Source organism: Streptomyces sp. NPDC043176 (genome assembly GCF_056436715.1).
The window spans coordinates 1-56,264 of record NZ_JBWKCA010000019.1; the positions used below are offsets into that span (position 1 = coordinate 1).

The following is a 56,264-nucleotide window of genomic DNA, read 5'->3' on the forward strand; positions in this document are numbered from 1 at the left end:
GGCCGTCGCCACGCGGTACGACAAACTTGCCGTCCGCTACGAAGCGACCGTACTGGTCGCAGCCATCAACGAATGGCTGTGACCAGCACTTTCACAACACGCCCTAGGCCCGCGGGCCTAGGGGGCCCCGTGACGCCACCGAGCCCCACAAAGCCTTCCCCGCAACGCCCTCGCACCCCTACCTGGCACCCCCACCTCGCACCCCGCATCCCGTACCCCCTCCCGCACGTCCCTACCGGTCGGTATGCTCGGCGCCACCCCGACGCCGCCCCAGGGAGACGCCATGTCCACCGCCCTGCGCATCTGCCCCCTCTGTGAAGCGACCTGCGGACTGACCCTCACGCTCGACGGGCCCCGGGTGACGGGGGCGCGCGGTGATCGCGACGACGTCCTCAGTCAGGGTTTCATCTGCCCGAAGGGCGCCGCGTTCCCCGAGGTCGACGCTGATCCGGACCGCCTGCGCGGACCGCTGGTCAGGAAGGACGGGAAGCTCCAGGAGGCCACCTGGGACGAGGCGTTCGACACGATCGCCGCCCGAATCCGGCCGCTGATCGAGGAGTACGGGCCGGACGCGGTGGGTATCGTCCTGGGCAACCCCAATGTGCACACGATCGCCGGCGCCCTCTACCCGCCCCTGCTGATCGGTGCGTTGCGGACGCGGAACCTCTTCACCGCGTCCACGCTCGACCAGATGCCCAAGCACGTCTCCAGCGGCCTGCTCTTCGGGGACCCCTTCGCCGTACCCGTGCCGGACCTGGACCGCACCGACCACCTGCTGATCCTCGGAGCCAACCCGCTGGACTCCAACGGAAGTCTCTGCACCGCCCCCGACTTCCCCGGCAGGCTCAAGGCGCTGCGCCGGCGCGGCGGCACCCTCACCGTCGTCGACCCCCGGCGCACCAGGACCGCCCGCCTCGCCGACCGGTACGTCGCGATCCGCCCCGGCGCCGACGCGCTCCTCCTCGCCGCCCTCGTCCACACCCTCTTCGAGGAGGACCTCGCCGACCTCGGCCGGCTCGCCGACCACGTCGAGGGAGTGGAGGACGTGCGGGCCGCGGTGGGGGAGTTCAGCCCCGAAGCGGTCGCCGCCGCCTGCGACGTGGACGCCGCCACGATCCGTACGCTCGCCCGCGAACTCGCCACCGCACCCACAGCCGCCGTCTACGGGCGGATGGGCAGCTCCACCGTGGCGTACGGCACCCTCGGCAACTGGCTCGTCGACGTCCTCAACATCCTCACCGGCAACCTCGACCGGCCGGGCGGCGCCCTCTTCCCGCTCTCCGCCACCGCGCCCGCCCCGCGCCCCGCCGGACCGGGGAAGGGGTTCGCCCTCGGCCGCCGGCACAGCAGGGTCTCGCGCCACCCGGAGGTCAAGGGCGAACTACCGCTGGTCGCGCTCGCCGAGGAGATCGAGACGCCGGGGGAGGGCCGGATCAGGGCGGTGATCACCGTCGCCGCCAATCCCGTCCTCTCCGCGCCCGACGGGGACCGCCTCGACGCGGCCCTCGGCTCCCTCGACCTCATGATCGCGGTCGATCCCTACCTCAACGAGACCACCCGCCACGCCGACGTCCTGCTACCCCCGCCGCCGCCCTCCCGGAGCGCCCACTTCGACTTCGCCTTCAACGGCTTCGCCGTCCGTGACCAGGCCCGCTACACCCCGGCCGCCGTCCCCCTCGAAGCGGACCGCATGGACGAGTGCGAGATCCACGCCCGGCTGATCCTCGCCGTGACCGGGCCGGACGGGGCCCCGCCGTCCGCCGTCGACGAGCTGGCGATCGACATGACGCTCGCCAGGGCCGTCACCCAGGAGCACTCGCCCGCGTACGGCGCCGACCCGAAGGAGTTCGCGGCCGGACTGTCCGGTGACACCGGGCCCGAGCGGCGGCTCGACCTGATGCTGCGCCTCGGCCCGTACGGACTCACCCTCGACGAGCTGAGGGCCCACCCGCACGGCATCGACCTCGGGCCGCTGAAGCCCCGGATCCCGCAGCTCCTCAAGACCCGCAGCGGACGGATCGAGCTCCTCCCCGCGCCCCTCGCCGCCGATCTGCCCCGACTGCGGGCCGCCCTCGACGCCGTACCGGAGCCGGGCACGCTCCACCTCGTCGGACGACGCCACCTGCGCTCGAACAACAGCTGGCTGCACAACGTCCCCGCACTCAACGGGGGATCGAACCGCTGCACCCTCCAGGTGCACCCGGCCGACGCGGAGCGGCTGCGGCTCACCGACGGCGGGCTCGCGCGGGTCAAGGGCGAGGGCGGCGAGCTGGAGGTGCCGGTGGAGGTCACCGACGGGGTGCGGCCCGGGGTGGTGAGCCTTCCGCACGGCTGGGGACACGACCGGCCCGGCACCCGGCTCGCCGTGGCGTCCGCCCGCCCCGGCGTCAACGTCAACCAGCTGCTCGACGGCTCCCGGATCGACCCTCTCTCCGGCACCGCCGTCCTGAACGGATTCCCCGTCGAGGTGGCGCCCCTCCCGTGACCTCGACCGTGCGCCGTGTCGTGGCCCCTCCCGTGACCTCGACCGTGCGCCGTGTCGTGGCCCCTCCCGTGACCTCGACCGTGCGCCGTGTCGTGGCCGGGCCCGTGACCCCGGCCGTGCCGTTGGCTGCGTGCCGTGCCGTGGCCCCGACTGTGCGCCATGTCGTGACCACGACTGCGACCACCGCCGTGACCTGGGGTTTTGCTCGTATTGCTCACGCGTCAACGTCTTGTTAACGGCTGAAGAGGGCACCTACGGTCATCCGGACCGCCGCTCGGCGGCAGTTCAAGGGTGAACGTGAGGTGTCCTCCATGCTGACCGTCCTCGGTTTCGCCATGATCGCGACCTTCCTGGTCCTGATCATGATGAAGAAGATGTCGCCGATCGCGGCGCTCGTGCTGATCCCCGCGCTCTTCTGCGTCGCGGTCGGGCAGGGGGCCCAGCTCGGTGACTACGTCATCGAGGGGGTCGGCAAGCTGGCGCCGACCGCCGCGATGCTGATGTTCGCGATCGTCTACTTCGGCGTCATGATCGACGTCGGCCTCTTCGACCCGATCGTCCGGGGCATCCTGCGCTTCTGCAAGGCCGACCCGGTCCGCGTCGTCGTCGGCACCGCGCTGCTCGCGGCGATCGTCTCGCTGGACGGTGACGGCTCCACCACGTTCATGATCACCGTCTCGGCGATGTATCCGCTGTACAAGCGGCTCGGCATGAGCCTGGTGGTCATGACCGGTGTCGCCGCCACTGCCAACGGCGTCATGAACACCCTGCCCTGGGGCGGCCCCACGGCCCGCGCGGCCACCGCGCTGAAGCTCGACGCCGCCGACATCTTCGTGCCGATGATCCCGGCGCTCGGCACGGGCCTGCTCTTCGTCTTCGCCCTCGCGTACGTCCTCGGCCGTCGCGAGCGGAAGCGGATCGGGTACCTCACCCTCGACGAGGCCCTGACGCCGGAGACCGAGACCGTGCTGGTCACGGCGGGCGGCACCCACTCTGCCGACACCGGCAACAGCGCCACCGGCCCCGCGAGCCCCGGCACCGGCCCTGCGAGCCCCGGCCCCGCCAGCCCCCGCCCCGAAGGCGGTGGCGCCGCGGCCGACGGCTTCCAGGGGCTCGACCCGAACCGTGCGACGCTCCGCCCCGAGCTGTACTGGTTCAACGCCGGCCTGACCGTCGCGCTGCTCGCGGCGATGATCCTCGAACTGCTGCCGATCCCGGTCCTGTTCCTCCTCGGCGCCGCCCTGGCGCTCACCGTGAACTACCCGAACATGGCGGAGCAGAAGGCCCGCATCGCCGCCCACGCCGACAACGTCCTCAACGTCGCCGGGATGGTCTTCGCCGCCGCCGTCTTCACCGGAGTCCTCACGGGCACGGGCATGGTCAAGCACATGGCCGACTGGCTCGTCGGCGCCATCCCGGAGGGCATGGGCCCGCACATGGGACTGGTCACCGGTGTGCTGAGCATCCCGCTGACGTACTTCATGTCGAACGACGGCTTCTACTTCGGCGTGGTGCCGGTCCTCGCCGAGGCGGGTGCGGCGCACGGCGTCCCGTCCCTGGAGATCGCCCGCGCGTCGCTGGTCGGCCAGGCGCTGCACATGTCGAGCCCGCTGGTCCCCGCGGTGTACGTGCTCGTCGGCATGGCGAAGGTGGAGTTCGGCGACCACACCAGGTTCACGGTGAAGTGGGCCGCGCTGACCTCGCTGGTGGTGCTGGCGGCGGGGATCCTCTTCGGAATCATCTGACCCGGGTCCGTGTCCGGGCTCGGATGTGCGCCGGACGGGCGACTTCGGAGGGTGACGCGCGCATGTCGCCACCCCTCGTGATCATTCGGTAACAGATAGTCGGATTATCGGTAAATCGGTCCCACGATCTTTTCCGGAGGAACCCGCATGCCCGCTCGTACCGCCCGGCCTCTCGCCGTCACCGCCGCAGCCGCGTTCGCCCTGGGCGGCTTCGCCCTCGCGGGGGCGCCGGCGGCGTACGCCGCCCCCGGCGACAACGGCGACGTGAAGATCCACAAGGTCGGCACGCCCGTCGACGACCCGAGGAACGAGCCGAAGGTCTGCAAGTTCTACCTGGCGGCCTTCAACTTCGACACGCTCCAGGAAGTCGACTGGAAGATCACGCCCCAGCCACCCAAGGCGGACGACCCGAGCCTCAGCGGTCACATCACCCTGGCCACCGGCAAGGGCAACACCGGTACGCTGTCGCTGCCCAGCGGCCAGTACAAGCTCGTCTGGACCTTCGAGGGCGAGAACGGGGCCGGCAAGCAGAAGGTGTTCAAGGTCGAGTGCCCCGGTGACGTGATCACCAACCCGACCCACCCGCCGACCAGGCCCCCGCACGGCCCGGTCGGCGCGGGCGGCGGCGGCAGCGCGGAGATCGCGGCCGAGGACTCCTCCGCCTTCGGCATCGGCACGGCCCTCGCGGCCGGCCTCGCCGGCACGGCCGGACTGGTCCTGATCCGCCGCTCGCGCCGCCGCGACAATGGCGCCGCGTAGGTCCCGCCTCACGCGTCGCAGGCGGCGGCTCCTCCGTCTCGCCAGGACCGTGGTGGTCGCCACGGTCCTGGTCGGCGGAGGCTTCTGGTGGGCCGGTGACGGCGAGCCTGCCGAACAGCCGCTCGTCGCCGGCCCGGCCGCTCCCGGGCAGGCGGCGGCCGGGGCGCCCGCGGCCCTGGACCACAAGGCGAAGCCGCGGCCCCGGCCGAAGGCGACGCCGCCGCCCCGGCCTGCGCCCCCGCCGGCGCCGCTGTCCCGCTCGCGTCCCACCGCCCTGGCGGTCCCCGCCATCACCATCGAGGCGCCGGTCATCGAACTCGCCCTCGACGGCGAGGGGCGGCTCGCCACGCCGCCGGCCGACAATCCGAGGGTCGTCGGCTGGTACGCGAAGGGAGTCACCCCGGGGGAGCGCGGCACCGCCGTCGTCGTCGGCCACCGCGACACCCGCACCGGGCCCGCCGTCTTCCTGAACCTCGACTCCCTCAGCCCCGGCAACACCGTCCGCGTCGCCCGCGCCGACGGCAAGGTCGCCGTCTTCACGGTCGACCGCGTGCGTACGTACGCCAAGGCCGACTTCCCCGACCAGGAGGTGTACGGCGCCACCGGGCGTCCGGAGCTCAGGCTGCTCACCTGCGGCGGAGCCTTCGACCGCCGTACGGGCTACGAGGCGAACATCGTCGTCTTCGCCCACCTCACCGATCTCGCCCAGAAGATCTGACCCCTCGTCCGGTACGTCCCCGGCCCCGCGAACCGGGCCCGACAGTCCCGCGAACCGGGCCCAGCGGGCCCGCCCCCACCCGCGCCCCGTCCGACGGAATCCAGCCGCTCCGTCGGGCGGGGCGTGTCGCCGTGCCCAGGGGGCGCGGGTTCGCCGTGGACGGGCGGTCGGCGGGGCGGCACGATGGGCGGGGCCGGGGTGCGGGGGAGGGTGAGACCGGAGGCACGCCGGTGGACCCTGGCGCCGAAAAACTAACAGCGCTAGTTTGGGTCGGACGGGGAACCGGCAACGTGAGGAGACAGCGGATGAAGGCCCACGACGCGATGTACATCGGCGGGGAGTGGCGCCCCGCGTCCTCCGGGGACACGATCCCGGTGATCAACCCGGCGGACGAGCAGGTCATCGGTCACGTCCCGGCCGGGACCGCCGAGGACGTCGACGCCGCCGTACGCGCGGCCCGCGCCGCGCTCCCGGGCTGGGCGGCCACGCCGCCCGCCGAGCGCGGAGCCCGTATCGCCGCGCTGCGCGACGCGCTCGCCGCCCGGGCCGAGGAGATCGCCGCCACCGTCACCGCCGAACTCGGCGCGCCGCCCCAGCTCGCCGCCGCCGTGCACGCGGGGCTGCCGATCGCCGTCGCCGGCTCGTACGCCGAACTCGCCGCCACCCACCCCTTCGAGGAGAAGGTCGGCAACTCCACCGTCTACGCCGAGCCGGTCGGCGTCGTCGCCGCGATCACCCCCTGGAACTACCCGCTCCACCAGATCGTCGCCAAGGTCGCCCCGGCCCTCGCCGCCGGCTGCGTCACCGTCCTCAAGCCCGCCGAGGACACCCCGCTCACCGCTCAGCTCTTCGCCGAGGCCGTGCACGAGGCCGGGCTGCCCGCGGGTGTGTTCAACCTGGTCACCGGCCTCGGCCCGGTAGCCGGCCAGGCGCTCGCCGAGCACCCGGACGTGGACCTCGTCTCCTTCACCGGCTCGACCGCCGTCGGCCGCCGCATCGGCGCACTCGCCGGCGGAGCGGTCAAGCGGGTCGCGCTCGAACTCGGCGGCAAGTCCGCCAACGTGATCCTGCCGAGCGCCGACCTTCCCAAGGCCGTCGCCGTCGGCATCGCCAACGTCATGTCCAACTCCGGCCAGACGTGCAGCGCCTGGACGCGGATGCTCGTCCCCGCCGACCGGTACGAGGAAGCGGTCGCCCTCGCCGCCGAGGCCGTCGCCAAGTACGTCCCCGGCGAGCGCGTCGGCCCCCTCGTCAACGCCAAGCAGCAGGAGCGCGTCCGCGGCTACATCGAGAAGGGCATCGAGGAGGGCGCCCGGCTCGTCGCCGGCGGGCCCGACGCCCCGCGCGAGACCGGGTACTACGTCTCCCCGACGGTCTTCGCCGACGTCACCCCGGAGATGACCATCGCCCAGGAGGAGATCTTCGGGCCGGTCGTCTCGATCCTCCGGTACGAGGACGAGGCCGACGCCCTGGCCATCGCCAACGGCACCGACTACGGCCTCGCCGGCGCCGTCTGGGGCGAGCCCGAGGCGGCCGTCGCCTTCGCCCGCCGCATGGACACCGGACAGGTCGACATCAACGGCGGCCGCTTCAACCCGCTGGCACCCTTCGGCGGGTACAAGCAGTCCGGCGTGGGCCGGGAGCTCGGCGCACACGGACTCGCCGAGTACCTCCAGACCAAGTCCCTCCAGTTCTGAGCCCCGAAGGAGCAACGAGCGTGATCCGCGCCGCCGTCCTGCCCGCCGTCGGCTCTCCCCTGGAGATCACCGGCATCGAACTCCCCGAGCCCGGCCCCGGCCAGGTCCGCGTCCGGCTCGCCGCCGCCGGGGTCTGCCACTCCGACCTCTCGCTCTCCAACGGCACCATGCGCCTGCCGGTCCCGGCCGTCCTCGGCCACGAGGGCGCCGGCACGGTCGTCTCCGTCGGCGACGGGGTCACGCACGTGGCCCCCGGCGACGGCGTCGTCCTCAACTGGGCGCCGTCCTGCGGCACCTGCCCCCCCTGCTCGCTCGGCGAGGTCTGGCTCTGCGCCGAGGCCCTGACCGGCGCCGCGAACGTCCACGCCCGGACGGCGGACGGCACCGAGCTCCACCCCGGCCTCAACGTCGCCGCCTTCGCCGAGGAGACGGTCGTCGCCGCGAAGTGCGTGCTGCCCGTCCCCGACGGCGTACCGCTCACCGACGCGGCCCTCCTCGGCTGCGCCGTCCTCACCGGATGGGGCGCGGTCCACCACTCCGCCCGCGTCCGGGAGGGCGAGACCGTCGCCGTCTTCGGCGTCGGCGGGGTCGGCCTCGCCACCCTCCAGGCCGCCCGGATCGCGGGCGCGTCGACGATCGTCGCGGTCGACGTCTCCCCGGAGAAGGAGGCGCTGGCACGGGCGGCGGGAGCCACCGAGTACGTCGTCGCCTCCGAGACCACGGCGAAGGAGATCCGGAGACTGACGGGCGGCCAGGGCGTCGACGTGGCCGTCGAATGCGTCGGCCGCGCCGTCACCATCCGCACCGCCTGGGAGTCCACCCGGCGCGGCGGCCGCACCACCGTCGTCGGCATCGGCGGAAAGGACCAGCAGGTCACCTTCAACGCCCTGGAGCTCTTCCACTGGGGCCGCACCCTGTCCGGCTGCGTCTACGGCAACTCGAACCCGGTCGAGGACCTGCCGGTCCTCGCCGAGCACATCAGGGCCGGCCGGCTCGACCCGGGCGCCCTCGTCACCGAGCGGATCACCCTCGACGGCATCCCGGGCGCCTTCGAGAACATGCTCGCTGGCAAGGGCGGCAGGGCCCTGGTGATCTTCCCCTGACGCGGCCCGCCGGCCCCTGACGTACGGAACGAGGTTTTTCCGACCGGGATTCGAGCGCCCTCCCGCACGATCGGTCCGACGGGAAGTCCGGGTGTACGGAGCAGTCGGGGGCTCGCTGTGCGGAGCAGGCCCCTCGCCGATGACCCGTGCGAGGACGAGCCGTTCACGGTGGGCAGTCCGTCGAGCCCGGGTGCGGTCGAGGCCCGGCGGACGTCCCTCCTTCCCGCCGGGCGGTGCGCGCGAGGGAACGCCCGGCCGCCGTTCGCGCCGTCGGGGCGCAGTGACGGGGTTTCCGGCTATGCGCCGGCGGCCCGCAGCAGAATGTCCTCGAACACCTTTGGGGAGTCCGAGGCGATCACCGGCCAGCCGATGCCGTACGCGCCCTCCCAGCCCACCTCGATGCCCGGGTTGGCGTGGTCGGAGCCGTCGGGCAGGAAGAGGTGCGGGCTGCAGTTCACGCGGTCGGTCCCGGACACCGCGGCCTGGTCGGCGAGCGTCCGGCGGGCCCGGCCGTCGTCGAGCGCCTCGGTCAGCGCGTCGACGTCGACCACTCCGGTGTCCGCGGCCACGTCCAGGATCACCTTGCGGTGGCTGATGCAGCGCGACTCGGCCCAGAAGGCCCGGCGAAGTCCGAGGTCGAGCTGCTCGGAGGCGTTCAGGCCCTGTTCCTTCGCCGCGAGGACCGCCTCCAGGGCGGGCAGCGTCGTCGAGGGGTAGAGCCAGTCCTTGGCCTGCCACAGCTGCCACCCGGCGGCCGGTTCGAGGCTCGCCATCCGGGCGACCTCGCTGTCCGTGCCGGGACGCGGGCTCGGGGCGTCGTTCAGCAGTTCCAGCGGGAAGGCGCGCAGGTCGAAGGCGACCCGCTCCTCCAGGCCGAGCCGGGCCCTGGTGGTGTGCAGCCGGTGGACGGCGATGTGCGCGAAGGAACACCAGATGTCGGAGAAGACGGTGACGACTCCGCGCGGCGGGGTCAGGTCGGCGGTGGTGGGGTCGGACATGGTTCTCCTCGGTGCGTGCGTGCGTGCGTGTGTGCGTGCGCGCGCGTGTATGTGGGTGTGTGCGTGTATGTGGGGGTGTGCGTGGGCGTGTGTACGTGCCTGCGTGGGCGTGCGGCGGTCGCGGTCGTGTGTCGACGGGGCGGGCGGGGCGGGGTGGAGTGGGGGCCGGGTGAGGCTCAGCCGACGGGGGGCTCGTGGGCGTCCAGCGCGGCCTCGAGGTCGAGGTCGGCGCCCGGCAGCCAGGCGGGCAGGGAGGGGATGCGGGCCATCGCGTCGAAGAGCCGGGGCACGGCGTCCTCGCGGACCGTCGGGCCGTGGGCGCTCAGCAGCCGCGCCGGGCGCAGCGCGGCCAGCTCGCCCACGGACCGGAGGAACCTCGCCTCGTCGACGAGGGCGGTCCATGGGGCTATCGCCCGGTTCAGCACGTCGAACCCGCGGAAGAACTCCTCCGCGGAAAGGTCGGTGAACTCCCGGGCGGGCTCTTCGACGACGGTGCCGAAGCTGTCGGAGCTGTACAGCGTGCCGTCGGAGTGGTCGAACACGGCGAGGGTGCCCGGTGAGTCGAAGGTGGGCGGCCGGTGGAAGCCGAGCTCGCGGTCGCCGACCCTGATCCGGCTTCCCGGGTTCGCCGTCACCACCCGTTCCCGCGGAATGTCGAACTCCTCCGACAGCCGCGTCAGTGACAGCGCGTTGGCGAGCACCTTCGCCCGCGGCGCGGCCTCGAGGACGCGGGCGAGCGCGCCGGTGTGGTCGCGGTCGTCGTGGGTGACGACGACCCAGCGCAGGTCGGCCGGTTCGACCAGAGACCAGAGCGCGTCGAGGAAGTCCTCCCGGTCCACGGGCATGCCGGCGTCCACGAGGAGGGGCTGCCCCGCGCGCGAGAGGAAGGCGTGGACGGGCTGGTCGCCGATTCCGGGTACCGGCAGTGCCGAGGGGAGGACGTGGAGGTCCGGTCCCGCGGTGTAGGAGGGTTTCATACCGCACCTCTCGTGAGGGGTCTCAGGCGAGCTGGATGGTCAGGGAGCCGGCGATCAGCAGGGCGAGGCCCAGGGCCCGAGGCCTCGTCAGGGAGCGTTGGGGGAGTCTGAACAGGCCCTTGTGGTCGATCAGCGCCGAGGTGAGCTGCTGGCCGGTCACCGTGAGCGCGATGGTCACCGCCGCGCCGATCGAGGGGATGAGCAGGAAGGTGCCGGTGACGTAGGCGGCGGCGCAGACGCCGCCCAGCCAGCCCCACCAGGGCATCTTCTTCAGCGGGGCGATCCTGGGCTTCGGGGTGCGCCGGGTCGCGTACAGCACGAGCAGGACCACGGCGATCGTGAAGGTCGCGACGGCGAAGCTGATCACGGCGACGGTGACGGGCTCCCTGAGCTGTGCGCGGAGCTGGGCGTTGACCGCGCCCTGCACCGGGAGGACGCCACCGGCGACGACGCCGAGGGCCAGCGCCCCCGCGCGGCCGGCGCTCGACATCCGGGGCGCGCCGGGGGGTGCCGCCGCCTTCATGCCCCGGATGATCACGACGATGCCCGCGAGCACGGCCAGGGCGCCGATGACGATCCCGGCGCCGAGGTCCTTCCGTGCGAGGCCGAGAAGCCCGAAGAGGTCGAGGGCGAGCGAGGCGAACATCTGGCCGGTGACGAAGAGTCCCACGGCGGCGAGGGCGCCGAGCCGCGGGAACAGCAGGATGCCGCTGGTGATGTAGAGCGGGCTGGCGAGTCCGCCCAGCAGCTGCCAGGGCTCCACGTCGGGCAGCCTGCCGAGGGCGCCGAGCGCGCCGGCGGCCACCGCGAGCACGACGAGCAGGCCGGTGGCGACGCCGAGCTGGAGGGTCGAAGCGCCGTACGGGGTGCCGACGGCCGAGTTGAGCTGGAGGTTCACGGAGGCCTGGACGGCCAGGAGGCAGCCGACCAGCAGAGCCGCGGCGAGCAGCGCGGTGTGCATGGGATCTCCCTGGGACGGGAAGCGGACAGGTAAGTGGACGCCGTGTCCGTTTACCATGCCATGCGGGACCGCAAGCGGACAAGGTGTCCACTTGTTCACGGGGGAAGTAGGGTCAGGGTCATGAGCGACGACGAGCAGCGCGGACGCGGAGCCGCCCCCGTGCACCGGGTCGGCGGGCTCCTGGGAGATCTGCAGGCCGCGGACGAACAGCCGGTCGCCCCGCGGCGGCGGGCGGACGCGGAGCGCAACCGCGCCCAGATCCTGGCAGCGGCCGAGCGGCTCTTCGCCGAACAGGATCCTCGGACGGTCACGATGGACCGGATCGCCAAGGCCGCGGGTGTGGGCCGCGCCACCCTCTACCGGAGCTTCCCCGACCCGCCCTCGGTGGCCGTGGCGTTGCTCGACGAGCACGAGCGCCTGCTCCAGGGACGGCTCATCCACGGCCCGCCGCCGCTCGGCCCCGGCGCACCCGCGGGAGAGCGGCTCGCGGCCTTCTACCTGGCCATGCTCGACCTGCTGGAGCGTCATCTCCCGCTGGCGCTCGGGGCGGAGACCGGCCCCGCGCGGTTCCGGACCGGTGCCTACGGGTTCTGGCGCGTCCACGTCCGTACGCTGCTCGTCGCCCACGGGGTCCGTGACCCGGACCCGCTGATCGACATCGCGCTCAGCCCCCTGTCACCCGAACTCTTCCGGTTCCAGCGGCACGAACTCGGCCTGTCGGTCGAGCGCATCGGCGGATCGCTGACGGCCCTCGCCCACCGACTCCTCGCGTCCGGCGACGAGGACTGACGGCCCGGCGGCCTGAGGGTCCGGCGGCCTGAGGGTCCGGCTACCTGACGGCCGGGCCACTTGAAGGCCGGGCCACCTGAGGGTCCGCCGTCTGATGGCGGGTCCCGGGGCGGGGAGACCGGGTGGGGCGGGGTCCAGACGGGGGGGTAACTCCCGTATGGGTGGAGGTCTTTGCCCACCCGGCCCTATCCGCCACGTGGCTTCGGCCGGCCCTGCCTCTCAGGTGGTTTCGGTCGTCTCGGCCGCGACGGAGGCCCGCGACCCGGAGCGGGACACGGCCACGCCCGCCAGACACAGCGCGCCGCCCGCGAGGGTGAGCAGCCCCGGCAGCTCACCGAGGGACACCCAGGCCATCAGCACGACGAGGGCGGGCACGGCGTACGTCGTCGCGCCCATCCGGCCCGCGGTCGTCCTGGCCAGGGCGTAGGCCCAGGTCGTGAACGCCAGCGCGGTCGGGAACACCCCCAGATAGACCATGTTCAGCGTCGCCGACAGCGGGGCCCGGCCCGCCTCCTCGACCAGCTGCCCGGCGAACGGCAGACAGGCCACCGCGCCCACCAGGCACCCGAACGTCGTCACCTGGAGCGCGCTGCCGTGCGCGAGCGCCGGCTTCTGCGCCACCACCCCGCCCGCGTACGCCATCGCCGCCAGCAGGCAGAGCAGCACCCCGAGCACCGAGGCGTGCCCGCCCGACGACGAGGCGGACATCGACAGCCCGACGGCCACCGCGCCGGCGAAGGACACCGCCATGCCGGCGAGCAGCCGGGGCGGCAGCGACTCCTTCAGGAACCGCGCGCCGAGCAGCGCGATGAGGATCGGCCCGATGTTCACCACCATCGCCGCCGTGCCCGCGTCGACCTCCTGCTCACCCCAGTTGAGCACCACCATGTACACCCCGAACCACAGCAGCCCCGACACCACGATCCCCGGCCAGGCCGCCCGCGGCGGCAGACCCTCCCGCCGCACCAGCAGGACCGCCCCCAGGACCAGGACGCCGGCCAGCAGCCGGCCGAGCGCGAGCGCACCGGGGGAGTACGCCGCCCCGGCGCTGCGAATGGACACGAACGCGGAGGCCCACAGGACCACGGTCACACCGGCGGCGGCGAGCGCCGCCCGCGAGGATTGCTTCTGCATGGCTCGACCGTAGGGCGTGGACCCTTCGGCGCTCACCGCAATATCGCCGGGCGGGACGGGGCGGGGCGGCACACGGGGGGGAAGGGCGGCGCCCGCGGCCCGGATCACCGCGGGTCGGCCCGTATCCCGGTCGCGGCACCGTCGCCCGAGCCCCGCGCCCCCAGCCCCGAGCCCCGAGCCCCGGTCGCGGCACCGTCGCCCGAACCCCGCGCCGCGGTCACCGGAGCGTTTCCGGGGCGATGCCCAGGGACGCGTACAGGGCGGACTCGCCCTCGGCGGTCACCTTCACGGCGCGCTCGGACCCGATCCGTACGCACCACCCGGCGTCGAGCGCGTGCCGGCACAGGGCGGCGCCCGCGGTGCCCGCGAGGTGCGGGCGTCGCTCGGTCCAGTCGAGGCAGCCGCGTGCCACGGGCCGCCGGCCCTTGCGCAGGAGGGTGATGCCCCGCTCGTCGAACCAGGTCAGGCCGCGGTCCGTGAGTGCGAAGCCGGTGTCCTGGCGGAGCAGGCCGCGCACGGTCATCGCCTCGGTGACCGCGATGCCGAGCCGTCCGGCGAGGTGGTCGTAGCAGGTGCGTCCGCGGGCCATCGCCTCGCCGGCGCTCGCCTCGCGCAGGGACCGCGGCGGCGCGGGCACCTCGGGCGCGGACCGGGCGGCCAGGTCCTCGACGAGGTGCGCGATCCCGGGGTCGGCCAGCCGTACGTACCGGTGTCTGCCCTGCCGCTCCTCGGCGAGCACCCCGCCCGCGACCAGCTTGCCGAGGTGCTCACTGGCGGTGGACGGCGCCACCCCCGCGTGCCGGGCGAGTTCTCCCGCCGTCCACGCCCGCCCGTCGAGGAGGGCGAGGAGGAACGCGGCGCGGCTCTCGTCCGCGAAGAGCGCCGCGAGCGCGGCGAGGTCACTGGCTGCCATCCCCCCACCTTGCCGCACCCACCCTTCGGCGGTGGCCGAACCGTCCGTGCCGCAGCCGGCCGAACCCCGTGCCGTCGCCGGCCCGGCCGTCTACGCCGTCGTCGGCGAACCGACGGTGATGGCGCAGACCGGGCCGTCTGAGCCGTCGCAGGCGAACCGACGGTGATGGCGCCGACCGGGCGTCTACGCCGTCGCCGGCCGGGCCGGGATCGCCTCGTACTGGAGTCGCAGGCCGTCGAGGAGGGCGCGCAGGCCGGTGTCGAAGGCGCGTTCGTCGACTTTCTGGCGGTGTTCCGCGAGGAGGTGCGCCTGCCCGAGGTGGGGGTAGTCGGCGGGGTCGTAGGCGGTCTCGTCGTCGACGAAGCCGCGGGCGAAGGAGCCCAGGGCGGAGCCGGTGACGAAGTAGCGCATCAGGGCGCCGATGGAGGTCGCCTGGGCGGGGGGCCAGCCGGCGCGGACCATGGCGCCGAAGACGGCGTCGGCGACGCGGAGGCCCGCCGGGCGGCGGCCGGGACCCTGGGCGAGGACCGGGACGATGTGCGGGTGGTCGGCGAGGGCGGCGCGGTAGGAGACGGCCCAGTCGTGGAGGGCGGTCCACCAGTCCCGGACGTCGTCCTCCTCGAACATCGACAGGTCGATCTTCGCGCTCACCGCGTCGGCGACCGCGTCGAGGATCTCGTCCTTCGTGCGGAAGTGGTTGTAGAGCGAGGGGCCGCTCACGCCGAGTTCGGCGGCGAGCCTGCGGGTGGAGAGCGCGGCGAGGCCCTCCGCGTCGACCAGCGCTCCCGCCGTCTCGACGATCCGGTCTCGGCTGAGCAGGGGCTTGCGCGGTCGGGCCATGGCGCACATAGTAGGCCTGCGCTATAAAACTAGCAGTGGTAATTAAACGGACGGGCGAGGTGGTGCACGGTGGATCTGGCGCTGAGCGAGGAGCAGGAAGCCGTACGGCGGCTGGCCCAGGACTTCGTCGCACGCGAGGTCGCTCCGCACGCCGTCGCCTGGGACCGCGCCGAGGAGGTCGACCGGACGATCGTGAAGAAGCTCGGTGCCGTCGGCTTCCTTGGGCTCACGATCCCGGAGGAGTACGGCGGCTCCGGCGGTGACCACCTCGCGTACTGCCTCGTCACCGAGGAACTCGGCCGCGGCGACTCCTCCGTGCGCGGCATCGTCTCCGTCTCCCTGGGCCTGGTCGCCAAGACGATCGCCTCGTGGGGGAGCGAGGAGCAGAAGCGCGCCTGGCTGCCCCGGCTCGCCGCCGGAGAGGCGCTCGGCTGCTTCGGGCTCACCGAGCCGGGCACCGGCTCCGACGCCGGGAACCTGGCCACCCGGGCCGTGCGGGACGACGCCACCGGGGACTACGTGGTCAACGGCAGCAAGATGTTCATCACCAACGGCACCTGGGCCGACGTCGTCCTGCTCTTCGCCCGCACCGGCGACGCGCCGGGACACAAGGGCGTGTCCGCCTTCCTCGTCCCGGCCGACACCCCCGGCCTCACCCGCCGCGCCGTCCACGGCAAGCTCGGCCTGCGCGGACAGGCGACCGCCGAGCTCGTCCTGGAGGACGTCCGCGTGCCCGCCGCCGCGATGCTCGGCCCCGAGGGCAAGGGCTTCACCGTCGCCATGTCCGCCCTGGCCAAGGGCCGCATGTCGGTGGCCGCCGGCTGCGTCGGCATCGCGCAGGCCGCGCTCGACGCCGCCGTGCGGTACGCGGGGGAGCGCGAGCAGTTCGGCAAGCCCATCGCCTCGTACCAGCTCGTGCAGGAGCTGATCAGCGACATAGCCGTCGACGTGGACGCCGCCCGGCTGCTGACCTGGCGCGTCGCCGACCTCGTCGACCGGGGCCAGGACTTCGCCACCGCCGCCTCCAAGGCCAAGCTGTACGCCTCCGAGGCCGCCGTCCGCGCCGCCAACAACGCCCTCCAGGTCTTCGGCGGCTACGGCTACATCGACGAGTACCCCGTCGGCAAGCTGCTGCGCGACGCCCGCGTCATGACCCTGTACGAGGGCACCAGCCAGATCCAGAAGCTCATCATCGGACGGGCGCTGACGGGAGTCTCGGCCTTCTGAGTATCCGAGTGAGTACGCGGGCGGATGTGGCACGGGGCACATCCGCCCGATGCTCTTCCCATGAGCGACACACCGGTCAAGCAGCAGAACACCGCCGCCTACTACATGCAGGCCGTCATCTCCTTCTCGGTCGCCGCCCTTGCCGTGGGCATCGGGGTCTACCAACTCGAAGCCAGCGCCTGGGTGCGGGCCTTCCTCGCCGTCTCGGTCCTCTACCTCACGACCTCGGCCTTCACGCTGGCCAAGGTCGTCCGCGACCGCCAGGAGGCCGGCCAGATCGTCAGCCGGGTCGACCAGGCGCGTCTGGAGAAGCTCCTCGCCGAGCACGACCCCTTCCAGAAGCTCTGAGGCCGGCGGCTCTCATGCCGAGACGCTCTAAGCGCTTGCTCACCCTCGATGTATGGTGTTCGTCCTGACGGGGTCCGAGAAGGAGTGTGGGATGAGCGTGGCGGAGGAGACGCCCGGGGGCGAGGACATGCCCTGGGGCGAGGTCACGCCCGAGGCGGCCCGGCGGCTGCTGGTGGCCGCCGTGGAGGCGTTCGCCGAGCGCGGTTATCACGCCACCACCACCCGGGACATCGCCGGCCGGGCCGGGATGAGCCCCGCCGCGCTCTACATCCACTACAAGACCAAGGAAGAGCTGCTCCACCGGATCAGCCGCATCGGCCACGACAAGGCCCTGGAGATCCTCCGGGCCGCGGCCGCCGGCGACGGCACCGCCGCCGAGCGCCTCGCCGACGCCGTCCGCTCCTTCGTCCGCTGGCACGCCGAGCGCCACACCACCGCGCGGGTCGTCCAGTACGAGCTCGACGCCCTCGGCCCCGAGCACCGGGCCGAGATCGTGGAACTGCGCCGCCGGTCCGACGCGACGGTGCGCGCGATCATCGACGAGGGCGTGGCCGCCGGCGAGTTCGACGTCCCGGACGCGGCGGGCACCACCGTGGCCGTGCTCTCCCTCTGCATCGACGTCTCGCGCTGGTTCAACGTCCAGGGCCGCCGGACCGCCGACGAGGTCGGCGCTCTGTACGCCGACCTCGTCCTCAGGATGGTCGGGGCCCGAACCGCCTGACGGCCCGAACTGTCCGACTGCCCGAACCGCCTGAGGGGCTGGTCCGTGTGACGGGTCCGGCCCGGAGCGCGTGACAGGCCCGTGCCCGTGGCGGGTGGTGCTCGGAAGTGGTCGGGCTGTGCTCAGAAGTAGTAGCGGGAGACGGACTCGGCGACGCAGACCGGCTTGTCGGAGCCCTCGCGTTCCACGGTGACCGCCGCCGTCACCTGCACGCCGCCGCCCGCCTCCTCGACCTTCGTCAGGACGGCCGTGGCCCGCAGCCGCGATCCGACGGGTACGGGGGCGGGGAAGCGGACCTTCTCGGTGCCGTAGTTGAGGCCCATCTTCATGCCCTGGACCGACAGGACCTGGGGGACGAACAGCGGCAGCAGCGACAGCGTCAGGTAGCCGTGCGCGATGGTCCTGCCGAACGGGCCGGTGGCGGCGCGCTCCGGGTCGACGTGGATCCACTGGTGGTCGCCGGTGGCCTCGGCGAACAGGTCGATCCGCTTCTGGTCGACCTCCAGCCAGTCGCTGTACCCCAGCTGCTCGCCGACCCCCGCGCGCAGCTCCTCGGGGGAGGTGAAGATCCTCGGCTCGGCCATGTTCGTGTCCCTTCTGGTACGGCATACCCAACGGTCGGTATCTAAGCGCTTGCTCAGCATGTGGGGTGAGGTGGCTGCTGTCAACGGCCTCCGGCGGCACACCAGTAGGGTTCCCCGGGTGCCGCAGATTCCAGAGAAGATCCACGAGCTCACCGTCGGCCAGCTCTCCGCGCGCAGCGGGGCCGCCGTGTCCGCCCTGCACTTCTACGAGGCGAAGGGGCTCATCACCAGTCGCCGCACCACCGGCAACCAGCGCCGCTACGGCCGTGACACCCTCCGCCGGGTCGCCTTCGTCCGGGCCGCACAACGGGTCGGCATCCCCCTCGCGACGATCCGTCAGGCGCTCGCCCAGCTCCCCGAGGAGCGCACGCCCACCAACGAGGACTGGGCCCGCCTCTCGGCCGCCTGGCGCACCGAACTCGACGAACGCATCAAGCAGCTCGGCCGCCTCCGCGACCACCTGACGGACTGCATCGGCTGCGGCTGCCTCTCCCTGGAGACCTGCGTCCTCTCCAACCCGGACGACGTCTTCGGCGAGCGCATGGCCGGCTCCCGCCTGCTCCCCCTCCGCCGCCCCGCCGACGACACCCCTTAGGAATCTCGTGCCGGGCGAGCCGGACCCGGCGCGAGTGGTCGGACAGGCCCTAGTACGCCACCGCCGCCGCCACCAGATCGGCGTTCGAGCGGGCCCGTGTGCCGTCCGGCAGGAACAGCGTGTCCTCCAGGCCGATCCGCGCGCCGAGGCCCAGCCGGCGGGCCAGGCGCAGGACCGGCCACGCGCCGGCTTCCACTCCGTGCAGCAGCAGCGGTACGCCGTCCGGGCGCCCGATCTCCGCGAGCAGACCGAGGGCCAGGGTCACGGCTCGGCCGGCCGCCGGGACGGAACCTGACGCGGATTCGGACCGGGTCGCCCCTTCGGACCGGGTCGCCCCTCCGGACCGGGTCGCCCCTTCGGACCGGGTCGCCCGGTCGGGGCCCGGTGCCGCGGCGGGACCCCGCGCCGGCCACGTGTCCGGCCACATGTCCGGCGCGGGGTCGTGGGCGCTCGCCAGAATCCGTGCCACCCGGGGGGCCAGGGGTGAGCGGGCGAATCGGGCCGGGCCGTCGGTGCCCGGCCGCAGGGCGGCCTCGGCGGCGATGCCACGGCCGAGGAGTGCCGCCGTGAGCCGCTCGGCGTGCGGCTCGTGCCAGTCGACCGAGACGAGGTCGGGGAGGACGGACCAGGAGCGGATCCGCTCCGGTCGGCGCGCAGCGTCGGGCTCGGCGGACATGGCCGTCGCCACCCGCGCGGGCGTGCCGGCCGCCGGGCCCGAGGCCGCCGCGCCGAGCGTCTCCCGCAAGGACGTCAGGACCGGCCCGAGCACCCGGGGCGACAGCGACGGGCGACCGCACGGCGTACGCGGCTGGACGCGCACCTCGTGGGCGCCCGCGGCCACCGCGGAGGCCGCCGAGGCGGCGAGCGACTCCGGTGACATCGGCACCGCCGCGGAATCGCCGGGCGTCCGGGACCCGTTCAGGCAGGCCTGGAGCACGGGGCCGTACGGCCGCGTCACGCCGCCGATACGAGGGGGCGACGCCGGTCCCCGCGGGCCTTGGCCAGCGCGGACGAGGTGAGCGCCGCGCGGGGGACGCCCACGCCGCAGTCACCGCACACGGGGCCGAGCCCGGGTTCGTACGCGTCGCCGGGCCCGGTCCACTCGATGCGTGGCCCCGCGCACACCGGGCACGCCTCGCCCGGTCCCTCCTCCAGGGCCGTGATCAGCCGGCGCAGGACCTCGGGCAGCGGGTCCGACGGGTGGACCGCCGGGTCGCCGCACCGCACGACCCCGTTGCCGCCCCAGACGCGCCGGTGCCAGTCGTCGACGGCGCCGAGACCGCGCAGGCCCTCGTGCTTCTCGCGCCGCCGCCGGGCCGCGAACTCCTCCTCGTACGCGAGCCACACGGCCCGCGCCTCCTCCAGCTCGTCGAGTGCGGCCACCAGCCGCCCCGGGTCGAGCTCCCGGTCCTCGGGTCCGAACCTGTGCCGGCGGCACAGATGGTCCCAGGTCGCCCGGTGCCCGTACGGCGCGAACCGCTCCAGGCACTTGCGCAGGGAGTACCTGCGCAGTGCCGTGTCGCACCCCGGATCGCGCACCTGTCTCGCGAGACTCCGGAATCCGGCCATCTCTCGCCACCTCCGCCGCTGGTCCTTCCGCGATATCAGAGGGACGAACGAGCGCGCCGCGGTGTTCCATCGAATTGCCGATGGCAGCCATCAGCGGGGCGGGAGAGACCCCCGGGACGCACCGGAACCAGCGCGTCCGGCGGGTGGGGGAGCAGGTCAGACCCTATGCCGGGCCGGTCCGCGCCGCCGACACCACCACCCGTGCCAATTCGGGCCCGAGAATGTCACTGTGCGAGCCGACCACCGCCGCCGCGTCGACGTTCACGCACCCCGCCGCCGGCACCCCGTCGCGCAGCACCGCCGCCAGGGTCCGCTGCGCCGTCCCCGGCACCGCCTGCACGCCGTCGTGCCCGACGGCTCCCCACCGCGGGTCGTCCGCGCTGAGCAGCCCTGCCTCGACCCCGCGGAAGGACGCCGAGTCGCCCGAGAGCCGGGACGCCAGCGGGTACATCACCCCGAGCGCCGAGTCGTGCCGCGAGTAGCAGGCCACCATCGGGCCCCGCACCCGGTTCTGCACGTCCCGCAGCGCACCGGACCGCCCGGGGTCGTGAGGCAGCCGGGTCGCGAAGGCGTAGTGCGAGAACGCGCCCTGAAGGAGGGTCACGGAGGCGACCGGCCGGGCCCCGGCGGGCAGGCCCCGCAGCGCGTACGCGACGAGCCGGGCACCCATGCTGTGCCCCACCAGGTGCACCCGGAGACCCGGGGCCATGCGGGCGACCTCGCCGAGCAACGGCCCGAGCCCCTGCGCACCCACCTGCCCGGCCCGCTTCTTCATCACGTAGTACGTCGCCTGCCGCAGCGCCTCCCGAGCCCCCTTCCAGTACCTCTTCAGCCCCTCACCGAACCCCTCCTCCAGTCCCTCGCCGAGTCCGTCCCCGGCCCCTTCCCCGAATCCGTCCCCGAGCCCGTCCCCGGCCCCCTCCCCGAATCCGTCCCCGAACGCCTCCTCACCCCCGTCTCCGGACCCGGACACTGACCCGGGCCCGGACCCGGACCCGTTCCGCTCCCCGGCGTGTACGGCCTCCAGCGCGGCCGTGAACAGGGCGCACATCTCCACCGGGTCGGCGACCAGGAACTCCGGCACCGGTTCCCGCGCACCGGCGGCGCCGTGGAAGGCCGGGTCGGGGACGTCCGTCAGTTCGCGCAGCAGGGCGCCGAACTCGGCGAAGGCCCGCTCGTCGGCGGGTGCGGCGGTCAGCAGTTCGGTGATGCGGCCGATGACGGGTTCCTTCTCCGGAAGGACCGTCACCAGGGCCCGGTAGTCCGGGACGGGCTCGCCGGTGAACATCATCGACGGCCAGATCACCCCCGCGTAGCCGGCCTCGACGCCGGGGGCGAGGAGGCCGGGGAAGGGGGCGAAGAAGTTCGAGCAGAGGCGGGTGGCGCCGGACGGGGAACTGTTCCACCCGTGCGCGAACACCACGAGGTCGGTGACCCCCTGCCGGGCCAGTGCGGCGAGGGACGCGGACTGCCCCGCAGGCCCGTCGCCGTCCTTGTCGAAGGTGATCTCCCGGTACGGATCCACACTCATCCCGGTCACGGCCCGACCGTCCCTCCACGTCGACGCGGGCCGCCATGCCGTGGGCGCGCGCGTGCGCGGGCGGCGGCTCCACGGCCAGCATGCCCGCGCGTGGCACCGTCCAGACGTGAGGCGCCGGGGGAGTACCGGTCCGGGTGAGGGGTCGGCTCGGTCGGCGTACGGCTCAGCGGTAGAGCAGGTACTCCTCGCGTACCGACCGGAAGGCCGCCAGGTCCGTCGCCCACGCGCCGACGACCTCGTCCAGCTCCGCTCCGGCGTCGACGAGGGTCCGTACCCGGGTCGAGCCGGTCAGCTTGTCGATCCAGTGGTCGGGGCGCCAGGCGAAGCCCGGCCACGAGTCGCGGGCGGTGACGAGGAGCCCGATGCCGGTCCGTACCGGGTCGAAGGACTGCCGGTCGTGGACGTGGAGCTGGACCCCGCCCACGGTCTTCCCCTGGAACTTGGAGAAGGTCGGCGCGAAGTACGCCTCGCGGAGGTGGACGCCGGGCAGGGCGAGGGCGTTCGCGGCCTCCGCCCACCGCCGGTCGACGCCCTCCGCGCCGAGGAGCTCGAAGGGCCGGGTGGTGCCGCGGCCCTCGGACAGGTTCGTCCCCTCGAAGAGGCAGGTGCCCGCGTACACGAGGGCGGTGTCCGGCGTGGGCATGTTCGGGCTGGGCGGCACCCAGGGCAGACCGGTCGCGTCGAAGAACTCCGCGCGCCGCCACCCGCTCATCCGTACGGTCTCCAGGGCGAGGGGCGCGGTCAGGAACTCGCCCTGGAAGAGCCGGGCCAGCTCGGCCACCGTCATGCCGTGGGCCTGCGCGATCGGCTCGCGTCCCACGAACGTGGCGAACGCCCGGTCCAGGACGGGTCCGAGCGCCGCCCGCCCGGTCACCGGGTTCGGCCGGTCCAGGACCACGAACCGCTTCCCGGCGAGCGCGGCGGCCGCCATGCAGTCGTAGAGGGTCCAGATGTACGTGTAGAAGCGCGCGCCGACGTCCTGGATGTCGAAGACGACGGTGTCCACGCCGGACGCGGTGAAGACGTCCGCCAGCGGCTGCCCGCTCTTCAGGTAGGTGTCGTAGACGGGCAGTCCGGTCGCCGGGTCGTCGTACCGCCCTTCGGAGCCGCCCGCCTGCGCGGTGCCCCGGAAGCCGTGCTCGGGGCCGAAGACGGCGACGAGGTCCACCCGTTCGTCGGCGGCCATCACGTCGACGACGTGGCGGGCGTCGGGGGTGATGCCGGTCGGATTGGTGACGATCCCGACCCGCTCGCCGGCCAGCAGGGCGTACCCGTCCGCCGCGAGACGCTCGAACCCGGTCCGCACACGGCCGTGGCCGGGCGCGGAGACCGGGTCGGCGGTGACCGGCGAGCCCCCGAGGGCCGCCGAGGCCGAGGGCGACGACGCGGCCACCGCCCCGAGAGCCCCTCCGGCGGCCAGCAGACTCCGTCGCGACAAACCCATGGAACCTCCTCGGGGTGACATGGGCACGCACGCTAGCGCTCCTGACCGCGCCGGGGAACGAGGCGTGCGGAACGGGTCTTCCGCCTTTCCATACCGACTGGTTAGTCTGTCCGGGTCCCCGCGAGAACGGCGGGGCGTCGCCACAGTCGTCAGAGCAGGTCGTCACAGCCGAGAGGTGGGTCCATGGCCGCGGGCACGGGAACGGGCACGAGCACGGACGCGAACGGGCTCAGGGGCGCCGGGGTCGTCGTCACCGGAGCGGGCGGTGGCATCGGCGCCGCCCTCGCCCGACGCTTCGCCGCCGAGGGGGCCCGGGTCGTCGTCAACGATCTCGACCCCGTCCGCGCCAAGGCCGTCGCCGAGGAGATCGGCGCCGTCGCCGTCCCCGGCGACGCCTCCGCCGTCGTCGACGAGGCCCGGGAGGTTCTCGGCGGCTCCGTCGACGTCTGGTGCGCGAACGCCGGGCTCTCCTCGCCCGGCGACGCCTTCGCCGACGAGGACGTCTGGGCCGCCGCCTGGGACGTCAACGTCATGGCCCACGTCCGCGCGGCCCGCGCCCTGCTCCCGGGGTGGCTGGAGCGCGGCAGCGGCCGGTTCGTCTCCACCGTCTCCGCCGCGGGCCTGCTCACCATGATCGGCGCGGCGCCGTACAGCGTCTCCAAGCACGGCGCGTACGCCTTCGCCGAATGGCTCTCCCTCACCTACCGGCACCGCGGCCTCAAGGTCCACGCCATCTGCCCGCAGGGTGTCCGTACGGACATGCTGACGGCCGCCGGAACGGCCGGCGAGCTCGTCCTCGCCCCGACCGCCATCGAACCCGAGGACGTCGCCGACGCGCTCCTCGACGCGATCGCGGCCGACCGCTTCCTCGTCCTGCCCCACCCCGAGGTGGCCGGCTACTACCGCAACCGCGCCACGGACCCGGAGCGCTGGCTCGGCACCATGAACCACGTCCAGCAGGCGTGGGAGACGGGCAGCCGCTAGGGCCGGCCCCGGCGGATGGGAAGATCTACGGACGGGAACGACGTTTCCCGAACCAGGGCGATCACGGATCATCGCGGATGATCATGGGCGATCACGAAGGAAGGCGGCGGAGCATGGCCAGGACGACGGACGAGAGCGGTGCGCCCGTCCCCCAGAGGCTCCTCGCCGCCGCCACCCGGCTGTTCGCGGAGCAGGGCTACGACCGCACCTCCGTCCAGGAGATCGTCGAGGCCGCCGGCGTCACCAAGGGCGCCCTCTACCACTACTTCGGCTCCAAGGAGGACCTCCTCCAGGAGGTCTACTCCCGGGTCCTGCGCCTCCAGCAGGAGCGGCTCGACGCCTTCGCGGACTCCGCCGCCCCCGTCGAGGACAGGCTGCGCTCCGCCGCCGCCGACGTCGTCGTCACGACCATCGAGAACCTCGACGACGCCGCCATCTTCTTCCGCTCCATGCACCACCTCAGCCCGGAGAAGAACAAGCAGGTCCGCTCCGAACGGCGCCGCTACCACGAGCGGTTCCGGGCCCTGATCGAAGAGGGGCAGCGCGCCGGGGTGTTCTCCCCGGCGACCCCCGCCGACCTCGTCGTCGACTACCACTTCGGTTCGGTGCACCACCTCTCCACCTGGTACCGCCCCGACGGCCCGCTCACCCCCGAGCAGGTCGCCGCCCACCTCGCCGACCTCCTGCTCCGAGCCCTCCGCCCCTGACGCCCCTCCGGGGTATAACTGGCCCGTGGACGGGGCGGGCGGGACGGACGGGACGACGCACGAGCGGGCGGGCATCGACCGCAGACTCGTCGTCGTGGGCACGGGCAGCTACCTGCACGCCCCGGAACTGCCCCTGACGCCCGAGGAGTTACGCGCCGCCGTCCGGCTCTTCGGCGGGCTCGGCTACCGCGTCGACGAGCGGATCACCGACGCCGGCCTCGGCACCACCAGGGACCGCGTCCTCGACTGGGCCTACCGGACGGACGGCACCGGCAGCGCCGTCGTCGTCTACTGGACGGGGCACGGCGTCGAGGGCGCCGGCCGCCACTACCTCCTCTGCGCGGACAGCCACCCCGACCGGCTCGCCGGCACGGCGCTCGCCGCCGAGGACCTCACCCGCTACGTCCTCGAATCCGGCGCCGAGCGGGTCCTCCTCGTCATCGACACCTGCTGGGCCGGACAGGGCGGCGCCGACGCGGCGAGCGCCGCCGAGCAGCTGCGCGCCGCCCTCCGGCAGGGAGCCGCCGACAGCCGGGGCGCCGGCGCCGACGGCGTGCGCCGCAGGCTCACCGACTTCGCCGTGATCGCCGTCGCCCGCGCCGGGGAGCCCGCCTCCCCGATGGTCTTCGCCGCCGCCCTCGAAACCGCCCTCGCCCGGCTCTCCGTCTCGCTCAAACAGCGTTACCTCTCCGTCGAGCACGTCGTCGACACCGTCAACGACATCTACCGGAGCGCCGGGATACGCCAGACCGCACGCGCGCACGTGGAGACCGAGGGGTACGCCTTCTTCTCCTTCGAGAACACCGGCTACCGCCCCGAGGCCCGCGACGACGACGGCGACGTCGCCGAACTCGCGGCCAGGCTCGCCCGGACCGGCCCCGAGGGCCTGCGCCGCCGCGCCGACCTCGAGAACCACTTCGCCCCGCGCGGGCAGGGCTTCGAACACGCCGCACCCGGACGCGGCGGCTCCTACTTCGTCGGCCGCACCGCCGAACTCGACCGGATCGGCCACTGGCTGGCCCACGGCGACCGGGCCTGGGGCCGCGGCCTGATCGTCACCGGCGGCCCCGGCGTCGGCAAGTCCGCCCTCCTCGGCAAACTGCTCCTCCGCTCCGGAAGCCGTACGGCGGACGCCCCGGCCCCCACGGCCGTCCACGCCCGGCACCGCTTCCTCGAAGACCTGGTCGCCGCCGTCGCCGACGCCGCCGGGGTCACCGCCGACACCCCGCAGGCACTCCTCGGAGCCCTCGCCGCCCGCCGGGCCCCGCTCCACCTGATCGTCGACGCACTCGACGAGGCCGGCGAGGCCCACGGCGACGACACCGAGGCCCGCCGGATCGCGGCCGACCTGCTCCGCCCCCTCCTCCGCGTCCCCTGCGTACGGCTCCTCGTCGGCACCCGCCCCCACGTCGTCGACGCCTTCGGCGGCGAACCCGCCGTCCTCGACCTCGACGACTCCCGCGAGAACAGCGGCGAGGACGTCGCCCACTACGCACGCCGCCTCCTCCAGGCACCCGACGGGCCCGGCAGCCGCGGCCCGTACGACGACGCGGCCGCCGAGACCGTCGCCCGGGAGATCGCCGCCCGGGCCCGCGGCAGCTTCCTCTCGGCCCGCATCGCCGCCCGCTACCTCGGCCGCGCGGCCCGTCCCGTCGACACCACCGAACCCGACTGGCACGCGCGCGTGCCCGAGGTCGGCGAGACGCCCGGCGTCACCTTCCTCCGCGTCCTCCGCCACCAACTCGGCCCCGACCACGCCCGCGGCCTCCCCCTCCTCGCCGCCCTCGCCCTCGCCGAGGGCCCCGGCCTCCCCCCGGACCACGTCTGGCGCACGATCGCCGCAGCCTGCGCCCCCGCCCCGGCCGCCTGCGCCCCCGCCCCGGCCGCCGACCGGCCCGCCCCGGCCTACGACTGGGAGGACATCGCCTGGCTGCTCGGCGCCGTGGGCGAGCACCTCGTCGAGGAGCTGGACGCCGACGGGCGCTCGGTCTACCGGCTGTACCACCAGGCCTACGCCGACGCGCTGCGCACCACCCTCGACCCGGCGGCCCGCGGACACGTCGCGCACGCCCTCGCCGGGCTCGCCCCCGAAGGCCCGGACGGGCCCGACTGGACCGCCGCACCCCCCTACGTCCGCCGCCACCTCGCCGAGCACGCCGAGGGGACGGACCTCCTCGACGCCCTGGCCCTCGACCCCGAATTCCTGCTCACCGCCTCGGTTTCCGCGCTCCAGCGGGTCCTGAACCGGGCCGCGACGGAGCGTGGCCGCGCCGCCGCGCGGGCCGTCGCGCACTGCGCGGCGCTGCTGCACGCGCCGACCGACCAGCGCACCCGCGCCGCCCGGCTACGTCTCTCCGCCTTCCAGTCCGGCGCCCCGGAACTGGCCGGAGCCGTACGGCTCCGGTACCCGCGGCTCCCCTGGGACACCGAATGGGCGGAGGTGACCCCGGTCCCGTACACCACGCTCGGCACCTTCGAGGGGGGCGTGCGCGGCGCCGCCGTGGTCCCCGTGCACGGCCGGCCCGCCCTGGTGACCGCCGAGCGCGGCGGACCCGTACGGGCCTGGGACACCGAGGGCGGCGAACTCCTCGCCGAACTCGCCACCGACCTCGGCCGGATCACCGACGTCCACGGATGTGCCACCCGCCCCTGGGCCGCCCTCAGGACCGCCGACCGCATCTGGCTGTGGGACGTGGAGACCCGAGACCTGATCGGCGCCGTGGCCGCCTCCCCCGACACGGTGGACTTCGCCGTGACCGACCACGGCGGCGAATGCCTGGTCGCCGCCCTCCGCCGGGACGGCACGGTGACCCTCGCGACCGCATCGGGCGAGGCCCCGGCGCTCACCCTGAACGCCGCCCGCCGGCGGTCGCTCCTGTGGCGGGCCTTCGACGGCGACCGGATCGCCGTCGCGCACCACGACGGGCGGCTCCGGGTGGCGGTGACCCGCGTGCACGGGTGGAAGGAGAAGCTGCGCAGGGCCCGGCTCACGGTCTGGGACCTCACCGGCGACCCGTCCGGCACCCCGGCCGTCGAGCGGAGGACGTACCGCGTCCTGCGCGGCCGCGCCGTGGAGGCCTTCGCCCTGCACGGGGACACGATCGCCGCCGCCACCCATCCCGTCCTCTTCGGGCCGCTCGTGGGGGTCCGGTCCACCGCCCGGTCCGACGGCCTCCGGCTCGTCGAATGGTCGGGGCACCCCTACGGGCCCGCTCTGCTGGTCACCCCCGATGCCGGACCGGCCTCCGGACCCGAGACCGGAGCCGGGCTGATGTGCCTCTCGGCGACCGCGTACGCCGTGACCGCCCAGGGCGCCGACGGCGCCGTCCTCGGCCGCACCCGCACCGACGCGCCCGCGTCCCGTCTCCTCGCGGCCGGCCACGGCCCGGACGGGCTCCGGCTGGTCTCCTTGAGCTCCGACGCCTGGGCGGCCAAGGGTTGGCACCTCGGGCCGCCGCCCGAGGACGGCGAGAACGCGGACGATCCCGAGACGACCGTCCGGGTCGGGCTGAGCTCCGGCCGGCCCGTCGTCGTCGTCCAGGACGCCGACGGCGCCCGCCTCCTGGACGGCGAGGACGGCACCGTACTGGACCGCATGGCGGAGCGGGACGACGGGCCGGCCGTCGACGTCCACCCGGGTGCCCCGGTCCTCCTCAGGGACCGGCTCGCGAAGAAGAGACGGAAACGGAGACCGGTCGAGGTGCGGTCCTGGACGAGCGGGCCGCCCACCTCCTTCCAGCTGACGCGCGGGCTGGTCGAGGCCGTCCCCGTACCGGGCGGCGGCGAGCCCCGTTTCGTCGCCTGCATCGGCCACCATGAGATCGCCGAACGCAGGCTCGCCCTTCACACGGCCGACGGCCGGGTGAAGGTGCTCCTGCGCCTGGGGCTGAACGACGTCCGCTCGGTGCGGCTCGTGCCGGACGGCGCGAGGGTGTTCGCCGTCGCCGTCGGGTACCGGAGCGAAAGCTCGGGCGGCAGTGAGGAAGCGCCTCCGCCCCGGCCCTTCCTCACGGTGCGCTCGGTGCCGGACGACACCGTCCGGTTCACCATGCGGCTGACCTCGGTGGACGTCATCCACGACCTGGGCCGGTGGCCGTGCGGCCCCGCCCTCGGGTACGTCACGCAGGACGGAGAACTCGCCGTCCGCACCCGCTTCCCCGCCTCGTTCGGCGTGTCCCCCGGGGAGCCGGACATCGTCCCGCGCCCCGACCGGGTCCGCGTGACCGCGCTCCGGCTGCAGACCAGGAACGGCCGCCCGACGGTCCTGACCGCCGGTTCCGACGGCGCCCTGACGCTCTTCGCCGCCGATACGACCGAGGTCCTGCACCGGATCCACCTCGGCGGTGAGGTCCTCGGTCTCGACTGGCTCGACGACGAACGGCTCTGCGTCCACACCGCGACGGGCATCCTCTGCCTCCGCCTGGGCTGACACCCGGGCCCAGGCGCCCCCGCGCCCGGCACCCGGATCCCGCCCCTACACGTACTTCTTCAGCTCCCGGCGCGCCAGCGACCGCTGGTGCACCTCGTCGGGGCCGTCCGCCAGCTTCAGCGTCCGCGCGGCCGCCCACAGCTCGGCCAGCGGGAAGTCCTGGGACACGCCGCCGGCGCCGTGCGCCTGCACGGCCTTGTCGATGATGTCGACGACCGCGCGGGGAGTCGCGATCTTGATGGCCTGGATCTCGGTGTGCGCGCCCCGGTTGCCGACGGTGTCCATGAGCCAGGCGGTCTTGAGGACCAGCAGCCGCAGCTGCTCGATCGTCACGCGGGCATCCGCGATCCAGTTCTGGACGACGCCCTGCGCGGCGAGCGGCTTCCCGAACGCGGTACGGGAGACGGCGCGGCGGCACATCAGCTCGACGGCCCGCTCCGCCATGCCGATGAGGCGCATGCAGTGGTGGATGCGGCCCGGGCCGAGCCGGGCCTGGGCGATGGCGAAGCCGCCGCCCTCCTCGCCGATCAGGTGCGAGGCGGGGACGCGGACGCCGTCGAACAGGACCTCGGCGTGGCCGCCGTGGGAGTGGTCCTCGTACCCGTACACCCGCATCGCGCGCCGCACCTCCACACCGGGGGTGTCGCGGGGCACGAGGATCATGGACTGCTGGCGTCGCGGGTCGGCACCGTCGGGGTCCGTCTTGCCCATGACGATGAAGATCCTGCAGTCGGGGTTCATGGCCCCCGAGATGTACCACTTGCGTCCGTCGACGACGTACTCGTCGCCGTCCCGGCGGATCCGGGTCTCGATGTTGGTCGCGTCGGAGGAGGCGACCTCGGGCTCGGTCATCGCGAAGGCCGAGCGGATCTCGCCCGCGAGCAGCGGCTCCAGCCACTGCTTCCGCTGCGCCTCGTCGCCGAACTGGGCGAGCAGCTCCATGTTCCCGGTGTCCGGGGCGGCGCAGTTGAGGGCGGTCGGGGCGAGGTGCGGGCTGCGGCCGGTGATCTCCGCGAGCGGCGCGTACTGGAGGTTGGTCAGCCCGGCCCCGTACCGCTCGTCGGGCAGGAAGAGGTTCCACAGGCCCTGCCGCCGCGCCTCGGCCTTCAGCTCCTCGACGACCTGCGGGGTGTCCCAGGGCGACGCGAGCCGGGCCCGCTGCTCCTCGGCGACGGCCTCGGCCGGGTACACGTGCTCGTCCATGAAGGCGAGGAGCCTGGTCCGCAGTTCCTCGGTGCGGGCGTCGTACGCGAAGTCCATGGCGGATCAGCCTTCCTGAAGGGTCGTGAGGCCGTGCTCGATGAAGACGGGCACGAGTTCGCCGATGCGGTCGAAGCCGGCACCGACCGTCTGCCCGAGCGTGAAGCGGTAGTGGATGCCCTCCAGGATCACGGCGAGCTTGAACCAGGCGAAGGCCGTGTACCAGGCGAGGGCGGAGGTGTCGCGGCCGGAGCGGGTCGCGTAGCGCTCGACGAGTTCGGCGGCGCTCGGATGGCCGGGGGCCGTGGCGGTGGTGGAGATGGGCGAGTTCGGCAGGTCGAGCGGCGTGCTGTACATGACGAGCAGGCCCAGGTCCGTGAGCGGGTCGCCCAGCGTGGACATCTCCCAGTCGAGGACGGCCCGGATGCGGTCGTCCCCGCCGATGAGGACGTTGTCCAGCCGGTAGTCGCCGTGGATCACGGCGGGCGCCGGGGACACCGGCAGCGAGCGCCCCAGCGCGGCGTGCAGCTCGTCGACGCCGGCCAGCTCACGGCCGCGCGAGGCGTCCAGCTGCTTGCCCCAGCGGCGCAGCTGCCGGTCCAGGAAGCCCTCGGGCCGGCCGAAGTCGCCGAGGCCGACGGCCGCGGGATCGACGGCGTGCAGGTCGACCAGCGTGTCGACGAGGCCGAGGACGGCGGCGCGGGTGCGCTCGGGGCCGAGCGGCGCGAGTTCACGGGCCGAGCGGTACGGCGTCCCCTCGACGAACTCCATCACGTAGAACGGCGCCCCGAGCACCGACTCGTCCTCGCAGAGCAGCACCGCTCCCGGGACGGGCACCCCCGTCCCGGCCAGGGCGCTGATCACACGGTGCTCGCGCCTCATGTCGTGGGCGGTGGCGAGCACGTGCCCCAGCGGAGGACGGCGCACGACCCAGCGGCCGGTGCCGTCGCTCACGACGTACGTCAGGTTCGATCGTCCGCCCTCGATCAACCGTGCTTCGAGCGGACCGGCCACCAGCCCGGGCCTCTCGCGGTCGAGGAAGCGGCGCAGCTGCTCGGGGTCGAGTCCTGGCAGCGGGGCGGAGCTCATACGTGCGTACCTCCGGGTCGGCTTCGGTCGGCGTTCATGATGACCGACCAGTCGGTATGCCGTCCAGGCCGCGGCGGAAATGGCTCCTCCGCCCTCTGGTCGCCGATCGTGTGCCTGAATAGAGTTCACATATGGATTCGATGCTGATCGTCGACGACGTCCGACTCACCCCGATCCTCATCTCCGACCCACCCCTCCTCAACGTCCAGGGCGTCCACCAGCCCTACACCCCCCGCCTCATCGTCGAAGTCGTCACCCGAGCCGGCGTCACCGGCCTCGGCGAAACCTACGGCGACACCGTCTACCTCGACCTCGCCCGCCCCCTCGCCGACGCCCTCCCCGGCCACCCGATCACGGACGTGAACGCCTTGTTCGCACTGGCCGGTGTGGGGGCCGCACCGACGGCGGACGGGGAGGGCAGCTCGTCACCGGCACCGGCACCGGCACCGTCGTCGTCGCTGTCGCTGTCGCCGGAGCCGGTCACGGAGGCGGGGGTCGGCGCCGCCGGTCTGCGCGGCGTGCGGACCGCCGACAAGCTCCGCCTCTCCGTCGTCTCCGCCTTCGAGACCGCCTGCCTCGACGCCCTCGGCAAGACCCTCGGCCTCCCCGTCCACGCCCTGCTCGGCGGCAAGGTCCGCGACTCGGTCGAGTACAGCGCCTACCTCTTCCACCGCTGGGCCGCCCACCCCGGCGCCGGCCCCACGGACGACTGGGGCGCCGCCCTCGACCCGGCCGGCGTCGTCGCCCAGGCCCGCCGCTTCGACCGCCTCCACGGCTTCCGCTCCTTCAAGCTCAAGGGCGGAGTGTTCCCGCCCGAGCAGGAGATCGCCGCGATCCGCGCCCTCGCCGAGGAGTTCCCCGGCCGCCCCCTCCGCCTCGACCCCAACGGCGCCTGGTCCGTGGACACCTCACTCGCCGTCGCACACGAACTGCGGGACGTCCTGGAGTACCTGGAGGACCCGGCGAGCGGCACCGACGCAATGGCCGAGATCGCCGCCCGCACGGACGTGCCGCTCGCCACCAACATGTGCGTGACCACCTTCGAGGAGATCCCCGAGGCCTTCGCGAAGGGCGCGGTGCGGATCGTCCTCTGCGACCACCACTACTGGGGCGGGCTCCACCGCACCCGCGAACTCGCCGCGCTCTGCCGGACGTACGGCGTCGGGCTCTCCATGCACTCCAACACCCACCTGGGCATCAGCCTCGCCGCCATGACCCAGGTCGCCGCCACCCTCCCCGGCCTCCACCACGCCTGCGACACCCACTACCCCTGGCAGACCGAGGACGTCGTCACCCCCCGCCCCGCCTTCCGCGCCGGCCACCTCCCCGTCTCCGACGCGCCCGGCCTCGGCGTCCACCTCGACCGCGCCGCGCTCGCCGCGCTGCACCACCGCTGGCTCACCGCCGACGTCGCCCTCCGCGACCGCGACGACACCGCCGCCATCCTCTCCGCCCACCCCACCTGGACCCCACCCCACTGGTAACCCCGCCGCCGAACACCCCCGGCCACCGGGTGCGCCCCCGCCACCGGGTACCCCCGGCTGCCGGGTGCGCCCGCCACTGGGCACCCGGCCGCCGGGTGCGCCCCGCCGCCGAGCACCCCCGGCTGCCGGGTGCCCCCCGCCGCCGAGCACCCCCGGCCGCCGGGTGCCCCGGCCGGCTGCCGGTCCATCCCGCGCCCGCCGCACCCGTGAGCCGGGCCCGCCCCCCGCCCGGGCTGTCGCCCACCGCGGTGTGGGCCTTCGCCCGCTGCCGCGTGGGCCCGCTCCGCCTGGGCTGCCGCCCGCCACGCCCGCTGCCGCGTGGGCCTTCGCCCGCTGTCGTGTGGGCCTTCGCCCCCGCCCCGTACGTGCCCCCGCCCGCCTGGGCTGCCGTCCTCGCCGTGGGCCCGCTCCGCCTGGGCTGCGCCCTCGCCCACCCGTCGTGTGGGCAATCGTCCCGCTGGGCGGGACGGGTGGGCACACGGGACGGCGCGCTTGGCGGCGCCTCCGCTCCTTGTGCCTGGACCCGCACCTTTACGGCGTCGCACAACGGGGTGCGGGTTCAGGCGCGGAAGCCTGGGCCCGGCACGGGGCGCCGTCCGTTGTGCCCACCCGTTCCGCCCCAGCGGAACGATTGCCCACAACGCGGGGCACCGGCGGTTGCGGGTGGGCATCGCCCCAACGGAACGATTGCCCACAACGGGGTGTGCGGAGGCACGGGGGTGGGCGCCGCCCCAGTGGAACGAGGGCCCACAACGCGCGGGGCGCGGGGGTGGGCGCCGCCCCGGCGGAGCGAGGGCCCACAACGCGCGGGGCGCGGGGTTGGGCGCCGCCCCGGCGGAACGATTGCGCGGGGGCGCGGGGGCGGGCGCCGCCCCAGTGGGACGAGGGCTTCATGACGGTCGGGGCGTCCGCGCCGAGGGGCGCCGGGCGCAGCCCGCAGGGGAGGGCGGGGACCGCGGCCCGTAAGGGGTGTCAGGCGTGGCAGGCGACCGGCACGCCACCGTTCATCGAGGCCATGTCGCCGAAGACCGCCACGGGATCCAGCGGCGCCCCCTCCTCGCGCCCCTCGAGCTCGGCGTACGCCCGGTGGAGGTTGGCGACCAGCCGCTCGCTCTCGCGCCACGCGGCGAACTCGCCGAGGTCGGCGCGGCGGGCGGTCTCCAGGGGGGTGGCGCCCTTGGCGTATCCCTCGGCGGCGAGTTCCTGGACCCAGAGGAGGTAGCGCTCGGTGGCGTCGTAGGCGGAGGGGTCGGTGACGCGGCCGTGGCCGGGGACGACGGTGGGCGCGTCGAGGGAGCGCAGGAGGGCGAGGGCGCGCAGGGAGCCGGTGAGCGAACCCATGGGGAGGAAGGGGGTTCCGCCGTGGAAGACGAGGTCGCCGGTGAAGACGACGCCGTGGTCGGGGAGGTGCACGACGGAGTCGCCGGTGGTGTGGGCGGCGCCGGGGTGGATGACGCGTACCTCGATGTCCCCGACGTACAGCGTGAGGCGGTCGCGGTAGGTGAGGGACGGGGGGAGGATGTCGACGCGCCCGAAGTCGGTCTGGGGCCAGAGCAGATGGAGCTGGTGGCCGGCGGCGAGCTGTTCGGCCCGGCAGTTCTCGTGCCCGACGATCCGCGCTTCGGGGCGGAAGACGCCGTTGCCGTACGTGTGGTCGCCGTGGTGGTGCGTCGAGACGATCGTCGACGGCAGCGGCAGTCCCTGGGCGAGGACGGCCTCGCGCAGGAGGCGTGCCCGGCGCTCGGTGGCGGCGGTGTCGACGAGCAGGGACTCGCCGGCGTCGCCGAGGAACCCGGCGTTGTTCAGGCACCAGCCGTCGTCGGGCTGGACGAAGGCGTGGACGTTCGGCGCGAGCGCGACGACGTAGGGATCGGTGGCAGACAAGGTGTTTCCCCCGGTTGAGAGCCCGACTGGACACGGCGAAGCGTGCCAGCCGTCCCTGCCCCGGGGGAAGCCGGAACGAACCCGTCCGCACCGGCCCGCGCCTGTACCCCGTTCCGGCCCGCGTCTCCGCCCCGTGCGCTCCGGCCCGCATCCTCGCCTCGCGTCTCCGCCCCGTCCGCTCAGGCCCGCGTCTCCGTCCCTCGTCCGAGTTGCGGCGTCCCGTGCCCCCGCACAGGGTCGGAGGCATGAAGGCGATCAGCTACAGCCGGTACGGCGGTCCCGAGGTGCTGGAGTACGGCGAGCGGCCGGAACCGAAGGTCGGGCCGGACGCCGTCCTGGTCAGGGTGAGGGCGGCGTCGGTGAACCCGGTGGACTGGAAGTGCCAGGCCGGGTACCTGGACGGCATGATGGACGCGGTGTTCCCCGTCGTTCCGGGCTGGGACGTGTCCGGGGTGGTCGTCAGGACCGGGGTGTCCGTCCCCGAGTTCGCCGAGGGCGACGAGGTGATGGGGTACGTGCGTGAGGACTTCCTGTCCCGGGGCACCTTCGCCGAGTACGTCGCGGCCCCGGTCCGCACCCTGGCCCGCAAACCGCGCACGGTCGGCTTCGAGGAGGCCGCGGCACTGCCCCTCGTCGGCCTCACCGCCTACCAGGCGCTCCACCGGGCGCTGCTCGTCGGCGCCGGCGACACCGTACTCGTGCACGCGGCGGCCGGTGGCGTCGGCTCGATGGCCGTGCAGATCGCGAGGCACCTCGGCTGCCGGGTCATCGGCGCGGCACGGGAGGCGGGGCTCGAACAGGTCGCCGCGCTCGGCGCCGAGCCGGTCCGCTACGACGAGGCGACCTTCGCCGACCGGGTCCGGGCCCTGGCCCCGCTGGGTCTGGACGCCGTCCTCGACACCATCGGGGGGCCGTACCTGAAGCTCTCCGCGGGGCTGCTCGCGCCCGGTGGCCGTCTCGCCTCGATCGCCGACGGCGAGGTCCTGGCCCTCGGCGGACGCTACTTCTGGGTCCGGCCCGACCCCACCGACCTCGCGGTCCTGGCCGACCTCGTCGATGACGGCGTCGTGACGGTACGGGTGGCCAGGACCTTCCCCCTGGAGCGGGCGGCGGACGCCCAGCGCGCCAACGCCGAGGGCGGCCTCAACGGCAAGGTCGTCGTGACGGTGCCCTGAGGTCCCGAGGCTCCCGCCCGCCACCGCCCCGCCCCGGCGCTCACCCGCTCGGCGGAATGTTCTGGTTGAGGGCGAAGACGTTTCCGGGGTCGTACCGGTCCTTCAGGGCGACCAGGCGGGCGTACTTCTCCGGGCCGTACGAGGAGCGGAGACGGGCGCCCTCGTCGGCGAGGATGAAGTTGGGGACCGAGGTGCCGGTCGTCCACGGCCGGAGCGCCGCGTGGAGGTCGCGCGCCCAGCCGATGTGCCGCTGGCGGCCTTCGCCGCCCCACCAGACGGCCAGGCAGAAGTAGACCCACTTCGTGGGCGGGACGGTGAGGGCCATCGCGTCCGCGTCGAGGCGGTCCATGGCGCCGCTCAGCGGGCAGAAGATGAGCTGCGTCATCGGCGAACTCACCGACTCGGCCAGGGCGATCGCGGTGTCGATCGCCTCGTCCGGGAGCTCGGGCAGGTAGTCGATCTTGAAGTACTCGCTGACCCCGGTCGGCGTGCCGTCGTCGAGCATCCGCTGCACGGCGGTGTACGGCATGGGCTGGACCTTGCGGACCAGGGGGTCGCCCCACTCCACGAGCGGTCGCAGGACCTCCTCGCCCCGGGCGGGGTCGCCGACGTACGCGACGATCACGGCACAGGCCGGCTTGCCCCGTGCCTCCTCCGGCACGAACTCCTCCGGCGGGGCGGTGATCAGGGCGAAGGCCCCGGTGACCTCGTCGGGCGCCTGCTCCAGGAAGTCCCGGTAGAACCGTGCCAGCGGACCCGCGGCAGCGCTCGGGTGCAGGAGCATTCCCGCGTACAGGAGCGGCCCGACGGGATGCAGCCGGAAGCCGAACTCCGTGACCACGCCGAAGTTGCCGCCGCCGCCCCGGAGGCCCCAGAAGAGCTCGGGGTTCTCCTTCTCGTCGGCGTGGAGGATCCGCCCGTCGGCGGTCACCACCTCCGCCGACGTCAGGTTCCACGCGGACGGCCCGTACATCCGCTCCAGCCAGCCGGACCCGCTGCCGAGCGTCAGACCCGCCACTCCGGTGTCGGACACCCGGCCGCCGGTCACCGCCAGGCCGGACTCCTGGGTCGCGGCGTCCAGTTCGCCCCAGGTCAGGCCGGCGCCGAAGCGGCCGGTGCGGGCCTCCGGGTCGATCTCGACGTGCTTCATCGGGCTGGTGTCGACGACGAGCCCGCCCTCGCAGGACGCGAAGCCCGCGGTGGCGTGCCCGCCGCCGCGCACGGCGACGCCGAGGCCGTTCTCCCGGGCGTACCCGAGGGCGGCGCGTACGTCCTCGGGGCCCGTGCAGCGCGCGATCAGCGCCGGATGCTGGTCGTGGTCCCGGTTGAAGCAGCGACGGACGGTGTCGTAGTCCGGGTCGGCGGGTCCGACGACGGCGCCCTGGAAGCCCGGGATGCGGTCGGTCGGTCTGGTGGTGGTCATGGTCGTGGTCCCTGGTCAGCCGTCGGCGACGGCGGCAGCGGGACCACGGGCGCGGGCACAGCCCGGCTCGGCCGACGCGGCCCCAGGCCGCCTGCTGTACGCCGTCAGTATGCGACCGGACCCATCGGTAGGCGATTCGGACACCGCCGACCGCGAGACCCGACCGGCCCACCTGCCCACCGGCCCACCGGCCCCGCCCCCGGCCGCCACGCCTCGACCCGCGCCATGGCCCCAGCCCGTGCCACGGACCCGGCCCGCGCCGCGGACCCAGCCCGCCCCCGCGCCACCGGCTCAGCACACGCCATGGCCCCAGGCCGCCCCGCCACCGACTCAGCCGCGTCACCGGCTTCCCGTCCGTCGTTCACCAGATCAGGGCGGCCCCGAACACGGCCAGCGCGATCGTGCACGCCACCGCGAGCAGCGCGCCGCGGTGGGAGAGCGGCAGCGGCCGCGCGGCGCCGAGGGAACGGATCCGCCGGTGGGACACGGCCAGGAACGCGACCCAGACCAGCGCCGACAGCGCGAGGCCGGTCAGCTCCTTCGCCCCGATCTCGTCGCTGACGGTCAGTTTCACGGCGAGTACGGCGACGACCGTGCACGACAGGGTCGTACGCCGCCACGCGAGCCGGGTCCGCTCCGGCTGGAGCCCGGGGTCCCGGACCGCGCCGGGCGCGGTCACCGCCCGGCCCAGCCGAAGACGACCAGCACCACCATGGTGAGCGCGACACCGGCCACGGCGAGGCTCAGCACCGCGGGGAAGCGGGATCCGGGCAGGTCCTCGCCGCGCCGCATGGCCCGCTCGCAGAGCACCCAGTGGTTCACCGCGCGCAGGGCGCAGAGCACGCCGCCGGCGAGCAGCGCGAGCGCGAGCCCGACGCGCACGCCCCAGCGCAGGTCGGGCAGGAACTGGTCGACGGCGAACCCGCCGCCGACGAGTGCGAGCGCGGTCCGGATCCAGGCCAGGAAGGTCCGCTCGTTGGCGAGGGAGAAGCGGTAGTCGGGGGTCTCGCCCTCGTCCCGGACCCGCTGCGGCGCGAACCAGAGCCGCAGGGTCTGCACGAAATCGCTCACACGTGCACCCTAACGGCCGGGTGATCGGCCCGCCCGGCCGCCCGTACCGGCCTCGCGGGCCCGCAGCTCCTCGTACGCGGCGAGCCCGTCCGGCACCCATTCCCAGGTGCCGAGCCGCGCCCGCACCTCGTCGTCCGTCAGGAAGCCGTGCCAGGCGACCTCCTCGACCTGCGGGTCCACCGGCAGCTCGCAGCGCACGTCGTACACCGCCGACCACCACTTGCCGGCCACGCCCCCGGAGTCGTACAGGAACTTCGTCACCGGCTCGGGCCGGGGCAGTCCGGAGACGCCCAGCTCCTCCTCGGCCTCGCGCAGCGCGGCCTCGTCGTAGGACTCGCCGGCGCCGACGACACCGCCCACGAACATGTCGTACAGGGAGGGGAAGACCAGCTTCGTCGGCGTCCGGCGGTGGACGAACATCCGGCCCTCGGCGTCCCGGACCCGGATGAAGACGCAGCGGTGGATGAGACCTCGCGCGTACACCTCCCCGCGCGGAGCCTGTCCGACCACCCGGTCGTGCTCGTCGACGACGTCGAGAATCTCTTCAGCGGCGCTCATGCCGTCATCCAACCAGTACCGACCGCGCGACCGGGGGCCGCGTCGCCGCCCGGCTGGGCCTCGCGGGCGCGGCGGCCCGCACGTCACCGCCCCGCCGCGTACGGCTCACCGGCCCATGACGTACTCGACCGTCGGGCCGGTGGTCCAGCCGCCGTCGACCGCCAGTTCGGCGCCGGTCACGTACGAGGCGGAGTCCGAGAGCAGGAAGACGACCGCACCGGCGATCTCGTCGGCCTCGCCGACGCGGCCCATGGGGGTGTTCGGGTACTTGCCCTCGCCGCGCTCGATGCCGACGGAGGCCGTCATCGGGGTGTACGTCATGCCCGGGTGGACGGAGTTGACGCGGATCCTCGCCGTGCCGAGCTCCACCGCCCCGATCTTGGTCAGGCCGCGCACGCCCCACTTGGAGGCTCCGTAGCCGGCGGTCAGGGCCAGTCCCATGAGGCCGGCGGCCGAGGAGATGTTGACGATCGAGCCGCCACCCGCCTCCCTCATGGCCGGGATCGCGGCCTTCATGCCGATGAAGACGCCGGTCAGGTTGATGTCGAGGACCTTGCGGAAGTGCTCGACGGACTCGGTCTCCAGGAACGCGCCGGTGGATATGCCCGCGTTGTTCACCAGGCCGTGCAGCCCGCCGAACTCCGTCACCGCGTAGGCGACGGCCGCCGCCCAGTCCTCCTCGGAGGTCACGTCGTGGTGGAGGAAGCGCGCCCGCTCGCCGAGCGCGTCGGCGGTCGCCTTGCCGTCCTCGTCCAGGACGTCGGTGACGACGACGTTCGCGCCGGCGGCCACGGCCTGCCGGGCGGCCTCGGCGCCCAGGCCCCGGGCGCCGCCGGTGATGAGGACGGTCTTGCCGGTGAGGTCGTTCATGAAGGGTCCCTCCGGGGTGTTCGGACGCTCCGGGGCTGTGCGGCCCGGAGGAGCGCGGTGGTGGTCTCGACGAGGTCGGCGAGGAAGAGCGCCTCGTCGATGAGGGGCTCGGTGCCGTCGAGGTACTGCCGGGCCCGGTCCGCCATGGCCGCGCCCACCACGGTGAGCGCCAGGTCGAGGCGCTCCAGGAGCAGCGGCTCCGGCAGTCCGAGGGCGGCGAGCCGGTCCGCGACCCGCTCGATCAGGCGCCAGTAGGCGGTGCCGGCGAGCGTGGGGTGCGGGGTGCGGGTCCGCACGCCGCTCTCGTGGCTGAGCTGGGCGGAGATCCGCAGGCAGCGGCGGCCCCGGTCGGTGCCCAGCTCGCTCGACTCGGCCGTGACGAGGGCGGCGACCAGGCCCTTCAGCTCGTCACCGTCACTGTCACCGTCACCGTCACCGTCACCGGGGCCGTCTCCGGCGCCCGAGCTCTCCCCGGCGTCCGGACCGTCTCCGGCATCCGGACCGTCCCCGGCGTCCCGGCCGGCACCCGGCTCGACGTCGAGCGCTTCGAGGAGGGGCGTGAGCACGCCTTCCGTACGGGCCTGACGGCCGGCCATCACCGCGTCGAGGAGGCCGGCGCGCGAGCCGAAGTGGTACTGCACGGCGGAGGGGTTCGCCTGTCCGGCGCGGGCCACGATGTCGCGGAGTTGCGCGCCGTCGACGCCCTGGGTGGCGAAGAGCTCCTCCGCCGCGCGGATCAGTTTCTCCCGGGTCTCGGGTCCTGATGTTCGAGCCATATCCTCATATTAATGCTCAACATTAGAAAACGGGAGGGGGCCTTACGAGGCGAAACGGTTGACTCGATACATCCGTGTATCCAAGATGCGGTCCATGTCCTACGACGCTGATGTGATCGTGATCGGGGCCGGTCTCGCCGGCCTCGTCGCCACCGCCGAGCTGGTCGACGCCGGCCGCACCGTGATCCTCCTCGACCAGGAGCCCGAGCAGTCCCTCGGCGGCCAGGCCCACTGGTCCTTCGGCGGGCTCTTCCTCGTCGACTCGCCCGAGCAGCGCCGGATGCGCGTCAAGGACAGTCGCGAACTCGCCCTCCAGGACTGGTACGGCACCGCCGGCTTCGACCGGACCGAGGACCACTGGCCGAGGAAGTGGGCCGAGGCGTACGTCGACTTCGCCGCCGGCGAGAAGCGTTCCTGGCTCCACGCGCGCGGGGTGCGCTTCTTCCCCGTCGTCGGCTGGGCCGAGCGCGGTGGCTACGACGCCAACGGCCACGGCAACTCCGTGCCCCGTTTCCACATCACCTGGGGCACCGGCCCCGGCCTCGTCGCCCCCTTCGAGCGGCGGGTCCGCGAGGGCGTCGCCCGCGGCCTGGTCCAGCTCCGCTTCCGCCACCGGGTCACCGCCCTCGGCCGCACGGGCGGGGCCCTCGACACCGTCACCGGCGAGATCCTGGAACCGTCCACCGCCGCCCGCGGCACCGCCAGCGGCCGCGAGGCCACCGGTTCCTTCGAGCTGCGCGCCCAGGCGGTGATCGTCACCTCGGGCGGCATCGGCGGCAACCACGACCTCGTCCGGGCCCAGTGGCCCGCCCGCCTCGGCACCCCGCCCGCCCGCATGCTCTCCGGCGTCCCCGCCCACGTCGACGGCCTCATGCTCGGCATCGCCGAGAAGGCCGGCGCGCACCACATCAACAGCGACCGGATGTGGCACTACACCGAGGGCATCGAGAACTGGGACCCGATCTGGGTCCGGCACGGCATCCGCATCCTGCCCGGCCCGTCCAGCCTGTGGCTCGACGCTACCGGCAAGCGGCTGCCCGTCCCGCTCTTCCCGGGCTTCGACACCCTCGGCACCCTCGAACACATCATGCGGACCGGCCACGACCACACCTGGTTCGTCCTCGACAAGCGGATCATCGGCAAGGAGTTCGCCCTCTCCGGCTCCGAACAGAACCCCGACCTCACCGGCAAGTCCGTCCGCGGCGTCCTCGGCCGCGCCCGCGCCGACGTGCCCGCACCCGTCCAGGCCTTCATGGACCGGGGCGTCGACTTCGTCGTCGAGAACGACCTCTCCGCCCTCGTCCGCGGCATGAACGCGCTCACCGACGAGCCGCTGATCGACGAGGACGCCCTCCGGCGCGAGATCACCGCCCGCGACCGCGAGATCGCCAACCCCTTCACCAAGGACCTCCAGGTGACCGCCGTCCGCGGCGCCCGCAAGTACCTCGGCGACAAGCTCATCCGCACGGCGACGCCCCACCGCATCCTCGACCCCAAGGCAGGCCCGCTCATCGCCGTACGCCTCAACATCCTCACCCGCAAGTCCCTCGGCGGCCTGGAGACCGACCTCGACTCCCGCGTCCTCACGGCCACCGGCGAGCCCCTCCAGGGCCTGTACGCGGCGGGGGAAGCCGCCGGCTTCGGCGGGGGCGGCGTCCACGGCTACCGCTCCCTCGAAGGCACCTTCCTCGGCGGCTGCATCTTCTCCGGACGCGCCGCGGGCCGGGCCGCCGCCAAGGCGGTCGGCTGACGCGGAGCACCCCGCCGGGCCGGGGCGACGAGGTGGCGCGACGGGTGACCGGGACGCCTCCCGCTCCCCGTCGCCCCGCCGGGTCCGGCGAGAGCGGGGACGTCCGCGGCGTGGCGGAACGGCTCCCCGTCGCGCCGCCGGGTCCGGCGAGAGCGGGGATGTTCGCGACCCGGCGGAACGGCTCCTCGTCGTGCTCGGTGCTCAGCCCTCCTGAAGTCGCTCCACCACCCGGAACCGTTCCACCACCAGCATCGTCCCGTCGTCCACGGTGAAGTCGGGGTCCCCGAGTCCCTGGCGCATCTCGTCGCCGTGCCAGAAGCCCTCGTGGGCGGCGCGCCACTGGGGGACCGACAGGTAGCCCTCGCCCTCGTCGAGGGCGAGCCGCAGGTCGGCCTCGCCGAGGGCGAGGACCTGGACGTCCGTCACCTCGACGACGGCGACCTCGCGGCCGGCCGAGTCGATCAGGGCCGAGCGCTCGCCGGCCTCGGGCAGGTCCTCGCCCTCGACCAGCCATTCGGCCAGGAGCCCCGTGGTGGCGGTCTTCTCGCCGGAGAGGACGGCGGCGACGAGCCGGTCCCGGAGGGGGCCGGGGAAGGCGTGGAGGAAGGGCTTGAGCGCGTGAGGGCCGGTCATGGCCGACAGTCTGTCAGCCACGAGCGCGTGAGGGCCGGTCGTGGCCGACGGTTCGTCGGCCACGACCGGCCTTCGGAGCCGTACGCGAGGAGCCGGGCTACAACACCAGCGACAGCAGCAGCACGATCGCGATGCCGACCACCGAGATGATCGTCTCCATCACCGACCAGGTCTTGACCGTCTGGCCGACGCTCATGCCGAAGTACTCCTTCACCAGCCAGAACCCGGCGTCGTTGACGTGGCTGAAGAAGAGCGAGCCGGCGCCGATCGCGAGGACGAGCAGCGACACCTCGCCGGTCGACATGCCCTCGGCGAGCGGGGCCACCAGGCCGGCCGCCGAGATCGTCGCCACCGTGGCCGAGCCGGTCGCGAGCCGGATCGCGACCGCGATCAGCCAGGCGAGCAGCAGGGCCGGGATCGACCAGCTCTTCGAGAGGTCGAGGATCATCTGGCCGACGCCGATGTCGATCAGGGTCTGCTTGAAGCCGCCGCCCGCGCCGACGATGAGCAGGATGCCGGCGATGGGAGCGAGGGACTTCTCGACGGTGGAGGAGAGCTGCTCCTTGGTGAAGCCGGCCGCCCTGCCCAGGGTGAACATGCCGACTATGACGGCCGCGAGCAGGGCGATCAGCGGCGAGCCGATGACGTCGGTGACCTTCTGCACGCCGTTCTCGGGATCGTCGACCACGATGTCGACGAGTGCCTTGACCAGCATCAGGACGACCGGCAGCAGGATGGTCGCGACGGTGGCGCCGAAGCCGGGACGCTTCTCGAGGTCCTCGGAGGGCCGCGTCGGGATCATCTTCTCCGGAGCCTGGATGTCGACCCAGCGGGCGGCGTACCTGGAGAAGACCGGGCCGGCGATGATCACCGTCGGGATGGCGACGACCAGGCCGAGCGCGAGGGTCACGCCGAGGTTGGCCCCGACCGCGTCGATCGCGACGAGCGGGCCGGGGTGCGGCGGGATCAGGCCGTGCATCACGGACAGGCCCGCGAGGGCCGGGATGCCGATCCGCATCAGCGAGTAGTTGCCGCGCTTGGCGACCATGAGCACGACCGGGATCAGCAGCACGATGCCGACCTCGAAGAAGAGCGGCAGGCCGATCACGGAGGCGATCAGGACCATCGCCCACGGCATGGCCCGCTTGCCGGTCTTCGCCAGGATCGTGTCGACGATCTGGTCGGCGCCGCCGGAGTCGGCGAGGAGCTTGCCGAGGATCGCGCCGAGCGCGATGAGCACGCCCACCCCGGCCACGGTGTTGCCGAGGCCCGTGCTGAACGACTTGATGGTGTCGGCGAGCGGGGCGCCCGCGAACGCGCCGAGCGCCAGCGACCCGATGGTCAGCGCCAGGAACGCGTGCATCTTGAACTTGGTGATGAGCAGGACGATGACGGCGATGCCGGCGAGCACGGCGATGCCGAGCTGGGCGTTGCCTGCCGAGGTGATCGGTTCGGCGGCGTCCGCTGCCAGGATCTCGACACTGAGACTGGTCACGGTGGGTCCTTCGTACGGGCGGGAGGGCGGGGGACGGGGGTGCGGAGGAAGGTCAGCGGGGCAGGCCGCGCAGCGCGGTGACGGCCCGGGCGGTGATCTCCTCGGGGGTGCCGGAGACGTCGACGGCGACGCCGGCCTCGTCGTCCTGCAGCGGCTGCAGGGTGGCGAACTGGGAGTCGAGGAGCGCGGTGGGCATGAAATGGCCCTTGCGTGCGGCCATCCGCGACTCGATCAGCTCCCGGTCACCGGTCAGATGCAGGAAGACGACCCCGGGTGCGGCGGCACGCAGCCGGTCCCGGTAGGCCCGCTTCAGCGCGGAGCTGCTCACCACGCCGCCGAGCCCGGCCCGGCCGTGGGCCCACGCTCCGATGGCGTCGAGCCAGGGCCCCCGGTCCGCGTCGTCCAGCGGGACGCCGGCCGACATCTTGGCGACGTTCGCCGCCGGGTGGAAGTCGTCGCCCTCCGCGTACGGGAGGGCGAGCGCCTCCGCGACCAGCGGACCGATGGTGGTCTTGCCGGTTCCGGCGACGCCCATCACGACGACGACCGGGGGTGCGGTGAGGGGGGTGGTGCTCATGGGGGTGCCTCGCTGTCTTCATCGACATCGATTCGGTGAATCCGTCGCGCTCATGAAACCCATTGGGTACGACGTATTCAAGAGGCTGTGACATAAAAGTCGTACTTTTCGTTCCGGGTGTGATCACGGGGACCCGCGCGCATAGGCTGATCACCATGACGACACCGGCTCAGGGGCTTCACTCACACGTCCTGGCCACCCTGGGTCTCGCGATCACCGCGGGGGAGTACCCGCCCGGCACCGTGCTGCGCACCGACGAGCTCGCCCAGCGCTTCGACGTCTCCCGGACCGTGGTCCGCGAGGTCGTCCGCGTCCTGGAGTCCATGCACCTGGTCGAGTCCCGCCGCCGCGTCGGCGTGACCGTCCTCCCGACCGCCAGCTGGAACGTGTACGACCCCCAGGTCATCCGCTGGCGCCTGGCCGGAGCGGACCGGCCCCGCCAGCTCCGCTCGCTCACCGTGCTCCGCTCGGCCGTCGAACCCGTCGCCGCCGGACTGGCCGCGCTCCACGCCACCCCCGACCAGTGCCGCGAGCTCACCGAGCAGGCCCTCGGGATGGTCGCCACCTCGCGCGGCCGGCGGCTGGAGGAGTACCTCGTCCACGACATCGCCTTCCACCGGGTCGTCCTCAACGCCTCCGGGAACGAGATGTTCGCCCGCCTCGGCGACGTCGTCGCCGAGGTCCTCACCGGCCGCACCCACCACCACGTGATGTTCGAGGACCCCGACCCGGCCGCGGTCACCCTCCACGTCCAGGTCGCCGAGGCCGTACGGGAGCGGGACGCGGCCCGCGCCGAGGAGCTCACCCGGCAGATCGCGGTCGGCGCCCTCCAGGAACTGGACGTACTGGCTCCGTAAGCTCTGAACTAGCTCAAATATGGGCGTTCAGTGACATGCGCCACTGTCATCCGCATCACCTGCCGTGAGGATGTGCGCTGGCCGTGCCGGGGAAACCCCCCACCGGGCACGGCCGGGCACCGCACAGCTCCCCTCACGAAGGCGAACAACTCCATGACTGACCGCGTCATCGCGGCCGAGCCCCTGTCCGCCGCCTCGGCGAACCCGGCCGCAGCCCCCCACGTCGACGCAGGCGACGCCGGATACCGCAAGGACCTCAAGTCCCGGCACATCAACATGATCGCCATCGGCGGCGCCATCGGCACCGGCCTCTTCCTGGGCGCCGGCGGCCGGATGTCCCAGGCGGGACCCTCCCTCTTCATCGCCTACGCGGTCTGCGGCGTCTTCGCCTTCTTCGTGGTGCGCGCCCTCGGTGAACTCGTGCTCTACCGCCCCTCCTCGGGCGCCTTCGTCTCCTACGCCCGTGAGTTCATGGGCGAGAAGGGCGCCTACACGGCCGGCTGGCTCTACTTCCTCAACTGGTCGACCACCGCCGTCGCCGACATCACCGCGGCCGCCACCTACGCCCACTTCTGGTCGATGTTCAGCGACGTCCCGCAGTGGATCCTCGCCCTGATCGCCCTCGCGGTCGTCCTCGCCGCCAACCTCATCTCGGTGAAGTACTTCGGCGAGATGGAGTTCTGGTTCGCGATCGTCAAGGTCGCCGCCCTGGTCGCCTTCATGCTCGTCGGCATCTTCCTCATCGTGACCTCGCACGACATCGGCGGCCACACCCCCGGCCTCGCCAACATCAGCGACAACGGCGGCATCTTCCCCAACGGCATGATGCCGATGCTGCTGCTCATCCAGGGCGTCGTCTTCGCCTACGCCTCCGTCGAGCTCTGCGGCGTCGCCGCCGGTGAGACCGAGAACCCCGAGAAGATCATGCCGAAGGCGATCAACTCGATCATGTGGCGCGTGGGCCTCTTCTACGTCGGCTCGGTCGTCCTGCTCGCCGTGCTCCTGCCGTACACGGCCTACTCCGGCGACCAGAGCCCCTTCGTCACCGTCTTCGACAAGCTGGGCATCCCCGGCGCCGCCGGCGTGATGAACCTCGTCGTCCTCACCGCCGCCCTCTCCAGCCTCAACTCCGGCCTGTACTCCACCGGCCGCATCCTGCGCTCCATGTCGCTCGCCGGCTCGGCGCCCAAGTTCACCGGCGTCATGAACAAGGGCGGTGTCCCCTACGGCGGCATCCTGCTCACCGCGGCCTTCGGCGTCCTCGGCGTCGCCCTCAACTACGTCATGCCCGGCGAGGCCTTCGAGCTGGTCCTCAACTTCGCCTCCATCGGCATCATCGGCACCTGGGCCATGATCATGATCTGCTCGCTGCTCTTCTGGCGCAGCGCCGAGCAGGGCAAGCTCACCCGCCCCGGCTACAACCTCCCCTGGGCCCCGTACACCCAGATCGTCACCATCGTCTTCCTCGCCTCCGTCCTCGTCCTGATGTGGATGGACGGCGGCATCAGCCGCACCACGGTGAACTGCCTGCCCCTCATCGCGGCCGCGCTCACCGGCGGCTGGTTCCTGGTCCGCCGCCGGGTCCGCGCGACCGCGGAGACGCACCAGAGCTGACCTTCCCCCACGGGAACGGCGGGACCCCCGCGGGCACGGCCTGCGGGGGTCTCGCCTTTTGTCAGGAGATAGTGGTACGCAGGAGCCTTACAAGATCCGGTCGGAGAAAAGGAAGTTCGCGATGCCGCAGCACGTCCAGGGGGTCATCGCCCCGGGCAGGAACGAACCGGTACGGGTCGAGACCATCGTCATCCCCGATCCCGGCCCCGGTGAGGCCGTCGTGAAGATCCAGGCCTGCGGCGTCTGCCACACCGATCTCCACTACAAGCAGGGCGCCATCAACGACGAGTTCCCCTTCCTGCTCGGCCACGAGGCCGCGGGAATCGTCGAGTCGGTCGGCGAGGGCGTCACCGACGTGACCCCCGGCGACTTCGTGATCCTCAACTGGCGTGCCGTGTGCGGCACCTGCCGCGCCTGTCTGCGCGGTCGCCCCTGGTACTGCTTCGCCACCCACAACGCGAAGCAGAGGATGACCCTGCTCGACGGCACGGAACTCTCCCCGGCCCTCGGCATCGGCGCCTTCGCCGAGAAGACCCTCGTCGCCGCGGGCCAGTGCACCAAGGTCGACCCCGCCGTCGCCCCCGAGGTCGCCGGCCTCCTCGGCTGCGGCGTCATGGCCGGCATCGGCGCCGCCATCAACACCGGGAACGTCGGCCGCGGCGACACCGTCGCCGTCATCGGCTGCGGCGGCGTCGGCGACGCGGCGGTCGTCGGCTCCCGCCTCGCCGGAGCCGCGAAGATCATCGCCGTCGACATCGACGACCGGAAGCTGGCCAAGGCGAAGGAGATGGGCGCCACCCACACCGTCAACTCCCGCTCCGCCGACGCCGTCGAGGCCATCCGCGAGCTCACCGGCGGCTTCGGCGCCGACGTCGTCATCGAGGCCGTCGGCCGCCCGGAGACGTACGAGCAGGCCTTCTACGCCCGCGACCTCGCCGGCACCGTCGTCCTCGTCGGCGTCCCCAGCCCCGAGATGAAGCTCGAACTCCCGCTCCTCGACGTCTTCGGCCGCGGCGGCTCCCTCAAGTCCTCCTGGTACGGCGACTGCCTGCCGTCCCGCGACTTCCCGATGCTCATCGACCTGCACCAGCAGGGCCGCATCGACCTCGCCGCCTTCGTCACCGAGACCATCGGCCTCGGCGACGTCGAGAAGGCCTTCGCCCGCATGCACGAGGGCGACGTCCTGCGCTCGGTGGTGGTGCTGTGATGACCGCCCGCATCGACCACCTCGTCACCTCCGGCACCTTCAGCCTCGACGGCGGCACCTGGGACGTCGACAACAACGTCTGGATCGTCGGCGACGACACCGAGGCCATCGTCATCGACGCCGCCCACGACGCCGACGCCATCCTCGCCGCCCTCGACGGCCGCACCCTGCGCGCCATCGTCTGCACCCACGCCCACAACGACCACGTGGACGCCGCCCCGGCGCTCGCGGCCGCCACCGGGGCCCGCATCCTGCTCCACCCCGCCGACCAGCCGCTCTGGAAGCAGACCCACCCCGACCACAGCCCCGACGGCGACCTCGCCGACGGCCAGGTCCTCACCATCGCCGGCACCGACCTGACCGTCCTCCACACCCCGGGTCACGCCCCCGGCGCGGTCAGCCTGTACGCCCCCGACCTCGGCACGGTCTTCACCGGCGACACCCTCTTCCAGGGCGGCCCCGGCGCCACCGGCCGGTCCTTCTCCGACTTCCCGACGATCGTCGGCTCGATCCGCGAGAAGCTCCTGACCCTCCCGCCGGAGACGGTGGTCCGCACCGGACACGGCGACACCACCACCATCGGGGACGAGGCCCCGCACCTCCAGGAGTGGATCAACCGAGGCCACTGAGAGCCAGCCGGCTCTCGAACCGCATCTCCCCACCCGTGAACGGGTCGGTGAACTCCAGCGTCCGCGCCAGCAGTTGCAGCGGCCGTCCGAAGTCCTCCGGCCCGTCCTCGCACACCACCGGATACACCGGATCGTGCATGATCGGCAGTCCCAGCGCGTTCATGTGCACCCGCAGCTGATGGGTCCGCCCGGTCACCGGCTCCAGCCGGTACCGGCCGAGACCTCCCGCGTGCTCCACCAGCGATATCCGGCTCTCCGCGTTCGGCTCGCCCGCCACCTCCCGGGCCGCCATCACCCCGCGCTCCTTCTCGATGCGGCTCCGCACCGTCACCGGCAGCTCGACCCCCGGCGCGTACCCGGCCACCGCCTCGTACTCCTTGCGCACCGCCCGGTCCCGGAACAGCGTCTGATACGCCCCCCGGTCCTCCTCCCGCACCACGAACAGCACCAGCCCGGCCGTCAGCCGGTCCAGTCGATGCGCGGGCTGCAGGCGCGGCAGCCCGAGATCCCTCCGCAGCCGCGCCAGCGCCGTCTCCGTCACATGCCGCCCCCGCGGCATCGTGGCCAGGAAGTGCGGCTTGTCCGCCACCACGATCCGCTCGTCGCGGTGCACCACCCCGATCGGGAACGGCACCGCGCGCTCCGCGGGAAAGTCCCGGTGGAACCAGACGTACCGCCCCACGGCGTACGGCTCGTCCCCGCGCACGGGGCCGTCCACCCCCACGAACCGGCCATTCCGCAGCATCGCCTCGACCCGCTCGGCACCGATCGCGCCCGCGTACCGGTCGAGCAGGTGCTCCCGCACGGTCCCCCAGACCCCCTCGGGGTCCTCCGGCAGCCGCACCCGCACGGGATCGATCCCGTCCCGCTGGGGGAGCGGGGAGGAAGGGGCCTTGGTTCTGCGTCGCACCGGGTCCTACCGCCGTAACGAGAAAGACCCCACATGACGTGGGGTCTTTCGCTGGTGTCCGAGGGGGGACTTGAACCCCCACGCCCGATAAAGGGCACTAGCACCTCAAGCTAGCGCGTCTGCCATTCCGCCACCCGGACCAGGTGTCTTGTCTTCCTGGCCGCTCGGCCCTTCCGACGAACAGAACAATAGCAAAGATCTGAGGGGGCCGATCACACCCCCAGGTCGGGGGGTGTCCGGCCGCCGTCATGTGACGTCCGCATGTCGGCCGACGGGTGCCCTTGGGGGGTGAGGGGGACACGCGGGAGGATGGGGGCGACCGGTCGGCAAGTACATGGGGCACGTAGTGGGAGGAAGCAGCGTGAGCGAGTCGAAGACGGGCCAGGGCGTCAGGGGCGAGGACGAGGTCGTCGACCTCTGCAGCGAACTCATCCGCATCGACACCAGCAACTACGGCGACCACTCGGGCCCGGGTGAGCGCGCGGCGGCCGAGTACGTCGCCGAGAAGCTCGCGGAGGTCGGGCTCGAACCGAAGATCATCGAGTCGCACCGGGGGCGGGCCTCCACCGTGGCCCGCATCGAGGGCGAGGACCCGTCGAAGCCCGCCCTGCTCATCCACGGGCACACCGACGTGGTCCCGGCCAACGCCGAGGACTGGACGCACCACCCGTTCTCCGGCGAGGTCGCCGACGGGTGCGTGTGGGGCCGCGGGGCCGTCGACATGAAGGACATGGACGCGATGACCCTCGCGGTCGTACGGGACCGGCTGCGCAGCGGCCGCAAGCCCCCGCGCGACATCGTCCTCGCCTTCCTCGCCGACGAGGAGGCGGGCGGCACGTACGGCGCCCGGCACCTGGTCGACAAGCACCGGGACCTCTTCGACGGGGTCACCGAGGCGATCGGCGAGGTCGGCGGCTTCTCCTTCACGGTCAACGAGAACCTGCGGCTCTACCTGGTCGAGACGGCGCAGAAGGGCATGCACTGGATGCGGCTGACCGTCGAGGGCACCGCGGGCCACGGCTCGATGACGAACGACGACAACGCCATCACGGAGCTCTGCGAGGCCGTGGGCCGCCTCGGCCGCCACCAGTGGCCGGTGAGGGTCACCAAGACCGTGCGGTCGTTCCTGGACGAGCTCTCGGACGCGCTGGGCACCCCGCTCGACCCCGAGGACATGGACGGCACCCTCGCCAAGCTCGGCGGCATCGCCAAGATGGTCGGCGCCACCCTGCGCAACTCCGCCGCCCCGACCATGCTCGGCGCCGGCTACAAGGTGAACGTGATCCCCGGCCAGGCCACGGCGCACGTCGACGGCCGCTTCCTGCCCGGGTACGAGCAGGAGTTCCTGGCCGACCTCGACCGGATCCTCGGCCCGCGCGTGAAGCGCGAGGACGTGCACGGCGACAAGGCCCTGGAGACCGGCTTCGACGGCGCCCTGGTCGACGCCATGCAGCTGGCCCTGCGCGCCGAGGACCCGATCGCCCGCGCCGTGCCCTACATGCTCTCCGGCGGCACCGACGCCAAGTCCTTCGACGACCTCGGCATCCGCTGCTTCGGCTTCGCCCCGCTCCAGCTGCCGCCGGAGCTCGACTTCGCCGGCATGTTCCACGGCGTCGACGAGCGGGTGCCGGTCGACGGCCTGAAGTTCGGCGTGCGCGTCCTGGACCGCTTCATCGACGCCTGCTGACGCGGAGGCGATGGATCCGTCGGATTCGTCCGTGCGTTTGCATGTGACCGGAAAGAGTGAATGAACACGGGGGCTCGTAGCCCCCACCATTCCCCCTCGTTACAGGTGTGCGGTCCGCGGCTGGGGCCGCATTTCCAACTAGGAGGAATAATGATCAAGAAGGTCGTCGCTGCTGCGGCTGCCACGGGCGGTCTCGTTCTCGCGGGTGCGGGCATGGCCGTTGCCGACGCGGGTGCCCAGGGTGCCGCCATCGGTTCCCCCGGTGTCCTTTCGGGCAACGTCGTCCAGGTGCCGGTTCACGTCCCCGTGAACGTGTGCGGCAACACGGTCTCCGTGATCGGGCTGCTGAACCCCGCCTTCGGCAACACCTGCGTCAACGCCTGACGTTGGGCCTCGCCCCGTGAGGGTGTGAGCCGGTCCGGCCCCGGAGTGCGTGCCATGCACTCCGGGGCCGGTGGCCATTTCCGCCCCGGGTGTTCCGCCCGGTGGCACTCTTTCGAAGCCGAGCAGCAGGGAACAGCTATGCGACAGGTCACGCGCAAGGGCCTTATCACCGTGGCGGCCGCCGGAGGCGTTTTCGCCGCCGTCGGGGGCGGTTATGCGCACGCCGATTCCGGAGCGAACGGAACGGCCACGAATTCCCCGGGCGTCGCGTCCGGGAATTCCGTCCAGGTCCCGGTGCACGTGCCGGTGAACGCCTGCGGAAACACCGTCAACGTCGTCGGACTGATGAATCCGGCGATGGGCAACAAGTGTGCCGACACCTCCGGCTACGGAAGCGGCTCGTCCGCGAGCGGGCACACCAGTGACTCTCCCGGCGTGGGTTCCGGCAACACCGTCCAGGTGCCGATCGACGTCCCCGTGAACGTCTGCGGCACCAGCTTCACCGGCGTCGGCCTCGGCAACGCCGTGGCGGACAACGACTGCGGGAACGGCGGCGGCAATACGGGGTACGGGGAGGAGGAGCCCGGGAACCCGGGTAACCCCGGCAACCCCGGCAATCCTGGGAACCCGGGTAACCCCGGCAATCCTGGGAACCCGGGTAACCCCGGCAATCCTGGGAACCCGGGTAACCCCGGTAATCCTGGGAACCCCGGCAACCCGGGTAACCCCGGCAACCCCGGCAACCCGGGTAACCCCGGCAACCCCGGCAACCCGGGTAACCCCGGCAACCCCGGCAACCCGGGTAACCCGGGGACGCCTCCCGGTACCGATGGCGGGCCGAACGTGCCCGGTCCCCACGGGATCACGCCGCCCCGGGCCACCGAGGAGCTCGCCGAGACCGGCGCAGGTCCGCTCGGGGTGATCGTCCCGGCCGGCGCGGGGCTGCTGCTCGCGGGTTCGCTGATCTACCGCCGGACCCGCGGCGCCGCCTGAGCGCCGTCGCTCTCCGTACGCCGCGCATCACGCACAGGGGCCCCGCACGCGCGGGGCCCCTTGTCCTGTCTCGTCGCCTACCAGGTCGCCCGGACCTGGCGGATGATCCGGCGCTTGAGCCGCACCCTGCGGCTTCCGTCACGGTGCAGGCTGAGGCGGTCCAACTCCCAGTGTCCGTACTCGGCGTGGTCGGTCAGGAGCCGCGCCGCCTCCTTGCGGGAGACACCGCGCGGCACGTACACATCGACAAATTCGTATTCCGGCATCGCATCTATTGTGCGGGCACGGGCCCGGTACGGATAGCGTCTGTCCCATGTCTGATGCTGCGCAGCCCACCGCTGCCGAGGTACGTGCCGCCGCCGAGGCGGTCAAGACCGCACTGGACCGTCACCTCGCGGCGGTCGAACTCCGCACGGGAGACGACGACACGGCCGTCTACGAGGCCTTCAACGCCCTCGCCACGGCGGCCGAGGCGTACGACGAACTCCTCTACGACCGCTACGACGAGGTCACTCCCTTCGAGATCCCCGGCGCGGACGGTGCCCTGCCGCCGTACGCCGGACCTGACGAACCCCACGCCCTCAGCCTCCTGATCCGACGCGACTACGCCGTGGCGGAACCACAGCGCCTGCTCGCCCAGGCCAGGCGCGTCGCCGAGCTCGACGGCGACGAGGAGGCCACCGGGGCGGCCGCGCGGGCCGGCGCCTCGCCCCTGGCCGCGCTCGGTGTGCTCTTCGGCGAGTACGAGCCGGACGAGATCGCCTCCCGGCACAAGGAGTTCGGCCTGGAGGAGGGCGACTCCACCCTCTGGGTCACCGCCGCCGACGAGCTCCCGGAACCGGGGGAGTGGCTCAACGCGCCCTTCGACCACGCCGACCCCGAGCGGCTCGTCTGCCGCTTCGACGTCAGCTCCGTCTTCGACGAGGACGAGGACGAGGACGAGGACCCGGACTTCGACGGCGACGGGGACGACGGGCCCCGCGTGCCGAGGGCCGTCACCGGCGCGGACCGGCACGCGAGCGCCGGTTCCTGAGCCGGTGGCGAAGGGCCGGTTCCCGAGGGGACGCCGGAGCGCCGGTCGCTGAGTGAACGGCGGAGGGCCGGGACACCGCATGAGCGGTGTCCCGGCCCTCCGCCGTTTCCCCGGTCCTACTCCTCGGGCACGGCGAGCAGACCCTCCAGGAGGGGCCGCAGCCGTGTCGTACGCTCCGGAGCCACTCCCTCGGCCACCGCGCGGGCCAGGGCCTGGTCCACGCCGTGCACGACCGACAGGTGGCGTTCGGCCCGGCCGAAGGCCGTGTACACCCACGGCCGGCTCAGACCGCCGACTGCGTCGCCGGGCAGGACGACGACGACGGCGGGCCAGCGCGTCCCCGCGGTCTGGTGCGCGGTGAGCGCCCAGCCGTGCCGCAGCGTCGCCTCCACGCGCTCCTTCGGTACGTGGACCCCCTCGTCCCCGCACCGCAGGCGCAGGCCCTCGGCGTCGGCCGACAGCACGGTCCCGGTCACCGTCCGGCCCGGCACCGGCGCGTACGCCACCCGGTCACCGGGGTCGTAGCCGCCGAACCGGCCGGGGCCGGGGTTGAGCCGCTGCTTGAGGGCGGCGTTGAGCGCGCGCGTGCCCGCGGAGCCGCCGTGCCCGACGGTGACCACCTGGGTCTGCTCGGACGGCACGCCGATGGCCCGGGGCACCGAGTCGGCCACCAGCTGGACCGTACGGTGCACGGCCTCGCCGGCGTCGCGCACGGGGACGATCACGACCTCCTTGCCGGGGGCCTCGACCTGGTTCAGCTCGCCGATGCCGATGCCCGACACCAGCTCGCCGAGCGGCCCCGGGTCGGGGAGGCGGGAGGCGACACGGGGGCAGACCCCGGCGGCGAGCGCGTCGGCGAAGACCCGGCCCGCGCCGGGTGCTCCCAGCACCTCCGGGTCGCCGCTGAGCACCAGGCGGCAGCCGTCCGGCAGGGACTCGACCAGCATCGCGGCGGTCTCCACGTCCAGCTGCGGCGCGTCGAGCACCACCAGCAGGTCCAGGGCGAAGGCACCGTCCTCGTCGCGACCGGGACCGGCCGTCCCGGCGAGCAGGCCGCCGACCGTCACCGCGGCGGCCCCCGCGGCACCGAGCGCGTACCGTCCGGCGTCGGTGTGGACGGCGACCAGGGTGCGGAGCCCCCGGGCGCGAGCCGCCTCGGCGAGCGCGACCGGCTCGGCCCTGGAGGCCTCGCCGCCCGTGTGCAGGACGAGACCGTGGGCGCCGGCGGCCCGCTCGAGTTCGGAGCCCTCCCAGGTGTCGGCCGTCGCGGTCTTGACCAGGCGGGCCAGACCGTCCGCGAGGCTCTCCTCCGCCAGGGCGTAGCGGTCGAGCCCGAGCAGCACGGGCGGGGCCGGCTCCGCCGCGGCGGGCCGCGCGGGCTCCTCGGAGGGCTCGGCGTCCTCGTCGGACTCCGGCTCCGCGGCCTCCTCCTCTTCCTCCTGGAACACGAGGACGGCGCCCTCGGAGACGGCCGTCTCCACGGCCTGCTCCGGGTCGGGCACCGCGTGCCCGGCCAGTCCGGCGCGCACGGCCTGGATCTCCAGCGCCGTGTGCCCCTGGAGGGCGGCCCGCTCGAGCAGCCACACCGTCAGCGCGACCGTCCGGCGCGGGTCGTCGGGTCCGCACGCGGCGCCGAGCAGCGCCCGCGCGAACCCGTCGGCCTGCTCCGGGCGCACCCCGGCGACCGCGAGCAGCTGC

52 protein-coding genes and 1 tRNA gene (1 of these 53 running past the window's edge) are annotated in these 56,264 nt (G+C 73.4%); 26 read left to right on the plus strand and 27 right to left on the minus strand.

All coding sequences use genetic code 11. From position 1 onward, the window contains the following. Positions 1-283: 283 nt before the first annotated feature. The 6 genes from AC067A_RS27025 to AC067A_RS27050 all read left to right on the plus strand — a co-directional run bounded on the left by AC067A_RS27025 (position 284) and on the right by AC067A_RS27050 (position 8,507). On the plus strand, positions 284-2,485 hold the full coding sequence (locus tag AC067A_RS27025) for a molybdopterin oxidoreductase family protein (protein ID WP_479245087.1): 2,202 nt from the start codon (positions 284-286) through the stop codon (positions 2,483-2,485). A gap of 311 nt (positions 2,486-2,796) precedes the next feature. Beyond that, entirely contained in the window at positions 2,797-4,230 is a 1,434-nt protein-coding gene (locus AC067A_RS27030) for a CitMHS family transporter (RefSeq protein ID WP_479245088.1), read from the plus strand. Between the two features lie 147 nt (positions 4,231-4,377). Further along, on the plus strand, positions 4,378-4,989 hold the full coding sequence (locus AC067A_RS27035) for a hypothetical protein (RefSeq protein ID WP_479245089.1): 612 nt from the start codon (positions 4,378-4,380) through the stop codon (positions 4,987-4,989). A 52-nt stretch (positions 4,990-5,041) separates the two neighbouring features. Then, positions 5,042-5,707 carry a class F sortase gene (locus tag AC067A_RS27040; protein WP_479245212.1) on the plus strand — a complete coding sequence of 222 codons (666 nt, stop codon included), beginning with the start codon at positions 5,042-5,044 and terminating at the stop codon, positions 5,705-5,707. A 305-nt stretch (positions 5,708-6,012) separates the two neighbouring features. Further along, a complete protein-coding gene (locus AC067A_RS27045) occupies positions 6,013-7,404 on the plus strand; it encodes an aldehyde dehydrogenase family protein (protein WP_479245090.1) in 1,392 nt (463 codons plus the stop codon). A 20-nt stretch (positions 7,405-7,424) separates the two neighbouring features. After that, positions 7,425-8,507: a Zn-dependent alcohol dehydrogenase gene (locus AC067A_RS27050; protein ID WP_479245091.1), complete on the plus strand. Its 1,083-nt coding sequence runs from the start codon at positions 7,425-7,427 to the stop codon at positions 8,505-8,507. 296 nt (positions 8,508-8,803) lie between these two features. Here the strand turns inward: AC067A_RS27050 and AC067A_RS27055 are convergent, their stop codons facing one another. The 3 genes from AC067A_RS27055 to AC067A_RS27065 all read right to left on the minus strand — a co-directional run bounded on the left by AC067A_RS27055 (position 8,804) and on the right by AC067A_RS27065 (position 11,443). Continuing rightward, positions 8,804-9,505 carry a DsbA family oxidoreductase gene (locus AC067A_RS27055; RefSeq protein ID WP_479245092.1) on the minus strand — a complete coding sequence of 234 codons (702 nt, stop codon included), beginning with the start codon at positions 9,503-9,505 and terminating at the stop codon, positions 8,804-8,806. A 176-nt stretch (positions 9,506-9,681) separates the two neighbouring features. Continuing rightward, positions 9,682-10,482 (minus strand): oxygen-binding di-iron domain-containing protein, encoded by an 801-nt coding sequence (locus AC067A_RS27060; protein ID WP_479245093.1) that lies wholly within the window; start codon positions 10,480-10,482, stop codon positions 9,682-9,684. 22 nt (positions 10,483-10,504) lie between these two features. Then, complete coding sequence (locus tag AC067A_RS27065) at positions 10,505-11,443, minus strand: DMT family transporter (RefSeq protein ID WP_479245094.1); 939 nt, start codon at positions 11,441-11,443, stop codon at positions 10,505-10,507. Between the two features lie 120 nt (positions 11,444-11,563). Here AC067A_RS27065 and AC067A_RS27070 point away from each other — a divergent pair, with 120 nt between their 5' ends. Further along, positions 11,564-12,232, plus strand: coding sequence for a TetR/AcrR family transcriptional regulator (locus AC067A_RS27070; RefSeq protein WP_479245095.1), 669 nt, complete (start codon positions 11,564-11,566; stop codon positions 12,230-12,232). A gap of 219 nt (positions 12,233-12,451) precedes the next feature. On the opposite strand, the gene AC067A_RS27075 is transcribed toward AC067A_RS27070, so the two are convergent. Next, a complete protein-coding gene (locus tag AC067A_RS27075) occupies positions 12,452-13,366 on the minus strand; it encodes a DMT family transporter (RefSeq protein WP_479245096.1) in 915 nt (304 codons plus the stop codon). A 217-nt stretch (positions 13,367-13,583) separates the two neighbouring features. Further along, a complete protein-coding gene (locus AC067A_RS27080; RefSeq protein WP_479245097.1) occupies positions 13,584-14,279 on the minus strand; it encodes an ArsR/SmtB family transcription factor in 696 nt (231 codons plus the stop codon). A gap of 31 nt (positions 14,280-14,310) precedes the next feature. Between AC067A_RS27080 and AC067A_RS27085 the strand changes: the two genes are divergently transcribed. Continuing rightward, complete coding sequence (locus tag AC067A_RS27085; RefSeq protein WP_479245098.1) at positions 14,311-14,445, plus strand: hypothetical protein; 135 nt, start codon at positions 14,311-14,313, stop codon at positions 14,443-14,445. A gap of 17 nt (positions 14,446-14,462) precedes the next feature. Here AC067A_RS27085 and AC067A_RS27090 read toward each other — a convergent pair whose 3' ends face one another. After that, positions 14,463-15,119: a TetR/AcrR family transcriptional regulator gene (locus AC067A_RS27090; RefSeq protein ID WP_479245099.1), complete on the minus strand. Its 657-nt coding sequence runs from the start codon at positions 15,117-15,119 to the stop codon at positions 14,463-14,465. 69 nt (positions 15,120-15,188) lie between these two features. Here AC067A_RS27090 and AC067A_RS27095 point away from each other — a divergent pair, with 69 nt between their 5' ends. The 3 genes from AC067A_RS27095 (at position 15,189) to AC067A_RS27105 (ending at position 17,415) form a co-directional block, all read left to right on the plus strand. Beyond that, a complete protein-coding gene (locus tag AC067A_RS27095) occupies positions 15,189-16,346 on the plus strand; it encodes an acyl-CoA dehydrogenase family protein (protein WP_479245100.1) in 1,158 nt (385 codons plus the stop codon). A 60-nt stretch (positions 16,347-16,406) separates the two neighbouring features. Next, positions 16,407-16,694: a YiaA/YiaB family inner membrane protein gene (locus AC067A_RS27100; RefSeq protein ID WP_479245101.1), complete on the plus strand. Its 288-nt coding sequence runs from the start codon at positions 16,407-16,409 to the stop codon at positions 16,692-16,694. A gap of 91 nt (positions 16,695-16,785) precedes the next feature. Further along, the gene (locus tag AC067A_RS27105) at positions 16,786-17,415 is read left to right on the plus strand and encodes a TetR/AcrR family transcriptional regulator (RefSeq protein ID WP_479245102.1); all 630 of its coding nucleotides are present in this window, start codon (positions 16,786-16,788) and stop codon (positions 17,413-17,415) included. Between the two features lie 122 nt (positions 17,416-17,537). Here AC067A_RS27105 and AC067A_RS27110 read toward each other — a convergent pair whose 3' ends face one another. Then, positions 17,538-17,999, minus strand: coding sequence for a MaoC family dehydratase (locus AC067A_RS27110; RefSeq protein ID WP_479245103.1), 462 nt, complete (start codon positions 17,997-17,999; stop codon positions 17,538-17,540). A gap of 118 nt (positions 18,000-18,117) precedes the next feature. Between AC067A_RS27110 and soxR the strand changes: the two genes are divergently transcribed. Then, positions 18,118-18,594 carry a redox-sensitive transcriptional activator SoxR gene (gene soxR, locus AC067A_RS27115; RefSeq protein WP_479245104.1) on the plus strand — a complete coding sequence of 159 codons (477 nt, stop codon included), beginning with the start codon at positions 18,118-18,120 and terminating at the stop codon, positions 18,592-18,594. Positions 18,595-18,643: 49 nt separating this feature from the next. On the opposite strand, the gene AC067A_RS27120 is transcribed toward soxR, so the two are convergent. The 4 genes from AC067A_RS27120 to AC067A_RS27135 form a co-directional block, all read right to left on the minus strand. After that, positions 18,644-19,552, minus strand: coding sequence for a 3-keto-5-aminohexanoate cleavage protein (locus AC067A_RS27120; protein ID WP_479245105.1), 909 nt, complete (start codon positions 19,550-19,552; stop codon positions 18,644-18,646). Continuing rightward, complete coding sequence (locus AC067A_RS27125) at positions 19,549-20,163, minus strand: hypothetical protein (protein WP_479245106.1); 615 nt, start codon at positions 20,161-20,163, stop codon at positions 19,549-19,551. Before AC067A_RS27125 ends, AC067A_RS27120 begins: the two co-directional genes overlap by 4 nt. A gap of 163 nt (positions 20,164-20,326) precedes the next feature. After that, on the minus strand, positions 20,327-21,694 hold the full coding sequence (locus AC067A_RS27130; RefSeq protein WP_479245213.1) for a lipase family protein: 1,368 nt from the start codon (positions 21,692-21,694) through the stop codon (positions 20,327-20,329). Positions 21,695-21,866: 172 nt separating this feature from the next. Further along, positions 21,867-23,147 carry an exo-beta-N-acetylmuramidase NamZ family protein gene (locus AC067A_RS27135; RefSeq protein WP_479245107.1) on the minus strand — a complete coding sequence of 427 codons (1,281 nt, stop codon included), beginning with the start codon at positions 23,145-23,147 and terminating at the stop codon, positions 21,867-21,869. A 183-nt stretch (positions 23,148-23,330) separates the two neighbouring features. Between AC067A_RS27135 and AC067A_RS27140 the strand changes: the two genes are divergently transcribed. From AC067A_RS27140 to AC067A_RS27150, 3 genes are all read left to right on the plus strand, one after another. Then, the gene (locus AC067A_RS27140) at positions 23,331-24,131 is read left to right on the plus strand and encodes an SDR family oxidoreductase (protein ID WP_479245108.1); all 801 of its coding nucleotides are present in this window, start codon (positions 23,331-23,333) and stop codon (positions 24,129-24,131) included. A gap of 113 nt (positions 24,132-24,244) precedes the next feature. Further along, on the plus strand, positions 24,245-24,838 hold the full coding sequence (locus AC067A_RS27145) for a TetR/AcrR family transcriptional regulator (protein WP_479245109.1): 594 nt from the start codon (positions 24,245-24,247) through the stop codon (positions 24,836-24,838). Positions 24,839-24,863: 25 nt separating this feature from the next. Next, positions 24,864-29,267, plus strand: a complete 4,404-nt coding sequence (locus AC067A_RS27150; protein WP_479245110.1) for an NACHT domain-containing protein — start codon at positions 24,864-24,866, stop codon at positions 29,265-29,267. A gap of 45 nt (positions 29,268-29,312) precedes the next feature. On the opposite strand, the gene AC067A_RS27155 is transcribed toward AC067A_RS27150, so the two are convergent. Next, entirely contained in the window at positions 29,313-30,527 is a 1,215-nt protein-coding gene (locus tag AC067A_RS27155; RefSeq protein WP_479245111.1) for an acyl-CoA dehydrogenase family protein, read from the minus strand. Between the two features lie 6 nt (positions 30,528-30,533). Continuing rightward, positions 30,534-31,556: a phosphotransferase family protein gene (locus AC067A_RS27160; protein ID WP_479245112.1), complete on the minus strand. Its 1,023-nt coding sequence runs from the start codon at positions 31,554-31,556 to the stop codon at positions 30,534-30,536. Between the two features lie 131 nt (positions 31,557-31,687). On the opposite strand from AC067A_RS27160, the gene AC067A_RS27165 reads away from it, so the two are divergent. Beyond that, positions 31,688-33,040: an enolase C-terminal domain-like protein gene (locus AC067A_RS27165; protein WP_479245113.1), complete on the plus strand. Its 1,353-nt coding sequence runs from the start codon at positions 31,688-31,690 to the stop codon at positions 33,038-33,040. A 972-nt stretch (positions 33,041-34,012) separates the two neighbouring features. Here AC067A_RS27165 and AC067A_RS27170 read toward each other — a convergent pair. Beyond that, the gene (locus tag AC067A_RS27170) at positions 34,013-34,924 is read right to left on the minus strand and encodes an MBL fold metallo-hydrolase (RefSeq protein WP_479245114.1); all 912 of its coding nucleotides are present in this window, start codon (positions 34,922-34,924) and stop codon (positions 34,013-34,015) included. 245 nt (positions 34,925-35,169) lie between these two features. Between AC067A_RS27170 and AC067A_RS27175 the strand changes: the two genes are divergently transcribed. After that, a complete protein-coding gene (locus AC067A_RS27175; RefSeq protein WP_479245115.1) occupies positions 35,170-36,099 on the plus strand; it encodes an NADP-dependent oxidoreductase in 930 nt (309 codons plus the stop codon). A gap of 40 nt (positions 36,100-36,139) precedes the next feature. On the opposite strand, the gene AC067A_RS27180 is transcribed toward AC067A_RS27175, so the two are convergent. From AC067A_RS27180 to AC067A_RS27205, 6 genes are all read right to left on the minus strand, one after another. Beyond that, a complete protein-coding gene (locus AC067A_RS27180; protein WP_479245116.1) occupies positions 36,140-37,522 on the minus strand; it encodes an FAD-binding oxidoreductase in 1,383 nt (460 codons plus the stop codon). Between the two features lie 361 nt (positions 37,523-37,883). Next, a complete protein-coding gene (locus AC067A_RS27185; protein WP_479245117.1) occupies positions 37,884-38,201 on the minus strand; it encodes a DUF202 domain-containing protein in 318 nt (105 codons plus the stop codon). Continuing rightward, positions 38,198-38,593 carry a YidH family protein gene (locus AC067A_RS27190; RefSeq protein ID WP_367820671.1) on the minus strand — a complete coding sequence of 132 codons (396 nt, stop codon included), beginning with the start codon at positions 38,591-38,593 and terminating at the stop codon, positions 38,198-38,200. The genes AC067A_RS27185 and AC067A_RS27190 overlap by 4 nt, the downstream gene beginning before the upstream one ends. 9 nt (positions 38,594-38,602) lie before the next feature. After that, positions 38,603-39,151, minus strand: coding sequence for an NUDIX domain-containing protein (locus AC067A_RS27195; RefSeq protein WP_479245118.1), 549 nt, complete (start codon positions 39,149-39,151; stop codon positions 38,603-38,605). A 105-nt stretch (positions 39,152-39,256) separates the two neighbouring features. Next, entirely contained in the window at positions 39,257-40,021 is a 765-nt protein-coding gene (locus AC067A_RS27200; RefSeq protein ID WP_479245119.1) for a glucose 1-dehydrogenase, read from the minus strand. Further along, positions 40,018-40,797: a TetR/AcrR family transcriptional regulator gene (locus tag AC067A_RS27205; protein ID WP_479245120.1), complete on the minus strand. Its 780-nt coding sequence runs from the start codon at positions 40,795-40,797 to the stop codon at positions 40,018-40,020. The genes AC067A_RS27200 and AC067A_RS27205 overlap by 4 nt, the downstream gene beginning before the upstream one ends. Positions 40,798-40,891: 94 nt before the next feature. Between AC067A_RS27205 and AC067A_RS27210 the strand changes: the two genes are divergently transcribed. Continuing rightward, positions 40,892-42,547, plus strand: a complete 1,656-nt coding sequence (locus AC067A_RS27210) for an FAD-binding dehydrogenase (RefSeq protein WP_479245121.1) — start codon at positions 40,892-40,894, stop codon at positions 42,545-42,547. A gap of 201 nt (positions 42,548-42,748) precedes the next feature. Here the strand turns inward: AC067A_RS27210 and AC067A_RS27215 are convergent, their stop codons facing one another. The 3 genes from AC067A_RS27215 to AC067A_RS27225 form a co-directional block, all read right to left on the minus strand. Then, entirely contained in the window at positions 42,749-43,180 is a 432-nt protein-coding gene (locus tag AC067A_RS27215; protein ID WP_479245122.1) for an ASCH domain-containing protein, read from the minus strand. Between the two features lie 97 nt (positions 43,181-43,277). Next, on the minus strand, positions 43,278-44,675 hold the full coding sequence (locus AC067A_RS27220) for a GntT/GntP/DsdX family permease (RefSeq protein WP_479245123.1): 1,398 nt from the start codon (positions 44,673-44,675) through the stop codon (positions 43,278-43,280). 52 nt (positions 44,676-44,727) lie between these two features. Continuing rightward, positions 44,728-45,252 carry a gluconokinase gene (locus tag AC067A_RS27225; protein WP_479245124.1) on the minus strand — a complete coding sequence of 175 codons (525 nt, stop codon included), beginning with the start codon at positions 45,250-45,252 and terminating at the stop codon, positions 44,728-44,730. Positions 45,253-45,407: 155 nt separating this feature from the next. Here AC067A_RS27225 and AC067A_RS27230 point away from each other — a divergent pair, with 155 nt between their 5' ends. From AC067A_RS27230 to AC067A_RS27245, 4 genes are all read left to right on the plus strand, one after another. Then, positions 45,408-46,109: a FadR/GntR family transcriptional regulator gene (locus AC067A_RS27230; RefSeq protein WP_376484775.1), complete on the plus strand. Its 702-nt coding sequence runs from the start codon at positions 45,408-45,410 to the stop codon at positions 46,107-46,109. A 153-nt stretch (positions 46,110-46,262) separates the two neighbouring features. Beyond that, positions 46,263-47,723: an amino acid permease gene (locus tag AC067A_RS27235; protein WP_479245125.1), complete on the plus strand. Its 1,461-nt coding sequence runs from the start codon at positions 46,263-46,265 to the stop codon at positions 47,721-47,723. A gap of 121 nt (positions 47,724-47,844) precedes the next feature. Then, positions 47,845-48,930 (plus strand): S-(hydroxymethyl)mycothiol dehydrogenase, encoded by a 1,086-nt coding sequence (locus AC067A_RS27240; RefSeq protein ID WP_479245126.1) that lies wholly within the window; start codon positions 47,845-47,847, stop codon positions 48,928-48,930. Beyond that, positions 48,930-49,559 carry an MBL fold metallo-hydrolase gene (locus tag AC067A_RS27245; RefSeq protein WP_479245127.1) on the plus strand — a complete coding sequence of 210 codons (630 nt, stop codon included), beginning with the start codon at positions 48,930-48,932 and terminating at the stop codon, positions 49,557-49,559. The genes AC067A_RS27240 and AC067A_RS27245 overlap by 1 nt, the downstream gene beginning before the upstream one ends. Here AC067A_RS27245 and AC067A_RS27250 read toward each other — a convergent pair. After that, positions 49,543-50,469 (minus strand): pseudouridine synthase, encoded by a 927-nt coding sequence (locus AC067A_RS27250; RefSeq protein WP_479245128.1) that lies wholly within the window; start codon positions 50,467-50,469, stop codon positions 49,543-49,545. The two genes, AC067A_RS27245 and AC067A_RS27250, sit on opposite strands and share 17 nt — an antisense overlap. Positions 50,470-50,521: 52 nt before the next feature. Beyond that, positions 50,522-50,609: transfer RNA gene (locus tag AC067A_RS27255), tRNA-Leu, on the minus strand. A 194-nt stretch (positions 50,610-50,803) separates the two neighbouring features. Here AC067A_RS27255 and AC067A_RS27260 point away from each other — a divergent pair. The 3 genes from AC067A_RS27260 to AC067A_RS27270 all read left to right on the plus strand — a co-directional run bounded on the left by AC067A_RS27260 (position 50,804) and on the right by AC067A_RS27270 (position 53,533). Beyond that, positions 50,804-52,156, plus strand: coding sequence for a M20/M25/M40 family metallo-hydrolase (locus AC067A_RS27260; RefSeq protein ID WP_479245129.1), 1,353 nt, complete (start codon positions 50,804-50,806; stop codon positions 52,154-52,156). Between the two features lie 150 nt (positions 52,157-52,306). After that, positions 52,307-52,540 carry a chaplin ChpH gene (gene chpH, locus AC067A_RS27265; RefSeq protein WP_015032475.1) on the plus strand — a complete coding sequence of 78 codons (234 nt, stop codon included), beginning with the start codon at positions 52,307-52,309 and terminating at the stop codon, positions 52,538-52,540. Between the two features lie 138 nt (positions 52,541-52,678). Next, positions 52,679-53,533 carry a chaplin gene (locus AC067A_RS27270; protein ID WP_479245130.1) on the plus strand — a complete coding sequence of 285 codons (855 nt, stop codon included), beginning with the start codon at positions 52,679-52,681 and terminating at the stop codon, positions 53,531-53,533. A gap of 77 nt (positions 53,534-53,610) precedes the next feature. Here AC067A_RS27270 and AC067A_RS27275 read toward each other — a convergent pair whose 3' ends face one another. Next, positions 53,611-53,799 (minus strand): DUF5703 family protein, encoded by a 189-nt coding sequence (locus tag AC067A_RS27275; protein ID WP_030692832.1) that lies wholly within the window; start codon positions 53,797-53,799, stop codon positions 53,611-53,613. 47 nt (positions 53,800-53,846) lie between these two features. Between AC067A_RS27275 and AC067A_RS27280 the strand changes: the two genes are divergently transcribed. Further along, positions 53,847-54,566, plus strand: coding sequence for a hypothetical protein (locus AC067A_RS27280; protein WP_479245131.1), 720 nt, complete (start codon positions 53,847-53,849; stop codon positions 54,564-54,566). A 116-nt stretch (positions 54,567-54,682) separates the two neighbouring features. Here the strand turns inward: AC067A_RS27280 and AC067A_RS27285 are convergent, their stop codons facing one another. Continuing rightward, positions 54,683-56,264, minus strand: the 3' portion of a protein-coding gene (locus AC067A_RS27285; RefSeq protein WP_479245132.1) for a helix-hairpin-helix domain-containing protein. 740 nt of this gene lie beyond the right edge of the window; 1,582 of the gene's 2,322 nt are visible here — the last part of the coding sequence; its start codon lies off the right edge, out of view; it ends in the stop codon at positions 54,683-54,685.

Coding starts and splice junctions, on each gene's coding strand:
- AC067A_RS27025 (WP_479245087.1), top strand. CDS start 284: ATGTCCACCGCCCTGCGCATCTGCCCCCTCTGTGAAGCGACCTGCGGA.
- AC067A_RS27030 (WP_479245088.1), top strand. CDS start 2,797: ATGCTGACCGTCCTCGGTTTCGCCATGATCGCGACCTTCCTGGTCCTG.
- AC067A_RS27035 (WP_479245089.1), top strand. CDS start 4,378: ATGCCCGCTCGTACCGCCCGGCCTCTCGCCGTCACCGCCGCAGCCGCG.
- AC067A_RS27045 (WP_479245090.1), top strand. CDS start 6,013: ATGAAGGCCCACGACGCGATGTACATCGGCGGGGAGTGGCGCCCCGCG.
- AC067A_RS27055 (WP_479245092.1), bottom strand. CDS start 9,505: ATGTCCGACCCCACCACCGCCGACCTGACCCCGCCGCGCGGAGTCGTC.
- AC067A_RS27060 (WP_479245093.1), bottom strand. CDS start 10,482: ATGAAACCCTCCTACACCGCGGGACCGGACCTCCACGTCCTCCCCTCG.
- AC067A_RS27065 (WP_479245094.1), bottom strand. CDS start 11,443: ATGCACACCGCGCTGCTCGCCGCGGCTCTGCTGGTCGGCTGCCTCCTG.
- AC067A_RS27070 (WP_479245095.1), top strand. CDS start 11,564: ATGAGCGACGACGAGCAGCGCGGACGCGGAGCCGCCCCCGTGCACCGG.
- AC067A_RS27075 (WP_479245096.1), bottom strand. CDS start 13,366: ATGCAGAAGCAATCCTCGCGGGCGGCGCTCGCCGCCGCCGGTGTGACC.
- AC067A_RS27080 (WP_479245097.1), bottom strand. CDS start 14,279: ATGGCAGCCAGTGACCTCGCCGCGCTCGCGGCGCTCTTCGCGGACGAG.
- AC067A_RS27090 (WP_479245099.1), bottom strand. CDS start 15,119: ATGGCCCGACCGCGCAAGCCCCTGCTCAGCCGAGACCGGATCGTCGAG.
- AC067A_RS27100 (WP_479245101.1), top strand. CDS start 16,407: ATGAGCGACACACCGGTCAAGCAGCAGAACACCGCCGCCTACTACATG.
- AC067A_RS27105 (WP_479245102.1), top strand. CDS start 16,786: ATGAGCGTGGCGGAGGAGACGCCCGGGGGCGAGGACATGCCCTGGGGC.
- AC067A_RS27110 (WP_479245103.1), bottom strand. CDS start 17,999: ATGGCCGAGCCGAGGATCTTCACCTCCCCCGAGGAGCTGCGCGCGGGG.
- AC067A_RS27125 (WP_479245106.1), bottom strand. CDS start 20,163: ATGGCCGGATTCCGGAGTCTCGCGAGACAGGTGCGCGATCCGGGGTGC.
- AC067A_RS27130 (WP_479245213.1), bottom strand. CDS start 21,694: ATGAGTGTGGATCCGTACCGGGAGATCACCTTCGACAAGGACGGCGAC.
- AC067A_RS27135 (WP_479245107.1), bottom strand. CDS start 23,147: ATGGGTTTGTCGCGACGGAGTCTGCTGGCCGCCGGAGGGGCTCTCGGG.
- AC067A_RS27140 (WP_479245108.1), top strand. CDS start 23,331: ATGGCCGCGGGCACGGGAACGGGCACGAGCACGGACGCGAACGGGCTC.
- AC067A_RS27145 (WP_479245109.1), top strand. CDS start 24,245: ATGGCCAGGACGACGGACGAGAGCGGTGCGCCCGTCCCCCAGAGGCTC.
- AC067A_RS27155 (WP_479245111.1), bottom strand. CDS start 30,527: ATGGACTTCGCGTACGACGCCCGCACCGAGGAACTGCGGACCAGGCTC.
- AC067A_RS27160 (WP_479245112.1), bottom strand. CDS start 31,556: ATGAGCTCCGCCCCGCTGCCAGGACTCGACCCCGAGCAGCTGCGCCGC.
- AC067A_RS27165 (WP_479245113.1), top strand. CDS start 31,688: ATGGATTCGATGCTGATCGTCGACGACGTCCGACTCACCCCGATCCTC.
- AC067A_RS27175 (WP_479245115.1), top strand. CDS start 35,170: ATGAAGGCGATCAGCTACAGCCGGTACGGCGGTCCCGAGGTGCTGGAG.
- AC067A_RS27180 (WP_479245116.1), bottom strand. CDS start 37,522: ATGACCACCACCAGACCGACCGACCGCATCCCGGGCTTCCAGGGCGCC.
- AC067A_RS27195 (WP_479245118.1), bottom strand. CDS start 39,151: ATGAGCGCCGCTGAAGAGATTCTCGACGTCGTCGACGAGCACGACCGG.
- AC067A_RS27200 (WP_479245119.1), bottom strand. CDS start 40,021: ATGAACGACCTCACCGGCAAGACCGTCCTCATCACCGGCGGCGCCCGG.
- AC067A_RS27205 (WP_479245120.1), bottom strand. CDS start 40,797: ATGGCTCGAACATCAGGACCCGAGACCCGGGAGAAACTGATCCGCGCG.
- AC067A_RS27210 (WP_479245121.1), top strand. CDS start 40,892: ATGTCCTACGACGCTGATGTGATCGTGATCGGGGCCGGTCTCGCCGGC.
- AC067A_RS27215 (WP_479245122.1), bottom strand. CDS start 43,180: ATGACCGGCCCTCACGCGCTCAAGCCCTTCCTCCACGCCTTCCCCGGC.
- AC067A_RS27225 (WP_479245124.1), bottom strand. CDS start 45,252: ATGAGCACCACCCCCCTCACCGCACCCCCGGTCGTCGTCGTGATGGGC.
- AC067A_RS27230 (WP_376484775.1), top strand. CDS start 45,408: ATGACGACACCGGCTCAGGGGCTTCACTCACACGTCCTGGCCACCCTG.
- AC067A_RS27235 (WP_479245125.1), top strand. CDS start 46,263: ATGACTGACCGCGTCATCGCGGCCGAGCCCCTGTCCGCCGCCTCGGCG.
- AC067A_RS27240 (WP_479245126.1), top strand. CDS start 47,845: ATGCCGCAGCACGTCCAGGGGGTCATCGCCCCGGGCAGGAACGAACCG.
- AC067A_RS27245 (WP_479245127.1), top strand. CDS start 48,930: ATGACCGCCCGCATCGACCACCTCGTCACCTCCGGCACCTTCAGCCTC.
- AC067A_RS27260 (WP_479245129.1), top strand. CDS start 50,804: ATGGGGCACGTAGTGGGAGGAAGCAGCGTGAGCGAGTCGAAGACGGGC.
- chpH (WP_015032475.1), top strand. CDS start 52,307: ATGATCAAGAAGGTCGTCGCTGCTGCGGCTGCCACGGGCGGTCTCGTT.
- AC067A_RS27270 (WP_479245130.1), top strand. CDS start 52,679: ATGCGACAGGTCACGCGCAAGGGCCTTATCACCGTGGCGGCCGCCGGA.
- AC067A_RS27275 (WP_030692832.1), bottom strand. CDS start 53,799: ATGCCGGAATACGAATTTGTCGATGTGTACGTGCCGCGCGGTGTCTCC.
- AC067A_RS27280 (WP_479245131.1), top strand. CDS start 53,847: ATGTCTGATGCTGCGCAGCCCACCGCTGCCGAGGTACGTGCCGCCGCC.